Source organism: Pseudoalteromonas xiamenensis (assembly GCF_017638925.1).
GTDB lineage: Bacteria > Pseudomonadota > Gammaproteobacteria > Enterobacterales > Alteromonadaceae > Pseudoalteromonas > Pseudoalteromonas xiamenensis.
Genome location: NZ_CP072133.1, coordinates 230686 through 288356, shown reverse-complemented (window position 1 = coordinate 288356; position 57671 = coordinate 230686). Strand labels below are relative to the sequence as shown.

The 57671-nt window shown below is 40.9% G+C and carries 55 protein-coding genes and 3 pseudogenes (2 of these 58 only partly in view); 28 read left to right on the top strand and 30 right to left on the bottom strand.

Going from position 1 to position 57671, the window contains the following annotated elements:
• Positions 1 to 491 carry the beginning of an asparagine--tRNA ligase gene (gene asnS, locus J5O05_RS01530; RefSeq protein WP_208843306.1) on the bottom strand. 907 nt of this gene lie to the left of the window's left edge, so the window shows 491 of its 1398 coding nt (coding positions 1-491); its start codon is at positions 489 to 491; the stop codon falls past the left edge of the window.
• Between the two features lie 281 nt (positions 492 to 772).
• Between asnS and J5O05_RS01525 the strand changes: the two genes are divergently transcribed.
• A complete protein-coding gene (locus tag J5O05_RS01525) occupies positions 773 to 1207 on the top strand; it encodes an AAA family ATPase (RefSeq protein WP_208843305.1) in 435 nt (144 codons plus the stop codon).
• Positions 1208 to 1235: 28 nt separating this feature from the next.
• Here the strand turns inward: J5O05_RS01525 and bioA are convergent, their stop codons facing one another.
• Positions 1236 to 2525 carry an adenosylmethionine--8-amino-7-oxononanoate transaminase gene (bioA, locus tag J5O05_RS01520; protein ID WP_208843304.1) on the bottom strand — a complete coding sequence of 430 codons (1290 nt, stop codon included), beginning with the start codon at positions 2523 to 2525 and terminating at the stop codon, positions 1236 to 1238.
• Positions 2526 to 2634: 109 nt separating this feature from the next.
• Between bioA and bioB the strand changes: the two genes are divergently transcribed.
• Genes bioB through bioD form a run of 4 tightly spaced genes read left to right on the top strand, consistent with a single transcriptional unit; the run spans position 2635 to position 6259 of the window.
• Positions 2635 to 3675 (top strand): biotin synthase BioB, encoded by a 1041-nt coding sequence (gene bioB / locus J5O05_RS01515; protein WP_208843303.1) that lies wholly within the window; start codon positions 2635 to 2637, stop codon positions 3673 to 3675.
• 1 nt (position 3676) lies between these two features.
• The gene (locus tag J5O05_RS01510; protein ID WP_208843302.1) at positions 3677 to 4819 is read left to right on the top strand and encodes an aminotransferase class I/II-fold pyridoxal phosphate-dependent enzyme; all 1143 of its coding nucleotides are present in this window, start codon (positions 3677 to 3679) and stop codon (positions 4817 to 4819) included.
• A gap of 17 nt (positions 4820 to 4836) precedes the next feature.
• The gene (locus tag J5O05_RS01505) at positions 4837 to 5574 is read left to right on the top strand and encodes a methyltransferase domain-containing protein (RefSeq protein ID WP_208843301.1); all 738 of its coding nucleotides are present in this window, start codon (positions 4837 to 4839) and stop codon (positions 5572 to 5574) included.
• A 7-nt stretch (positions 5575 to 5581) separates the two neighbouring features.
• The gene (bioD, locus tag J5O05_RS01500) at positions 5582 to 6259 is read left to right on the top strand and encodes a dethiobiotin synthase (RefSeq protein ID WP_208843300.1); all 678 of its coding nucleotides are present in this window, start codon (positions 5582 to 5584) and stop codon (positions 6257 to 6259) included.
• Here the strand turns inward: bioD and J5O05_RS01495 are convergent.
• Positions 6249 to 6458, bottom strand: a complete 210-nt coding sequence (locus J5O05_RS01495) for a hypothetical protein (protein ID WP_208844441.1) — start codon at positions 6456 to 6458, stop codon at positions 6249 to 6251. The two genes, bioD and J5O05_RS01495, sit on opposite strands and share 11 nt — an antisense overlap.
• Before the next feature lie 54 nt (positions 6459 to 6512).
• Between J5O05_RS01495 and J5O05_RS01490 the strand changes: the two genes are divergently transcribed.
• Positions 6513 to 7001, top strand: a complete 489-nt coding sequence (locus J5O05_RS01490; RefSeq protein ID WP_208843299.1) for a GNAT family N-acetyltransferase — start codon at positions 6513 to 6515, stop codon at positions 6999 to 7001.
• Between the two features lie 10 nt (positions 7002 to 7011).
• On the opposite strand, the gene J5O05_RS01485 is transcribed toward J5O05_RS01490, so the two are convergent.
• The gene (locus J5O05_RS01485; protein ID WP_208843298.1) at positions 7012 to 7533 is read right to left on the bottom strand and encodes a TetR/AcrR family transcriptional regulator; all 522 of its coding nucleotides are present in this window, start codon (positions 7531 to 7533) and stop codon (positions 7012 to 7014) included.
• A gap of 253 nt (positions 7534 to 7786) precedes the next feature.
• Here J5O05_RS01485 and purE point away from each other — a divergent pair, with 253 nt between their 5' ends.
• From purE to J5O05_RS01470, 3 genes and pseudogenes are all read left to right on the top strand, one after another.
• Positions 7787 to 8269, top strand: coding sequence for a 5-(carboxyamino)imidazole ribonucleotide mutase (gene purE, locus J5O05_RS01480; protein ID WP_208843297.1), 483 nt, complete (start codon positions 7787 to 7789; stop codon positions 8267 to 8269).
• 1 nt (position 8270) lies between these two features.
• Positions 8271 to 9420 (top strand): annotated as a pseudogene (locus J5O05_RS01475) (5-(carboxyamino)imidazole ribonucleotide synthase).
• A gap of 266 nt (positions 9421 to 9686) precedes the next feature.
• Complete coding sequence (locus tag J5O05_RS01470) at positions 9687 to 12170, top strand: S9 family peptidase (protein ID WP_208843296.1); 2484 nt, start codon at positions 9687 to 9689, stop codon at positions 12168 to 12170.
• A gap of 40 nt (positions 12171 to 12210) precedes the next feature.
• Here J5O05_RS01470 and rrtA read toward each other — a convergent pair whose 3' ends face one another.
• Positions 12211 to 12792 (bottom strand): rhombosortase, encoded by a 582-nt coding sequence (gene rrtA / locus J5O05_RS01465; protein WP_341874698.1) that lies wholly within the window; start codon positions 12790 to 12792, stop codon positions 12211 to 12213.
• 80 nt (positions 12793 to 12872) lie between these two features.
• On the opposite strand from rrtA, the gene ggt reads away from it, so the two are divergent.
• From ggt to J5O05_RS01425, 8 genes are all read left to right on the top strand, one after another.
• Positions 12873 to 14624 carry a gamma-glutamyltransferase gene (gene ggt / locus J5O05_RS01460; RefSeq protein WP_208843295.1) on the top strand — a complete coding sequence of 584 codons (1752 nt, stop codon included), beginning with the start codon at positions 12873 to 12875 and terminating at the stop codon, positions 14622 to 14624.
• Positions 14625 to 14768: 144 nt separating this feature from the next.
• Positions 14769 to 16463, top strand: coding sequence for an NAD-dependent malic enzyme (locus J5O05_RS01455; protein ID WP_208843294.1), 1695 nt, complete (start codon positions 14769 to 14771; stop codon positions 16461 to 16463).
• A gap of 99 nt (positions 16464 to 16562) precedes the next feature.
• Positions 16563 to 17264, top strand: a complete 702-nt coding sequence (locus J5O05_RS01450; RefSeq protein ID WP_208843293.1) for an SIMPL domain-containing protein — start codon at positions 16563 to 16565, stop codon at positions 17262 to 17264.
• Positions 17265 to 17327: 63 nt separating this feature from the next.
• Positions 17328 to 17990, top strand: a complete 663-nt coding sequence (locus tag J5O05_RS01445; RefSeq protein WP_208843292.1) for a sulfotransferase — start codon at positions 17328 to 17330, stop codon at positions 17988 to 17990.
• Positions 17983 to 18555, top strand: a complete 573-nt coding sequence (locus tag J5O05_RS01440; RefSeq protein ID WP_208843291.1) for a MiaE family protein — start codon at positions 17983 to 17985, stop codon at positions 18553 to 18555. The genes J5O05_RS01445 and J5O05_RS01440 overlap by 8 nt, the downstream gene beginning before the upstream one ends.
• Before the next feature lie 647 nt (positions 18556 to 19202).
• Positions 19203 to 19724 carry a YfbU family protein gene (locus J5O05_RS01435; protein ID WP_208843290.1) on the top strand — a complete coding sequence of 174 codons (522 nt, stop codon included), beginning with the start codon at positions 19203 to 19205 and terminating at the stop codon, positions 19722 to 19724.
• Positions 19724 to 20200, top strand: coding sequence for a hypothetical protein (locus J5O05_RS01430; RefSeq protein WP_208843289.1), 477 nt, complete (start codon positions 19724 to 19726; stop codon positions 20198 to 20200). Before J5O05_RS01435 ends, J5O05_RS01430 begins: the two co-directional genes overlap by 1 nt.
• A 132-nt stretch (positions 20201 to 20332) precedes the next feature.
• Positions 20333 to 20902: a hypothetical protein gene (locus J5O05_RS01425; protein ID WP_208843288.1), complete on the top strand. Its 570-nt coding sequence runs from the start codon at positions 20333 to 20335 to the stop codon at positions 20900 to 20902.
• Positions 20903 to 21720: 818 nt separating this feature from the next.
• Here J5O05_RS01425 and J5O05_RS01420 read toward each other — a convergent pair.
• Positions 21721 to 22200: a hypothetical protein gene (locus tag J5O05_RS01420; protein WP_208843287.1), complete on the bottom strand. Its 480-nt coding sequence runs from the start codon at positions 22198 to 22200 to the stop codon at positions 21721 to 21723.
• A 388-nt stretch (positions 22201 to 22588) separates the two neighbouring features.
• Between J5O05_RS01420 and J5O05_RS01415 the strand changes: the two genes are divergently transcribed.
• From J5O05_RS01415 to J5O05_RS01380, 8 genes are all read left to right on the top strand, one after another.
• Entirely contained in the window at positions 22589 to 22969 is a 381-nt protein-coding gene (locus tag J5O05_RS01415; protein WP_208843286.1) for a response regulator, read from the top strand.
• The gene (locus tag J5O05_RS01410; RefSeq protein ID WP_208843285.1) at positions 22969 to 23862 is read left to right on the top strand and encodes an AAA family ATPase; all 894 of its coding nucleotides are present in this window, start codon (positions 22969 to 22971) and stop codon (positions 23860 to 23862) included. Before J5O05_RS01415 ends, J5O05_RS01410 begins: the two co-directional genes overlap by 1 nt.
• Positions 23863 to 24245: 383 nt before the next feature.
• A complete protein-coding gene (locus J5O05_RS01405) occupies positions 24246 to 24782 on the top strand; it encodes a DUF58 domain-containing protein (RefSeq protein WP_208843284.1) in 537 nt (178 codons plus the stop codon).
• Entirely contained in the window at positions 24772 to 25659 is an 888-nt protein-coding gene (locus tag J5O05_RS01400) for a TgpA N-terminal domain-containing protein (protein WP_208843283.1), read from the top strand. The genes J5O05_RS01405 and J5O05_RS01400 overlap by 11 nt, the downstream gene beginning before the upstream one ends.
• 34 nt (positions 25660 to 25693) lie before the next feature.
• Entirely contained in the window at positions 25694 to 26179 is a 486-nt protein-coding gene (locus tag J5O05_RS01395; RefSeq protein WP_208843282.1) for a transglutaminase-like domain-containing protein, read from the top strand.
• A gap of 520 nt (positions 26180 to 26699) precedes the next feature.
• Entirely contained in the window at positions 26700 to 28019 is a 1320-nt protein-coding gene (locus tag J5O05_RS01390) for a Na+/H+ antiporter family protein (protein ID WP_208843281.1), read from the top strand.
• A 93-nt stretch (positions 28020 to 28112) separates the two neighbouring features.
• Positions 28113 to 30029: a GGDEF/EAL domain-containing response regulator gene (locus tag J5O05_RS01385; RefSeq protein ID WP_208843280.1), complete on the top strand. Its 1917-nt coding sequence runs from the start codon at positions 28113 to 28115 to the stop codon at positions 30027 to 30029.
• A gap of 99 nt (positions 30030 to 30128) precedes the next feature.
• Entirely contained in the window at positions 30129 to 31169 is a 1041-nt protein-coding gene (locus tag J5O05_RS01380; RefSeq protein ID WP_208843279.1) for a response regulator, read from the top strand.
• Between the two features lie 57 nt (positions 31170 to 31226).
• On the opposite strand, the gene J5O05_RS01375 is transcribed toward J5O05_RS01380, so the two are convergent.
• The 3 genes from J5O05_RS01375 to J5O05_RS01365 are packed head-to-tail and all read right to left on the bottom strand — an operon-like array spanning position 31227 to position 33322.
• Positions 31227 to 31652, bottom strand: a complete 426-nt coding sequence (locus J5O05_RS01375; protein WP_208843278.1) for an acyl-CoA thioesterase — start codon at positions 31650 to 31652, stop codon at positions 31227 to 31229.
• Entirely contained in the window at positions 31636 to 32487 is an 852-nt protein-coding gene (locus J5O05_RS01370) for a M23 family metallopeptidase (RefSeq protein ID WP_425281509.1), read from the bottom strand. The genes J5O05_RS01375 and J5O05_RS01370 overlap by 17 nt, the downstream gene beginning before the upstream one ends.
• Positions 32468 to 33322, bottom strand: a complete 855-nt coding sequence (locus tag J5O05_RS01365; RefSeq protein ID WP_208843276.1) for a 6-carboxytetrahydropterin synthase — start codon at positions 33320 to 33322, stop codon at positions 32468 to 32470. The genes J5O05_RS01370 and J5O05_RS01365 overlap by 20 nt, the downstream gene beginning before the upstream one ends.
• A 182-nt stretch (positions 33323 to 33504) precedes the next feature.
• Between J5O05_RS01365 and fabA the strand changes: the two genes are divergently transcribed.
• Positions 33505 to 34020, top strand: a complete 516-nt coding sequence (gene fabA / locus J5O05_RS01360; RefSeq protein ID WP_208843275.1) for a 3-hydroxyacyl-[acyl-carrier-protein] dehydratase FabA — start codon at positions 33505 to 33507, stop codon at positions 34018 to 34020.
• A gap of 192 nt (positions 34021 to 34212) precedes the next feature.
• Here fabA and rmf read toward each other — a convergent pair whose 3' ends face one another.
• From rmf to lrp, 8 genes and pseudogenes are all read right to left on the bottom strand, one after another.
• A complete protein-coding gene (rmf, locus tag J5O05_RS01355) occupies positions 34213 to 34383 on the bottom strand; it encodes a ribosome modulation factor (protein ID WP_208843274.1) in 171 nt (56 codons plus the stop codon).
• A gap of 506 nt (positions 34384 to 34889) precedes the next feature.
• Positions 34890 to 36182, bottom strand: a complete 1293-nt coding sequence (gene serS, locus J5O05_RS01350; RefSeq protein WP_208843273.1) for a serine--tRNA ligase — start codon at positions 36180 to 36182, stop codon at positions 34890 to 34892.
• An 11-nt stretch (positions 36183 to 36193) separates the two neighbouring features.
• Entirely contained in the window at positions 36194 to 36574 is a 381-nt protein-coding gene (crcB, locus tag J5O05_RS01345; protein WP_208843272.1) for a fluoride efflux transporter CrcB, read from the bottom strand.
• A 2-nt stretch (positions 36575 to 36576) separates the two neighbouring features.
• A complete protein-coding gene (locus J5O05_RS01340; protein ID WP_208844439.1) occupies positions 36577 to 37857 on the bottom strand; it encodes a replication-associated recombination protein A in 1281 nt (426 codons plus the stop codon).
• A 49-nt stretch (positions 37858 to 37906) separates the two neighbouring features.
• Positions 37907 to 38245 (bottom strand): annotated as a pseudogene (locus J5O05_RS01335) (outer-membrane lipoprotein carrier protein LolA); the annotation flags it as partial.
• A gap of 55 nt (positions 38246 to 38300) precedes the next feature.
• Complete coding sequence (locus J5O05_RS22295; protein ID WP_208843271.1) at positions 38301 to 38537, bottom strand: LolA family protein; 237 nt, start codon at positions 38535 to 38537, stop codon at positions 38301 to 38303.
• Complete coding sequence (locus J5O05_RS01325; RefSeq protein WP_208843270.1) at positions 38537 to 41104, bottom strand: DNA translocase FtsK; 2568 nt, start codon at positions 41102 to 41104, stop codon at positions 38537 to 38539. Before J5O05_RS01325 ends, J5O05_RS22295 begins: the two co-directional genes overlap by 1 nt.
• A 63-nt stretch (positions 41105 to 41167) precedes the next feature.
• The gene (gene lrp, locus J5O05_RS01320; protein ID WP_208843269.1) at positions 41168 to 41647 is read right to left on the bottom strand and encodes a leucine-responsive transcriptional regulator Lrp; all 480 of its coding nucleotides are present in this window, start codon (positions 41645 to 41647) and stop codon (positions 41168 to 41170) included.
• A 141-nt stretch (positions 41648 to 41788) separates the two neighbouring features.
• On the opposite strand from lrp, the gene ald reads away from it, so the two are divergent.
• Positions 41789 to 42910 (top strand): alanine dehydrogenase, encoded by a 1122-nt coding sequence (gene ald, locus J5O05_RS01315; protein ID WP_208843268.1) that lies wholly within the window; start codon positions 41789 to 41791, stop codon positions 42908 to 42910.
• A gap of 100 nt (positions 42911 to 43010) precedes the next feature.
• Here ald and J5O05_RS01310 read toward each other — a convergent pair whose 3' ends face one another.
• From J5O05_RS01310 to rimO, 5 genes are all read right to left on the bottom strand, one after another.
• Positions 43011 to 44855, bottom strand: a complete 1845-nt coding sequence (locus J5O05_RS01310) for a protein kinase domain-containing protein (RefSeq protein WP_208843267.1) — start codon at positions 44853 to 44855, stop codon at positions 43011 to 43013.
• A gap of 80 nt (positions 44856 to 44935) precedes the next feature.
• A complete protein-coding gene (locus J5O05_RS01305) occupies positions 44936 to 45931 on the bottom strand; it encodes a phytanoyl-CoA dioxygenase family protein (protein ID WP_208843266.1) in 996 nt (331 codons plus the stop codon).
• 183 nt (positions 45932 to 46114) lie between these two features.
• A complete protein-coding gene (locus tag J5O05_RS01300) occupies positions 46115 to 47728 on the bottom strand; it encodes an ABC-F family ATPase (RefSeq protein ID WP_208843265.1) in 1614 nt (537 codons plus the stop codon).
• 119 nt (positions 47729 to 47847) lie between these two features.
• A complete protein-coding gene (locus J5O05_RS01295) occupies positions 47848 to 48261 on the bottom strand; it encodes a GNAT family N-acetyltransferase (protein WP_208843264.1) in 414 nt (137 codons plus the stop codon).
• A gap of 84 nt (positions 48262 to 48345) precedes the next feature.
• Positions 48346 to 49752 carry a 30S ribosomal protein S12 methylthiotransferase RimO gene (gene rimO / locus J5O05_RS01290; protein WP_208843263.1) on the bottom strand — a complete coding sequence of 469 codons (1407 nt, stop codon included), beginning with the start codon at positions 49750 to 49752 and terminating at the stop codon, positions 48346 to 48348.
• 347 nt (positions 49753 to 50099) lie between these two features.
• Between rimO and htpX the strand changes: the two genes are divergently transcribed.
• Positions 50100 to 50969, top strand: coding sequence for a protease HtpX (gene htpX / locus J5O05_RS01285; protein ID WP_208843262.1), 870 nt, complete (start codon positions 50100 to 50102; stop codon positions 50967 to 50969).
• Positions 50970 to 50988: 19 nt separating this feature from the next.
• On the opposite strand, the gene J5O05_RS01280 is transcribed toward htpX, so the two are convergent.
• From J5O05_RS01280 to J5O05_RS01245, 8 genes and pseudogenes are all read right to left on the bottom strand, one after another.
• Positions 50989 to 52317, bottom strand: a complete 1329-nt coding sequence (locus J5O05_RS01280) for a serine hydrolase (protein WP_208843261.1) — start codon at positions 52315 to 52317, stop codon at positions 50989 to 50991.
• A gap of 161 nt (positions 52318 to 52478) precedes the next feature.
• On the bottom strand, positions 52479 to 52943 hold the full coding sequence (locus J5O05_RS01275; protein WP_208843260.1) for an HIT family protein: 465 nt from the start codon (positions 52941 to 52943) through the stop codon (positions 52479 to 52481).
• A gap of 21 nt (positions 52944 to 52964) precedes the next feature.
• Positions 52965 to 54173: an organoarsenical effux MFS transporter ArsJ gene (gene arsJ, locus J5O05_RS01270; RefSeq protein ID WP_208843259.1), complete on the bottom strand. Its 1209-nt coding sequence runs from the start codon at positions 54171 to 54173 to the stop codon at positions 52965 to 52967.
• Positions 54173 to 55180: an ArsJ-associated glyceraldehyde-3-phosphate dehydrogenase gene (locus J5O05_RS01265; protein WP_208843258.1), complete on the bottom strand. Its 1008-nt coding sequence runs from the start codon at positions 55178 to 55180 to the stop codon at positions 54173 to 54175. Before J5O05_RS01265 ends, arsJ begins: the two co-directional genes overlap by 1 nt.
• A gap of 9 nt (positions 55181 to 55189) precedes the next feature.
• On the bottom strand, positions 55190 to 55534 hold the full coding sequence (locus J5O05_RS01260) for a metalloregulator ArsR/SmtB family transcription factor (protein WP_208843257.1): 345 nt from the start codon (positions 55532 to 55534) through the stop codon (positions 55190 to 55192).
• Between the two features lie 82 nt (positions 55535 to 55616).
• Entirely contained in the window at positions 55617 to 56012 is a 396-nt protein-coding gene (locus tag J5O05_RS01255; protein ID WP_208843256.1) for a hypothetical protein, read from the bottom strand.
• Positions 56013 to 56015: 3 nt separating this feature from the next.
• A pseudogene (gene lhpI / locus J5O05_RS01250) lies at positions 56016 to 56952 on the bottom strand (bifunctional Delta(1)-pyrroline-2-carboxylate/Delta(1)-piperideine-2-carboxylate reductase).
• 3 nt (positions 56953 to 56955) lie between these two features.
• Positions 56956 to 57671, bottom strand: the 3' portion of a protein-coding gene (locus J5O05_RS01245; protein ID WP_208843255.1) for a M24 family metallopeptidase. The gene runs 364 nt beyond the window's last position; 716 of the gene's 1080 nt are visible here — the last part of the coding sequence; its start codon lies off the right edge, out of view — the gene reads right to left on this strand; the stop codon is at positions 56956 to 56958.

The window sequence follows — 57671 nt, the reverse complement described above, 5'->3', positions numbered from 1 at the left end:
ACGATAGGCGTGCTGATCCAAACGTAACCACGCTCGTGGTAAAAACGGTGGATAGCTTGCGCAAGACAGTTACGTACGCGAGTAACGGCACCAATGACGTTTGTACGAGGGCGTAGGTGAGCGTGTTCACGTAAATATTCAATCGAGTGTCGCTTAGCCGCCATAGGGTATGTATCTGGATTTTCAACCCAACCTAACACCTCAACCGATTCTGCTTGTATTTCGAAAGATTGACCTGCACCTTCAGACGCGACAAGTTTACCTGTTACGGACACTGAGCAGCTTGCTGTTAAACGAGTAATTTCGTCATAATTATTGAGTGAATTTGGCACTACAGCTTGAATAGGATCAAAACAAGAACCGTCATGAACGGCTAAAAAAGAAATACCTGCTTTTGAATCGCGTCGTGTACGGATCCAGCCCTTAACTGTGACTTGGCTGTCAACCGCAACGGTGCCCTTTAATAGCTCCGTTATCGCTATGTGACTCATTTTCACTCCAATGATTTTAGTTACCAATTAATATTTTAAACGTGCATCATTAATGTTGATGCGAGTCTCGTATCTTACAATCGAAATACAAATAAAAAAACCAGCTTTTTCGTTTCAATGTAAAATTGTTGGAAACGAACGCACAATCCAGAGACTGATTAGGAATTACATTGCATTTTAGGTGGTTTATTGAACAATTTGGCGCAGTGTGAATAGGTTATCTCGTATTTTTATGGCAAACTATAGGCTGTGGTTTAAATTCAAAACGATATATAAAAAGAATGAAGCAAGCTTTTATACTCCGAGGACTGCCAGGATCAGGTAAGTCACATTATGCCTTCTCGCTCGCCGAAGAATTAGTTGGTGGGGATGAAACACGTTATGTGATTTGTTCTACGGACGATTATTTTTTGCAGACAGATGGCTCTTATCAATTTGATAAAACAAAACTATCTGAATTTCATAATTTAAACTTAGCGCGATTCATAAATTCGCTTGCAGAAGGGATTGAGCTGGTCATCGTTGACAACACCAACATTCGACGTTGGGAGTATGTAGCCTACAGTGCAGCTGCGCACGCAATGGGTTATCAAGTTAAAGAGGTTGTTGTAGGTGAAGTAAAAGATAAGTCTTTACAGCATCTTTACCAAAAGCGAAATATCCACCATGTCGCACTAAGAACTATTAGTAACATGGCACGCCAGTTTGAGTGGTAGCCCACTCAAACTGCTAATAAGTAAAGCACTAAAATTCGTCTTGATAGATAGCATCATAAACTGCGTTACAGAGTTTAGAAATATCTTCTGATGACGATGAGTACGGTGGCATTAAATAGATTAATTTGCCAAACGGACGGATCCAAACACCTTTCTCAATAAAAAAGCGCTGTATTTTGGCAACATCTACAGTTCTTGCAAGTTCTACTACGCCAATTGCGCCCAATATTCTAACGTCAACAACGGCTGATAACATTTCACATGATTTTAGTGCGTTAAGTGACGTTTCAACACGAGTTACATTGTCTGCCCAATTCGACTCAAACAGCAAATCTATACTGGCGCTCGCAACTTTACAGGCCAACGGGTTGCCCATAAAAGTAGGTCCATGCATAAGCACACCAGCTTCACCAGAACTTATGCCATTTGCAATTTTGTCTGTCGTCAAAGTCGCTGATAGCGTCATCATGCCACCAGTGAGTGCTTTGCCGATACACAGAATGTCCGGCTCAATATTTGCGTGTTCGTAGGCAAATAGTTTCCCAGTACGACCGAAGCCCGTCGCAATTTCATCCAAAATGAGAAGGACATTGTACTTATCACACAACTCTCTCAATGCTTTTAGGTAACGAGGGTGGTAGAAATTCATTCCTCCCGCGTTTTGTACAATGGGTTCAATGATAAACGCGCACACTTCATGATGGTGTGTCTTAAACGCGTCTTCAAGTTGCTCAAGTTCGAGATCATCAAAATCAGAATAAAATGAAGACTTTGGTGCCTCGACGAATATATGTTCAGGCAAGAAACCTTTGTACATGTTGTGCATTGAATTAATTGGATCACAGACACTCATCGCAGCAAACGTATCACCATGATAGCCCTTTTTGGCAGTCATTAGTTTTGATTTAGTTGTTATACCCTGGCTCAGCCAATACTGCATCGCCATTTTGATAGATACTTCGACGCTCACTGAACCACTGTCCGCAAGAAACACTTTGGTTAAGCTCAACGCAGTTATTTTAATTAGTCTTTTGCAGAGTTCGACAGCGGGCGCATGAGTGATGCCTCCAAACATTATGTGACTCATAGTTTGAGCTTGCTCGGTGAGCGCATTTACTAGCACGGGGTGACCGTATCCATGAATAGCGCTCCACCAAGAGGCCATTCCATCAATGAGCGTTTTGCCATTCTCTAGGACAATTTTATTCTCGTAAGTCCGTGTGACTGGATACACAGGGAGTGGATTAATCATCGAAGTATAAGGATGCCAGATATGATTTTTATCAAAATCCAAATCAATTGTATTTAAATTATTCAATGGTAAACCTTTGGTGGCTGGTCAGCGTTGACAACAAACATTCGTGCAGTAGACTAAGCAAAAACCACAGTCCCGGCAAGGGATAGAAGATAATAAAGAAGAGATAGTTATGAGTTTGGGAACTGTACGTCACGATTGGACTTATGAAGAAGTCAAAGCGCTATTTGAAATGCCATTTAACGACCTGCTATTTAAAGCTGCGTCAATTCACCGTGAAACATTTAACCCAAATGAAGTTCAAATCTCAACGCTCTTATCTATTAAAACAGGTGCTTGTCCTGAGGATTGCAAGTACTGTCCGCAGTCAGGACATTACAAAACAGATTTAGAGCGTGAACGATTAATGGAAGTTGACAAGGTAGTAGAACAAGCTCGACTAGCGAAAACGAAAGGAGCGACTCGGTTTTGTATGGGGGCAGCTTGGTCAGATCCTAAAGACCGTGATATGCCGTACATTGAAAAAATGGTTCGAGAAGTTAAGGCGCTAGGTTTAGAAACATGTATGACGCTTGGCATGCTATCTGAAGACAAGGCGAATACCTTAGCAACGGCGGGTTTGGATTATTACAACCACAATCTCGATACGTCACCTGAATACTATCAACAAATCATAACGACCCGTACTTATCAAGACCGATTAGACACGCTTGAGCATGTTAGAGGTGCTGGTATGAAAGTGTGTTCAGGCGGAATCGTCGGTATGGGCGAACAAGCTGCAGACCGCTTTGGTTTGTTAATGAATTTAGCAAACTTACCAAAACAACCAGAAAGTGTGCCAATTAATATGCTTGTTAAAGTGAAAGGTACACCTCTTGAAAATGTAGAAGACTTAGACCATTTCGAATTTGTACGAACGATTGCCGTAGCAAGAATTATGATGCCAAAAAGTTACGTCCGTTTATCTGCTGGTCGTACTCAAATGAACGAACAGATGCAATCGATGTGCTTTTTTGCGGGGGCAAACAGCATTTTCTACGGTGATAAATTGCTTACAACGGAAAATCCAGAAGCGGATGCAGACATGTTACTACTTAAAAAGTTAGGAATGCGTCCAGAAACACGAGAAGACTATTCTGATGAAGCCTATGAAGCTTCGTTAAGTTCAGCTATCGCAGATAAGCAGACTTCTGAGTTGTTTTACGAAGCGTAATATGAGCCATTTTGCTTTTGTAGAACAAGCACTCGTTGCGCGCGAACTTGAAAATTTGAGAAGAGCGCGCACCTGCATTGATTCGTCTGACGGTCGCCAAATCACCATAGGCGGAAAACGCTATTTAAATTTCGCGAGCAATGACTATCTCGGTATTGGTTCCAAAACGGAGATTGCGAATTTAAATCAAAACCGAATAGGTGCGAGTGCTTCGGCATTAGTGACTGGGTATACTCAAGAACACTGCGCGCTAGAGTCACTTTTATGTAAAACGCTAGGTTACGAAGCCGCGTTGTTGTGTAATTCCGGTTTTAGTGCGAACGTTGGCGTAATAAAAGCTTTATTTAGTGATGCTAAGGTCAGTACTAACAGCACGGTGTTTCAAGACAAATTGAACCACGCGAGTTTGCTTGATGGTAGCTTAGATTCAAAAGCAAAACTGGAACGCTTTAACCATAATGACGTAAACCACCTCAGAAATCGGCTTGAAAAATCAAAATCAGAAAACAAACTCATTGTCACCGAAGGCATTTTCTCAATGGATGGGGACAGCGCTAAGCTTGAAGAAATTGCACAACTAGCGGCAAAACACAACGCTTGGTTAATGGTTGATGACGCACATGCCTTTGGCGTTTTAGGTAAGCACGGATTAGGATCTGTCGAAACGGTAAGGCCTAATATTCTTATCATAACATTTGGCAAAGCTGTAGGTGGCCAAGGCGCTTGTATTTTAGGATCAAAATCCTTTATTGATTATCTACTTCAATTTAATCGGGAATATATCTATTCGACGGCGATGTCGCCAATTTTGGCCTCGTTGAATCTAAAGCAAGTAGAACGAGTGCTGAACGCATCGGAACAACGCGAAAAGCTTAAATCGAACATAGAATACTTTACTCGCGGTGCACGCGAATTGGCGTTACCTCTTCTTGATTCAAAATCGCCAATTCAACCAATTGTTTTGGGCGATGCTGAAGCTACTCTTGTCGCACAGAAAGAACTACGAGATCAAGGAATTTGGCTTACGGCAATCCGACCTCCCACGGTCCCTTTTAATACAGCGAGACTGAGAATAACAATCACATCAGAACATACGCGCAAAGATATTGATACGTTACTCATGGAGCTTAAAAAGATCGTATGAATGCAATCAACAAATCCATGACAGCAAAAAAATTTTCGAAAGCCGCAGCGTGTTATGAAGAACACGCCAAAGTACAAGCCAAGAGTGCGCAAATTTTGTTTGATTGGATTGGCTCTCGAAAGCGATTTTGTACTTTAGATCTAGGATGCGGGCCTGGATTACATTATTCAACGTTAAACACTGTTTCAAACCTAGTAGTACAATTAGACTTAAGTGAATCAATGTTATCGACGAGCGAGGAGGGGCACAAAGTCTGCGCTGATATGGATGCGCTGCCTTTTCAAGAAAACGTATTCGACTTAGTGTTTAGTAATTTTGCTATACAGTGGAGCCAAGATTTAAACTCGTTATTATTAAATTTAGCATCTGTTCTTAAACCGCAGGGCGAAGCCTATTTGAGTATCGTTCTTGAAGGGTCGCTAAATGAAGTAAAAAAAGCGTATGTTGACTCAAATTTAACGAGTAACGTTAATAACTTCACTCACCTTGATACACTAAAGCGCGATATAGAAACTTCAAGCCTTAAATTACAAACGTTAGAACAAGTTACGTTGAAGGATGTTTTTGTGACTCCAAAAGAAGCGTTGCAATCGATTAAAAGGATTGGCGCTAATCACACATTAATGCCCACGCAAGCTTGTGTCGGTCTTGGTGGGAAATCAAAAATCCAGTCTATTTTGTCTAATTACCCTTGTAATAACGGGATTTATGAAGTGACTTACGAAGTGGCATTATTAAAGTTAACTAAGGAGTAACAAGGAAATGCAATCATTCTTTATTACTGGAACAGACACCGAAGTAGGCAAAACACACGTAACCTCGCTGCTTCTAAAATACCTTGCTCATAAGCAAAAATTTGCCTTCGGATTTAAGCCAATCGCTGCTGGAGCAGAAATTGCGTTCGGTCAGTCGGTGAATACTGATGCCCTATTATTGATGGAGTCATCAACTACGCATGCAAAGTATGAACAAGTTAACCCATTTTGTTTTATGAGTCCTGTTGCGCCACACATTGCAGCTGCTAGAGAAGGCAAATCGCTTTCAGTATTAGATTTGACTAAGAAGTATGAAGAAATTACCTCACTTGGGCAGGAATACACATTAGTTGAAGGCGCTGGCGGTTGGATGATCCCGTTGAACGATACTGAATATTTTTCTGATTGGGTTAGCCTGCAACAGCTTCCTGTCATTTTAGTGGTCGGAATGAAACTGGGTTGTTTGAATCATGCCATGTTGACGTTGAGAGTTATTGAGCAAGCTGGATGTAAATGCGTTGGATGGGTCGCCAATCAAGTCGACCCTGAAATGCTGGAATATGAGCAAAATTTAGAAACGCTAAAAAGTCACTTGCATGTTCCGCTCTTAGCCGAATCTCCGTACACCGAAGAGAAGCCAAAATTGAAAGTACAGCCTGCGCTTCATTCTGTGTTTAATCTGTAAATTCGCCTCGCTGCCACTTTTCAAAATTTGGCAGCAATTCTTGCAAGATTTCTACTGCTGGAATGGTGTATCGAATACCGTTGAACATGACCGACGTATTTTCTTTTTCAGATGTAATACCGGTCAATGTCCAGCCTTCACCTCGTTCTTTGCAATACACTTTTGTTGTGGGCGGGATCACGTTAAACTCTGAGGACATCATATTTTTCCAATCCGAAAACTATATTCACGGATTATAACAAACAACAATAAAATGGAAATTATTACAGAACGTTTGACGCTACGTCCTATCAAGTACAAAGATGTTGCAAATCTACATAAGATACTATCGCAACAATCGACACGACGATTCAACGATTATGAGCAGGGCATTACGAACACAGAACTTAGAGCGTGGATACAGTGGGATATCGAACAGTACATACAGCAAAAAGGCATTCGTTTAGCGATTATTAACGATGACAAACAATTTATTGGCACTATCGGTATTCAATTCACATCAAGGTTTGATGCATTCATGGTTTCGTTTGAGCTAGATGAGAACTATCGTGGTTATCGATATATGCAAGAAGCTTTAAGTGCGTTGCAAATCTATAGCAAGGAGATAGAGTGGTTACGTTGTAAAAACTGGAAAGCTAAAATTCACATCGAAAATATTGCTGCAATAAACACTGTTATAAAGTGCGGATTCCGAACCTATTTTCATCGCTCAAATAAATGTTACTTAGTCTATAAGTTTTGAACACATCATACTAACCGATCTGTTGTAGTTTCGTACTCAGCAATCTAAGGGTATTACCTACATCATCATGTTTATCAACTTCACTGAACACGAACGTCATAACATATAGGTCAATGAGAAGTGGCACTTTTGATTTTAGAAAAGGTTGTCCTTGATGAATTTCATGTTCGAGTAGTGATAGATGGCAAGATTCTGATCGGCCTGAGAGGATGAGTTCACTAAAGTACGTTTTTGTCAGTGTTCTGTGCGCGATATAAAAAGGATACAAAAACGACGCAAAATGCCGTAAAGACAAGCGAGGGGAATGCTGCTTGTTTGATTGCTTTGCTTCAACTATCAGTGCACACGCTTGTTTATCAAACGCCTCCTTCAAAAGAGCACCTTTATTTGGATAATGTGTAAATACCGTGCCATTCGCTACGTTTGACTGCGTCGCTATCTGTCTTGTGGTGGTATCACAAAATCCTTGATCATGAAATAGCTGCCAAGCAGCATCTAGGATACGTTCTTTTGTCTTTAATCGCTTATCCATTTGGTTATCTCTTTGTTATGTCATCGTTTATTAACAAAAGTGAGCGTGCTCATAAAATGAATTGAGCACGCTCAGTTAATAAAACATGGTCTATAAACAAAAATATTTCCAATTTTGATGCCCAAAATCGTCGAACTAAGACGTGTTGCAACTTCGCAACAAGGGAAGAGTTGGGTATAATGCGACAACCCCAATGCGTGCAAGAAACGCATCAATTTATCGTATCGTTACAAGTAAAAGTGAGGAATTTCCTATGACCGTTGGCATTATCATGGGTTCGAAGTCAGATTGGCCTACAATGCAACACGCCGCAGAAATGCTAGATAATTTTGGTATTGCGTACGAAACGAAGGTTGTATCAGCACACCGTACACCTCACTTATTAACAGAATATGCATCAAATGCGGCTGAACGCGGAATTAAAGTTATCATTGCAGGCGCTGGTGGCGCTGCGCATTTACCGGGAATGGCTGCGGCATTTACAAGCCTGCCAGTGTTAGGTGTGCCGGTAAAATCTAAAACGCTTAACGGTGTCGATTCTCTATTATCTATCTGCCAGATGCCAAAAGGTGTTGCAGTTGGCACTTTGGCTATTGGAGATGCAGGTGCTGCGAACGCAGGTCTACTCGCTGCACAAATTTTAGGATGTCAAAATCCAGAAATTTTCGAAAAAATTGAAGCATTTAGAAAAGCACAAACTGAATCCGTTCTAGCTAACCCTAATCCAGCTGAATAATATGAATATTTTAGTTCTTGGAGCGGGTCAATTAGCTCGCATGATGAGTCTGGCAGGGACTCCACTTAACCTAGTTACGTTGGCCTATGATTCCTCATCAGCTAACGTTATCGATCCCGTCAGTTTTAAGCAATATGACATGTCACTGCAAGAAGCAATAATTTGGGCTGATAGCATTACAGCGGAATTTGAACACATTCCATTAGACGTCCTCGCACTATGTCAGTCGTCGAATAAGTTCTATCCAGGCGCAGAAGCGATTGCGACAGGCGGGGATCGTGCGAAAGAAAAAGCACTCTTGGATAATGCTAATGTACCAAGTGCACCTCACCGTTTAATCACTGAACGTCTACATTTTGATGAAGCACTCAAAAGCTTGGGCTATCCACTCGTTTTAAAAACATGTCAAGCGGGCTACGATGGTAAAGGTCAGTGGCGCGTGAAAGAAGACTCAAACGTAGACCAAATTTGGTCAGAAATGAGCGAATTTTTATCTCGAGGCAGTGCTCAACAACCGCATGCGATATTAGCGGAGCAGATGATCAATTTTGACAGAGAAGTCAGTATTATCGGCGCTCGAGGTAAAAACGGCGAAGTTAAGATTTATCCCTTAACAGAAAATCAGCATACCAATGGTGTGTTGACGTTATCTGTCGCAGGTAAAGAAAAGTCCGATATTCAGTCACAGGCGGAAGAGGCATTTACCAAAATAGCCAATGCGCTTAACTATGTTGGTGTACTCGCAGTAGAGTTCTTCGATGTGGAAGGTGATTTGCTCGTTAATGAAATCGCACCTCGCGTTCATAATTCTGGGCACTGGAGTCAACAAGGTGCGCATGTGAGTCAATTTGAAAATCACATGCGAGCTATTGCTGGCTTACCACTAGGCTCGACTGCACTTCTTCGTCCAACCGCAATGATTAATGTGCTTGGCGAAAAAGAAATTCCAATGCAAGTACTTGCTGTGAGCGATGTAACCAGTCACTGGTACGGTAAATCTCCAAAGCCGGGTAGAAAGATGGGGCACATAAATGTCTCTGGAAATACACTGCATGAGCCTCGGCGAGAAGTTAGCTGAACTTGCTGAAATATTGCCGGAAGAAAATTACCCCGGCGTGATAGACACCGCAAAGTCTCTCATTTTAAATTAAAAAATAGAGTCCTGAGAGGGGGCTCTATTTTTTTTAATCTTTTTTATCTTTATTTTGAACTTTCCATGAAATCACTAGTCTTAACTTATGAGACTTGGATGAGTCTCAATCATATTCGTTGTCCGTCAACGACTATGTGAGCGCAGAGAGTATTTGGCCAGTGTATTACTGGCCTTTTTTTTGCGTTTATTCGTCCCATTGTTGCTTCAGGTTTTTAATAACTTTCGCTAAAGTTACAGCAATTATAAAAAACCAAAGAAAAAACTATGTTGAAGCAATCTATTCTCGCCGTCGCAATATCAACGTTGATGCTGACTGGTTGTCAATCTACCTCACAATCCACAAATTCAAAGAACTTCGAAAGCACAACGCCTACAAGCATTGTGCAAACGCCATTAGATTTTGGGGGTGAAAATATTACGCTTGAGCAAGCTATGGCAGATCCAGATTGGCTTGGACGTCAGCCGGAATCTGCGCTTTGGGGAGCGGATTCAAATTCAATCGTGTTCAAACAAAAACGTGAAGGTTCTGTCGTTCGTGATCTGTACACGGTAACACTTAGCGACAACATGGTTTCTTCAATTCCGTTGTCGAAACTTCATACTGTTGTCAATAGTGACGCAATTTCATCGCCAGATGGGCAATTTCAGGTATATACCTTTGAAGGTAATATATTTACAAAAAACGGTATTACCGCCGAAGTTAGACAACTAACGTTTGGCAGTGAAAATGTTAGAGTCGACCAGTTTCTCACCAACGGCTTACTTGCGTATTCGAAAGGCACTTCATTTTTTACCTTGGATGTAAACACAGGCATTTCGAAAGAGTTGGTAAATTTACACTTGGTCGATGCACCAAAAGGCGTTCAAGAGCCTCAAACACTGCTTTCGAAAAATCAATTACGTCTGATTAAGTACATCCAAGTACAACATAAAAACGCCAAAGACAGGGAAGCTTATAAGAATGAAGTTGCAGCGCAAAATGACTTCCACTTCAAAAATGATTTTTATCTAGGCAAAGGCAAAGAGCTTGTAGCCGTAAGTTTGAGTCCATCAGGTAAGGCGCTCGTCGTTGCGTTTAAAGATAAAAAAGCAGAGCGTAGCGAGCACGATATTATGCCGCATTACGTGAACAGTGATGGAAATATTCACCCTAAAGCAGTTCGTCAGCGCGTTGCCGAAAGTACGCCTCAGAATACAGATTTTATGTTTATTGACCTTGAGGCAGGCGAGCAAAAGTCAATTGATTTGTCTTCAATGCCAGGATTTGACGAAGACGTTTTAGCTGCGGTTAAAGCAGAAAATGCCAAAGCAAAAGGGGAAAAATACGAATCAAAAAAAGCACCTAGGTCTATTAACCTAATTGAGGATTGGGCATGGCGTGAGGGTGTAATTCAATGGAGTTCTGACGGTTCTAAAGTCGCGATGATGCTAGAAGCCTGGGACAATAAAGATCGATGGTTAGTAACTTTAAATGCAGATGGTAAGTCTGTTACTACACAACACCGTTTGCATGATGATGCCTGGGTAAACTACAACTTTAATCAATTTGGCTGGTTACACAATTCCAGTACGCTGTATTACCTTTCAGAGGAAACAGGATACAGTCAGCTTTACCTAAAACCAGTTAACAGCAAGGCAAAGCGTCTAACCGATGGTAAATTTGAAGTATCTGATCTTACGGTCACAAAAGATGACCAATATATTTATTTTAAGTCGAACCAAAAACACCCAGGTATTTACGAAGTGTATCGTGTAAATACCGTTACGGGCGATGTAAATCAGCTCACCGACCTAAATGGTATGACTGATTATAAATTAAGTCCGGATGAGCAGAATTTGCTGCTGACACACTCAACCATAATGCTACCTACCGAGCTTTATGTAACGTCCGCAAAAGGTGGCGATAAAGTAACGAGACTTACGTACACGGTATCAGATGATTTTCTTAACAAGAAACTCATAGCGCCTAAAATTGTTGCGGTAAAATCTAGCCATACAGATGCGCCGATCTACGCGAAAGTTTACTACCCAGCAGATTATAAAGAAGGTGAATCAGGAAAGACGCGTAAAGCAGTAATTTTTAACCACGGTGCAGGTTATTTGCAAAACAGCCATTTTGGTTGGTCCGGCTATTTTAGAGAATTTATGTTCCATAGCTTGCTTGCCCAAGAAGGTTACGTTGTTATGGATATGGATTATCGAGCGTCGAAAGGGTACGGACGAGATTGGCGAACCGCAATTTACCGTCAAATGGGGACTCCTGAAATCCAAGATTTAGCAGATGGCGTCACATGGATGGCTGAAAACGCCAACGTAAATGTGAACTCAGTGGGCACTTACGGTGGTAGCTACGGTGGTTTTATGACGTTTATGGCGTTATTTACACAACCTGATCTTTTCCAAGCTGGGGCAGCATTACGACCTGTTGCGGATTGGAATTATTATAACCATGGCTACACGTCAAACATTTTGAATCTACCTGATGTTGATCCAATTGCTTACGAACGTAGCTCACCGATTTTCCACGCTGAAGGATTGAAAAAGCCGCTCCTAATCAACGCGCCTATGGTTGATGACAACGTGTTCTTCCAAGGTGTAGTGCGTTTGGTACAGCGATTAATTGAATTAGAAAAAACGGACTTTGAAACAGCTATTTTCCCTGTTGAACCGCATGGATTTGTACAACCTTCAAGTTGGTTAGACGAATACCGCCGAATTCATAAATTGTTTGAAGAAAACCTAAAGTAAACGCCGTTTAAACTGATGCGTCTTATTAAGAAGCCGACTGTTACGTCGGCTTCTTTCTTAAATCAAACATCAAAAAGAGTACGCATCCAGCTACTGCACCGAATAAATGGGCATCGGTTGCAACACTTGATTCAATAAGTGATGCTATCGAGTCACTTGCGCCATGAATTTGCTCCCACGAAAGTTTGCCGATGACACCAATTAATAATAACCAACCATCTTTTCGTCCTAACTTAATATCTTTTAAAGTTCCCCAAATAATCACACCGTGTAAGACACCACTTAAACCAGTGTAATAGTGTATGGAAGGGGACAGCAGGTAGATAGCAGTACCGGTAACAATAGATAGCAGCATAATGTTGAATAAGTAACGTTGAGCGTTCGTATATTCGCCATGTAATGACCAAATAAACACGACGCCAAGTGCATTTAATAATAAATGTGCCAAATTGGAATGCGTGAATTGGCTTGTAAATAGTTGCCAATATTGGCCTGACTCAATCGCTGCTCGATCAAATTCAAATATGCCGTTTAGCGGTGTAAAAAAGATAACGGCTAAAACCGCGAGCAAGATACCGGGGCCTAATAGGTATTGGCGTTCAATAGGGAGATTGTAAATCATAATTTTAGCGCAATTTTTTTGCGTATTTTGCACGTTTCCCAGTAAGATGCCAAATATGTAGACGACAATTCGAACTTAATATGAAGTTATTACCTCTATCGCTCATCTTATCTAGCCTTAGTTTGTCTGTATTCGCGGACGTCACAACGCACAGAGAAACTCGAGAGCCGGAAGCCGCAACAGGCTTTGCCTTTCAAACTGAGGCTAAAAGCAACGATTATATGGTTGTTGCGGCCAATCCTCATGCAAGTCGAGCAGGTCAATGGGTACTGAGTCAAGGCGGTAGTGCTGTGGATGCTGCGATTGCAACACAACTTGTTCTAACTTTAGTCGAACCTCAATCATCGGGTATCGGCGGCGGTGCATTTATTCTTTACTACGATAAATCATCTAAAAAGATGATGTCTATCGATGGGCGTGAAACCGCACCAAGTGAGGCGGAGCTCGATTTATTTCTTGACGAAACAGGCAAGCCTGCGCGATGGATTGATGCAGTTGTTGGCGGTCGTTCCGTCGGTGTACCTGGCGTATTAAAAGCATTTGCAGAAGCACATAAAAAATATGGCAAATTACCGTGGGCAACACTCTTTAAACCGGCCATCCATTTAGCCGAAACTGGATTTTTAGTCTCACCTCGACTCCATAGTTTATTAGAAAAACGCCTCAATCCAGGTGCATACGAGCTTGAACCATCTAAAAGCTATTTCTACCCGCATGGTGAAGCGTTAGCCACCGGAACGTTACGGACAAATCCAGACTTGGCCAATTTGTATAAAAAAATTGCCCAAGAAGGCGTATCAGCATTCTATGAAGGAGAAAATGCCGAAAAACTCGTTAAAGCAGTGCGAGAGTCTGCGGTTTCTCCAGGCAAACTATCTCTTCAAGATTTAAAAGATTACACGCCGAAGTGGCGTGAACCAATTTGTGTCGAATATAAACTTTATAACGTGTGTTCCATGGCACCACCGAGCAGTGGTGGCATTGCAGTATTGCAAATGCTTAAGTTACTTGAGAACAAACACATGGAAAATTACGCGCCAAACGACGTAATGGCACTTCACTATTTTACTCAAGCATCCAGACTGGCGTTTGCGGACCGGGATTTCTATGTAGCTGACCCTGATTTTGTGGAAGTACCGACCACTGCTTTGTTGCAAACGCCTTATTTGAAAGAGCGCGCATCGTTAATTCAAGACAAAGACGTAAAAGACTACCCAGTTGGTGTACCTGTCCAAGGTTTAGCAAGAGCTAAAGACGATGCTTATGAACTGCCTTCAACGTCTCACATGTCAATCATCGATAAAGAAGGTAACGCGCTGTCGATGACAACGTCTATTGAAATGGCCTTTGGTTCTACGGTTATGGTGAACGGTTATCTTTTAAACAACCAACTTACCGATTTTGCACTGAGTCCCGAAATTAATGGAAAACCTGTGGCTAACCGAGTGGAAGCTGGTAAACGGCCACGAAGTTCTATGTCGCCAGTCATGGTTTTTAATAAGGATGGTTCATTAAAGTTATTAGTCGGTTCGCCAGGCGGAAGTCGAATCATCAATTACGTAGCACAAACAGTGATAGCTGTACTTGATTGGAAAATGACGCCGCAACAAGCGATTAATCTACCGAGAATTACAAATCGTAACAAGTACACAACGCTTGAGCGCGGTACACCGCTGGAAAATTACGTTGAACAATTCGAGAAATTAGGTCACGAAGTCAAGGTCTTAGACTTAAATTCGGGTCTACACGCCATCGAAGTCACTAAAGATGGCTATTTAGGCGGCGCAGACCCTCGCCGTGAAGGCGTTGCACTTGGAGAAAGCAGCCTATAATCATAGGTTTCAATCAAGCTTTGATGTACAATAGTCAGACCATTTTAACTCGTAAATGGTCTGACTAGCCGAGTTTACATTGCTTTTTATTTCACTTCGGCAATAATCACCTTTTAGCATTAAAAAATCGTCAAAGCTTATAATATGTCAAAGAAAACTGAGCAAAATTTCTTATATATCCCTTATTCAGGACCAAATTTATTGGAAACGCCGCTTCTTAACAAAGGCAGTGCGTTTACTCAAAGAGAACGTGAAACGTTCAACTTAGCGGGACTCTTACCTCCACGCTACGAAACCATTGAAGAACAAGTAGAACGTTGTTACCAACAGTACCGTAGTTTCGAAGATAACTTGAACAAACATATTTATCTTCGTGCCATTCAAGATAACAACGAAACCTTGTACTACCGCCTTGTACGTGATCATCTAGAAGAAATGATGCCTATCATTTACACGCCTACCGTTGGTGATGCATGTGAAAGCTTCTCGGATATTTATCGCAGTTCACGCGGTCTATTTATTTCCTATGAAGACCGTCATCACATCGATGATATTTTAAGAAACGCGACTAAGAATAAGGTTAAGGTCATCGTTGTAACCGATGGTGAGCGTATTCTGGGTCTTGGTGACCAAGGTATCGGTGGTATGGGGATCCCAATCGGTAAACTCTCACTCTATACCGCATGTGGTGGCATAAGCCCAGCATACACCCTACCTGTTATGTTAGATGTTGGTACAAACAACGAAAAATTGCTAAACGACCCTATGTATATGGGTGCGCGCCATAAACGTATTAGCCAAGAAGAATACGATGAGTTTTTAGATATTTTCATTAAGGCTGTTAAACGTCGTTGGCCTAGCGTACTTCTTCAGTTTGAAGATTTCGCGCAACCAAATGCGATGCCATTGCTAAAACGCTACCGCGATGAGATTTGTTGTTTTAATGATGATATTCAAGGAACGGCTGCAGTTACTGTCGGTTCATTGTTGGCAGCCTGTCGCGTGAAAGGTGCAAAATTATCTGAGCAGAAAGTCGTATTTGTAGGGGCAGGTTCTGCTGGTTGTGGTATTGCGGAACAAATTATTGCACAAATGGTTTCTGAAGGCGTTTCTGATGAACAAGCACGTAGCCAAATTTACATGGTCGATCGTTTTGGTCTTTTAACAGAAGGTATGGAAGACCTACGTGACTTCCAAGCAGCGTTAGTGCAAAAGAAAAACGTGATTGGTGATTGGAGCTATAGCGGCGAATTTGCATCCTTACTTGACGTAATGCACTGCGCGAAGCCGGATATTTTGATCGGTGTTTCTGGTCAACCAGGCTTGTTCACTGAACAAGTTATCCGCGCAATGGCGAATGGTTGTGAACAACCAATTATCTTCCCGTTAAGCAACCCATCTCGTCAGGTTGAAGCACATCCAAAAGACGTTGTTGAATGGACTGATGGTAAAGCAATTGTTGCGACGGGTAGCCCGTTTGGCGCTGTTGAGTGGAATGGCAAAACGCACACGATCCCGCAATGTAATAACAGTTACATTTTCCCTGGGATCGGATTAGGTGTTATTGCTTCAAAAGCTTCTAAAGTAACAGAAAGTATGTTGATGGTCGCAAGTGAAACACTTGCCGCTTCGTCTCCGTTGGCCAATAAAGGCTCAGGGAGTTTGCTTCCACCTTTAACTGAGGTTGAGTCGCTTAGCCGAGAAATCGCATTTGCAGTAGCTAAAAAAGCGATGGAAGAGGGTGTTGCTCTAGAAATGGAAGACGATGCAATTCATCATGCAATAAAGAAAAACTACTGGTTACCAGAATATCGAAATTACAAACGTCGTAGTCTGTAACTAAAATATGAGAGCCAGCTTAAAGCTGGCTTTTTTATTCAGAAGCAATTCAGGACAAATGAGTAACATGTATGAATAATACCAATATAAGGATTTATCATGAAAAAATTAATGTTGGCATTTGCTGCCTTAGTAACGCTTAACGCGAATGCAAATTCACTTCCTGATGCCCCTCATCTTTATGTTCAAGGCAATGCCAAAATTCAGGTTAAGCCTGATAGAGCGAACATTGTTATTGGTATTGATGATACGCAGACAAACACAGTCGATGCGAAGAAAAACGTTGATGCGATTGCCGCAAAGGTCATTGAAATTGCAAAGCGTTATCAAATTGCGGAAAAAGACATTCAAGCAGAGCAACTAAACGTATATCGACAAACTGAATATGACCGCGAGCAAAACAAACAACGTTTCGTCGGTTTTCGTGTGTTTCGCAACATTCGAATGACATTGACGCTTGTTGATAAATACCCTGATCTTCTCCAAGATTTGGTCGATGCTGGTGTAACTGAATTTAGAGATACGCAATTCTCAGTCGCGGATCACAACACCATTTTAAAGACAGTTCAAAAAGCAGCGATTAAAGATGCGAAAATGGCAGCGAAAGAACTCGCCAAAGATTTCGACGTTAGGATCGGCAAATTGTATTCTGTGTCATTTTCACCGATAGACGCACCAACAATGCCTTATATGCGTGCCGAAAAAATGATGGTACAAGCGGATTCTGGTGCAGGAGCTGGTTATAACACTGGTTTTATCACAGTCGATGCACAAGTCTACGCTGTATATTTAATTGACTAAAACTGATATTATTTTCACGTTACTTGCTAATTGCAAAGCGCCTTAAAAGGCGCTTTTTTATTGATGAATTCGAAGAAAACACTTATCGTCGGGCTGCCACGAACCGGTACAACAAGCCTTTGCGCATTGACTTTACAGTTAGGTTATAAAACGGCGCATACGGCCTACACTCAAAAAACCTTTCTTGAGGCTGAGGTAATTGCCGACACGCCTATTTTTTGTGATTACGGGAAACTTGCGACTTACTTTGAAAATACACAACTGATTTTATTGCAACGAGAACAGACAGAGTGGGCGATATCAGTTTCAACGTTGCTAAAGCGCATGGCTAAAAATCTATTGTCACAACAGGGTGGTTTCAATGACACCATAAAACGTGCATATTTTGAGATATTTCCAGAACTAACATTCGAGCTTATAAGCGATTTAAACTATCTCGTTGAATGTTATGAGAAACATCAACGTGAGGTTTTTAAGTTTGCGAATCTTAATAATCTGCCGTTACTTACTCTAAATGTACAAACCGACGGCATAAATAGATTAACCGAATTTTTACCAAACAAAACTAGCCAACATATCAATGCATTTCCTCATTTGAATCAAAATGGAAAAGTTACAGCTTGGAAGGATGTAAATCATCCGTTGAAAATAGAGTCAACTAATTTAGGTAAAGCTGAAAAAGACAGCTTACTGTATCAATTTTTTAGTGAAGTTAAAGATGTTTGAATTAAAGTATAAAACCCCGAAAGAATGGGCGAAAAACGTAGTTGAAGATTTCGACACTTTCTTACAGGACCATGCTGCTGCAGAAAAAAAAGCATCGGGTATGGCAATGGGCATGATTGGACATTACCCAGATAAAACAAAATTGGTCAGAGCAATGACCGATTTAGCCATCGAAGAAATGATTCATTTCAAACAAGTTTTAAAATTACTTGGTGAACGTGGGATCACGCTCGGAAAAGATAAAAAAGATGATTATGTTAAATTGATTAGAACTATCATTCGTCAAGGGCGAGATGACTATTTATTGGATAGATTACTGGTAGCCGGCGTGATAGAAGCCCGAGGTCATGAACGATTTTCGTTAGTCGCTGATGCACTTGAACAAAGTAAAGAAAAAGAATTTTATGTAGCGATTGCAAAATCCGAAGAGAAACACAAAAACTTGTTTATTGAGCTTGCCTGTGAATATTACGAAGAAGAACGTGTTTATTCTCGCCTTGAAGAAATTCTCGTGTTTGAAGGCGAAATTTGCGAAAACCTACCTTGGACTGCCGCATTACACTAATCAATTATCGCATGTGTAATTCTCATCTATTCAGTGTCAACAATAATAGTCCGTGGCGACATCCACGGGCCTTTATATGAGTGTAAATCTCTACTCAAGTTGTTTTGGATACCTGACACAAGCGAAGTGGAAATCAAACAGATGATTGAATTTCTAATCGAGCACAAAGACCACATTCCATACATGGCACGATGTGTCAAAACAGGGCGCTTAGCCAAAGTAGTGTAGGGGGATTATTAAGGGGGTCGCCCCTTGATGGTCAACACAAGCGACACACAAACATTGAGCTAGACCCAATATCGCTTCGCGCGTAGGAAACATCCATCGACGCGATGAAGGCGACCTCTCTCTGACAAACCAAAAGGTTTTTACTAAAGCAAGTCTACTATGAGCGAGAAACAGACTTTCGACCATTTTCATGATCGGCTGTTCATTTACAAGTTTCTCGTATAGTCAGGAAAAAGAGCGATTTGGTTGTTTTCGTCCTCAAGCAAACTAAACTTTGATTGCAAAAAGCTTTTGTGGCAATAGGTTAACCACTATGATAAAAACTACTTCTAGTAGAAACCTCATACAGTTGGCGCCAAAAAAACGACCTAACATCTCAATATTAAATTGTTAAATTGTTAAATTGCAAGGAGGCATAAATGCCAAATTCAAATATCAAAATAACTGATATAGAAAGATTAAACTTAATCAATCAATTCTTAATTTTGGAGAAGTTATATCCAGAAGAAGCTGATTACTATGAAAAAAACAGGATAGCGTTGGAGCAAGGCTATAAAGCTCATTATAGAACTATTTTCGAACATCTTTGGGAAGAAATGCCTGAAGAAAAGACAAGAGAAGTCTTAGATATTTTAGAGATGCATAGAGCAATTACTTGGTCTCTCACCGATTTAAGCAAAGATAATAAGAAAAAATCTAACTATGTTTTTAGAGGCTTTGACGGCAATGAAGAATCAGAACAGTTATCTTACTGCCATTATTTTATAGTTAATTTAGAACGATATCAGGAGTTAGTTGAAAATAAAGAATATCCTGATTTCAATAGTCACTGCGAAATGCTGCCCAAATATCGTCGAATGCTAAAAGTTTGGAAAGAACTAAAAGAAGAATATGATTTCAGACTTACAGTAGACCAAATAGATAGAATTTGGAGTGCTTAGTGGATATTTTATCTATTGTTGGCTCCGTAGCTTCTTTATGGGGTGCTTGGTATGCATGGAATCAAGCCAAAAAATCTGAGTTAGCTGCAAGCCTTTCTGAAAAAATAAAGTCTCAGTTGGTTCACCATAGAGATATTGAAAATATTTCAAAACTTGAGCCTCTATCAAAAACATCGATTACAAAAATGCGTAAATACGCAGTTCAATCAATAAAAGAGCTTTCAGGCTTAAGCCCTCAAGTTGACGCTGATTATGTTCAAGAATATATAAACGAAGTTTACGCTTTGTCAGATTTTTTTCCAGATAATAAATCTGAAAATTTGTATAGGAAAGTTAATTCTTTAATCCAAAACTTTGTCAATACAAATCAAGATCAAGAGCGCAAGAGACTTGGTAATGAAATACACAATGAGTTAGTGGCATTTTCATTAGTATTCAATAAAATCAGGAAAACATATCAAAATAAAACAGAGTAGTTACAATTTATCAATGTTTCAACAAAGGACGCAAAAGACTTTGACTTCTGTCCTTCGTCGCTAATTACAGCTAAGCTTTTATACGCCTTTTAAGTGGGCTTTATAACGCTCGGCTGACTATAGGAGAATGCGTTGGCTTTTCATGACTCTAGCCCTGAAAGAAGAAATTTATCGGTACTTTCGTTATCAATAATCATCTTTTATCTTGCAGAAGGTAGGCTTACAGACTCAATAGTCAGACTTCAGGTGGTTAATGTTAAGTTTGAGCGCCCAGAGGTTTTATGTTTCTTCTTGTGGGGAGTGTTGGTCTGGTTTTTATTTCGGTATTGGGTGATACATCAAGGGTCTTGGAAGAAAGAGTTCTATGAAGAACTTAATTTTGCTCCTAAGTTTGTGTACTATCGATACTTAACCAAAAAATTCGGTTTGGGTGATGACTTCACTAGGGCTTACTATTCAGATAGACACTACGTGAGAATCATTTCCATTTCTGGTTCAAAACCGCGCTTTACCCATATTAACAAGAGTGAAAATAACAACCAACTGCAAGAAAGCAAAGAGATTGATAGCTTTGCAGATAAATGCATCCTATTTGTTGTCGCTATTTGCCTGTTTTTTAAGAAACCTAGCTTGTCTGGCTATTTCGTTCCCTATTTATTGTTTTTGTGGGCGATAATACTGGGTGGATGGAGTGCGATATAACAAACGCCTTGCGAAAACCTCTGCTTCTCCGGCGTCAATAGCATCATGTATTAAGTAGTGGCTAGCAAAGGTATGTCTAAGAACGTAGCTGCACTGGACTTGTAAAGCGAAAAAGCCGCATAAAGTAGCGGCCTAAATGAAAAAAACTATTACTTTGTAACCTTTGGCCTTTTGATATAATAGTAAGCAATACAACAATTTAATATTATGCCAGACAATATCTCTAGGTTTGACAGTTCAATACTTCTTACAAAATCAGTAAGATAACTTAGTAAATGCATAAGCATTCCTCATTTTACATATAATCATATATGATTATAACTAAACGTTATTTGTAGAAGGCTTCACACATTGTTACTATTGCGCTGTCTAAACGTAGTGACATTCACCACTTACAAAGTGAATTCACTTTGTAACAATGTGAAATGCACTTCTACAAAATAAGCGTCGTACAGGCGCTTTTTTTGCGCTCAAAAATACAACACATCTATTTTAATCTCTTTTAAAATAACGTGTCAAATCGCCAAAAACCCTATTTTTAAGTTATCCACAGAATTACTAAAATAGTCCCGCATGTTTGTGAACACTAACTCCTTTAGCTTTAAATTTGGCCGATTGTAATAACAATTTGTAATAGGTTAGGGGTGTATTATGTAAGGTTTGAGTTCTAAAGAATTAATTCAGGAGTTACACCAAATTAAAATTTAGATGTTTGATGCAAATTGATAAAACAGAATATTGAGGATATTTTGACTTGGGCTTGCAGTGTATGACAAAAGCGATGTAGGAGCTAAACTAATCAACTCCCACTTTGAACTTTACGTTAATTTTTCCGGTTTATGATTGCTAAAATTTGCAATGGCTTCTTCAAATTTAAATCTATCGCTTATAGCTATCAAATATTGTCCCATTTCTTTTAGTTGTGTCCTGACGCTAACTAGGTTACGTAGATGTGTAATTTCATTTTGAAGAGAAAGGCTTTGTGCTTCGTGATAGCGATTCGACCTTTGCAAGACATCAATCTTATTAATATATTCAGCTTCATATCGTTTTCCACTAGGTGTCCACAAATAGCCGTCTCGGCATATTTTGAAATTAGACCAATTAGGGTGATTTGAAACTTTACCATCAATTCTAATTTCAAGCATTTTAACAGCTCTAGGACATGGAACATTTTTACTTAACCAGCGTTCAAGCGTTCTTTCTGATACAAGCAAAAATTCACAAATTGCTTTACGCTCTAGCTTGCCAAAATTCATAAATCCAGCTCTGAACAGTAGAGTTTTAAAATCTGTCATTTTCATTTCCTTACTTCCTTTGACTAACAGAGTTATTGAGGAAGTGAATTTTGATGAAATATTTAGATTGAAATCCATGTGTTAATCTAAAATTCAAATAATCATTTAAAATTAGATAACTTATGAAAACAGGGCTTAGGGTACTCATTTTGGTTGAACAAAAATTTGGCCGTATTTTTGCGAAACTTAACCGCCACATTGACGGGACTCATACCTTTTAACATAATATAAATTATAGGTTGTTATATTTATAGCCAAGCAATCCACCTCTTTAATGTCCAATACTAGACGGTATCGGATATTGGGCGTTGTTTCTCGTAGTTTTTTGTTGAGGTGTTTTTGATGTTAGCTTAGTATGTCTTGAGTTCAGTTTAGAAGTATCTTTCTTATGGAATTTTTAAAACCTCTCGAGCCAATTCTCATCATTGATGATGCTCCAGAAATCAGAGAGTTTCTTGGCGATATTTTATCAAATCTTGGTTATGAGCAAATCTACGAATCTGAAGATTTCAACTCAGCAAAACCACTTATCGCAGACAAACAACCAAACGTGATTTTCTTAGACATTGAATTGCCAGATACTGATGGCACCTCAATACTTGAATACATCAACGATAATTTTCCAAACATCCATGTGGTAATGTGCTCCGGTCATAATAGCTTGGAAAATGTTCAAAACACTTGGGAGCTTGGCGCTAAAGGATTTATTGCAAAACCATTCAACGCTAAAAAAGTTGATACCGTTATGAAGCGCCTTGAACTAATTTAATGAATCATAAAATTGAGTCGATCCTTAATGTTTTAAGTGACGTTATTTTAGATAAACCTTTCGAGCTTAAAATCGCGTTGTGCTGTCTTCTTAGCAAAGGCCATTTACTAATTGAAGACTTGCCCGGTATGGGAAAAACGACCTTAGCGCACGCATTAGCGAAAACGTTTAATTTGCAATATCAACGAATTCAATTCACAAACGACTTGCTACCGATGGACATTACTGGTGGCTCGGTTTTTAATTCAACAAACCATACGTTTGATTTTCATCCTGGTCCTATTTTCACGCAGCTATTACTTGCTGACGAATTAAATCGAGCTAGTCCAAAAACTCAAAGTGCATTGCTTGAAGCCATGGAAGAAAATCAGGTCACTGTTGATAAAAAGAGTTATCCATTGGATACCCCTTTTTTTGTTATCGCGACTCAAAACCCGCGAGAGCAATTTGGTACACATGATTTACCAGAGTCTCAATTAGATCGGTTTTTCATGCGTTTGAGTCTAGGGTTTCCTTCACTCGATGCCGAAAAACAACTTATATTAAATCCAAGTCAAAGAAGACAGGTACCAGAAGCCATCTCAAGCGCTGAAGAATTAGTCGAAATTCAAAAGGTAATAGAAAAAGTCAAAATATCCCCCGTCGTTGTCGACTATATTTTAAAACTCGTTTCAAAAACAAGGAACCACCCTACTTTACGTTCAGGACTCTCGCCGAGAGCCAGCATTTCGCTTGCTAATGCTGCGAAATCTTGGGCATTTATGGATAGCCGTGATTTTGTCACTCCTGACGATGTTCGACTTATAGCCCCATTTGTGTGTGCACACAGATTGGGAATGAGTAAATCCGAGTTCTCAACGGCCGTATTGGAACAAGTAGCGATTGGCGTGTAAATGTGGCGAAGAAAAATCGGTTAGAAAAGAGATTAATCAGTTGGCTGGGAAATAAGTACCGAAAAGAACGCGTTGATTTTCGCCATCACAATATATACATCTTGCCTTCAAACCTAGGTTGGTTGTTTTTATTCTTTTCAGCGCTAGTGTTTGTTCTAGGCGTGAATTACCAAAATAATTTACTGCTTTTTTCAAGTCACTTTTTCGCTTTGCTTCAATTACTTACGTTTTTCAAGACGTTTCAAAATATCAACTCATTGAGAGCAGAAATTCTAAATTGTGAACCCAGCTTTTCACCTAATTCGCCGCGTTTTCTAGTTCGTTTTACGATTAAAAACAAAACAATAAATCAATTAAAATTAAAATATGATAATCAAGAAGTCATGATTTCTTCGTTGTCTGAAGAAACGTCGCTCTGGCTTGAGACTCAATGGCATTTGCGTGGGCGCTATGAACTGCCGAGAATCACGCTAGAAACGAGTTTCCCCTTAGGACTCGTTCGCGCATGGTGTTACTGGCAACCTACTGGCTATTTATACATTTACCCAAATAATCACTACTGGATCGAGAATGAGATGATAGAACGTATGGTCTCTGATGATAGAGATTATCAAGGCCCTCAGCCAATGAAACCAGGTGAAAATCCTAGTCGTATTTCTTGGAAACATTTCGCAAAATCAGGTGAATTATTTATCAAACATTTTGCTCCTGTAAGCGATTCAATAAACGCTGAAGCGATATTGAGTTATCAAGATTTGTTTGGAACAAAAGAAGAAAAATTGGCGCAATTGAGTACCCTACTTTTTCCCTACTACGAATCTAAATTACCGATTAAAGTCAATTTACCAAATTTAGGACTGATGCATTGCACTGATAACAAAACTTATCACCAAGTGTGGGAGAAGATGAGTGAATTTTGAGAATAACAAAAGCAAACGGCTCGTTGTTTGTGTGTTATTTATTCAAGTTGCGCTCCTAATGAGTGAGTTGGGTAGCCTTAATGCCCTACTCATTATCCTATTGCTAAGTTGGGTAACCTTGTCTAATAGGCTGGTATCAAACGTTTTTATTAACGTGATTGCGTTGCTTAGCGTCGTTATTATTCTGCTCAGTTCGGGACTCGATAAAACACTCACTTTATTCGTGTTATTGTTGCTAACCGCGACTGGTCTTAAGCTTAAACAAGCAAATACACCCGTGCTACTTCAGCACACAATCGTGCTTGCATTCTTTTCTACAACATTAACGTTTCTTTTTAACCAAAGTCTTTGGTTTACGGTGGTCGTTGTCTTTCAATGGCTGTTGCTAATCGCAAGTCTAGCGCTCAGTAGTAATGTGAACATCAATGTTATATCGACGATAAAAACAAGTGCCCGCAGTTTACTTTTACTTTCGCCACTTGCGCTTCTTATGTTATTCCTATTTCCAAAATTGCCGTCATTTTGGAGCATGCCGAGTCAATCTGTAGCAAAAACAGGACTAAGCAGCGAGTTAGATCCTTTTAAAATTAGTGAACTGTCAAACAGCGATGAAGTCGTTTTTAGAGCTAAATGGGGTCAGGAAATTCCGAAAGATCCGCTTTACTGGCGAGCGATCATTCATGACAGATTCGATGGTAAAGTCTGGCTACAATCTAGGTGGCTTACTATTCCAACTAGACCTTTAGATAATTCGTCTAGTTCAATAACCTATTCGATAATTGCTGAAACAAGTTCTTCTCAATGGTTATATGGATTGAGTTGGAGTACGAGTCTCGCATTCATCCGTTCAATCAAACGGGTTCGGCACACTTTTTAAAGACAATTATGTCACAAAAAAATTCGAATATGATGTGATTTCAAAACGTGCCCCAACGTATAACCTTAGCGAAAGCCAAATTGCCTTTTATACTCGCTTGCCAATAAATAAAAATCCGAAAGCTATTGAACTCAGTCAACAACTTTCTAAGTTCGCTACGTCGACCAGCGACTACATCGATGCCTTAAAGCAGTTTTTTCAATCTCAGCAATTCAAATATACGCTTACACCACCATCTACCGAGGCCGACAATGCGATAGATAACTTTTTAGTAAATACAAAATTAGGATTTTGTGGTCACTATGCATCAAGTACCGCCTTTCTACTTCGAGCTTCGGGTATCCCTAGTCGCATTGTTTCAGGGTATTTAGGAGGGAAATTAAATCAAGAACAACGATACACAACAGTTAGACAGTTCGAAGCACACGCTTGGGTTGAGTATTACGATGGCAATCAATGGCAAACACTAGATCCTACAGGTTGGATTGCACCAGAGCGTTTAATGGAACTCATTACTTGAAGACAGCCAATTGCGCGCTCAATTAGTTTCTAGCCGCGGTTTCGATTTCCTTGGATTAAATCATCTTGACGCGCTCTATTGGCTTCGAGACCGATTCGACAGCCTCGACTACCAGTGGTCTCGCTGGGTTGTTACCTTTGATAGAGAGAATCAATCGTCTTTATTTAGCAGTATTCTTGGAAACAGCTGGTATATAAAAACAGGGGTTATAATGATGGGAACTATTTTTATAGCCTTTTTAGTGTACTTTACGATTGGTAGATTAAAGGCAAATAGAAACGAGTTCCAAACCCATACGACTTTGCCTGTCACTGCTTCGCGTTTCAAATCTTGAAGAACACAGCCCGATCAGTGCTTGTAATGTATTGAAACAAAGGTATCCTGAATACGCATCGGATTTAGACGAATTTTGTAAAGCATTTATGGAATACCGTTACAATGGAAAGCGCTTTCCTGTTCGGCGAATAGACGATGCCAAGCGTCTTATAAGTAATATAAAAATAAAAGAAAAGAGAAAAAAATGAACGCAGTAATAATTGGAGTCATTTTGATGCTCGGCCTATCGTTAGCCCGAGTAAACGTCATTGTCGCAATGACAGTCAGTGCATTAGTTGCAGGCCTTACGTCAGGTTTATCTTTATCAGACACACTCAACGCGTTTAATTCTGGGTTATCCGGTGGAGCAGAAATAGCCTTAAGCTATGCTATGTTAGGCGGCTTTGCGGTTGCTATTTCAAAGTCCGGTTTAACGAGAATACTCGCCAATAAACTGTTAGCAAAAGTGGATAAAGCAGATTCTGAATACACTCATCATCTCTCAATGGGCATCATGACGATTATCCTCGCGTGTTCCATTTCGTCTCAAAACCTTGTTCCTGTTCACATTGCGTTTATACCGATACTTATTCCACCACTGCTCTCAATTTTCACTCAACTGAAAATTGATAGACGTGCGATTGCGTGTATTTTGACGTTCGGCCTAGCTACATCCTATATGGTTTTGCCTTACGGATTTGGTGGTATCTATCTGTTTTCTATATTACATAAAAACATTGTCGATAACGGCCTAGAGATTGCTCAAAATGCAGTGCCATGGGCCATGGTTATTCCTGCACTTGGTATGGTAGTTGGGCTAATAATTGCGGTGTTTTTCACCTACAGAAAGCCTCGAATTTACGAACTCAAGGAAGCAAATCAAGCCAAAGCCGTTGTGGTTACAAACGAACGTAAGACGGTCATTATTGGTCTTCTAGCCATTATTGCTTCCCTTATTGCTCAGAATGTGAGTAATTCGATGATTTTAGGCGGACTAGTTGGTGTCATGGTTTTCAGCTTATTTGGTTTAGTAAAATGGGAAGAAAGCTCAGACGTCTTCACTAAAGGTGTCGCGATGATGGCAATGATCGGTTTCATTATGATTTCAGCTCAGGGATTCGCCTCCGTGATGAAAGAAACGGGTGAAGTAGCGAGTCTAGTCCAAACGTGTGCTGATATTGTGAGCTCAAATAAACCGTTGGCAGCTGCGTTAATTCTTCTGGTTGGATTGCTTATCACGATGGGTATTGGAAGTTCTTTTTCTACAGTGCCGATTATTGCTACATTATTTGTTCCTCTTTGTCTGCAAATTGGTTTCTCACCTATGGCCACTGTCGCACTTGTTGGCACGGCAGGTGCGCTAGGCGATGCAGGAAGCCCAGCTTCCGATTCGACACTCGGACCCACGTCAGGTTTGAACGCAGATGGTCAACACGATCATATTAACGATTCCGTTATTCCAACTTTTATTCATTTCAATATTCCGCTTGTAATTTTCGGATGGATTGCAGCGCTAGTGCTATAGTTAAAGTGACTAAAACGGTACGCCTCTAGAGAGTAGATTCATTTTCTTTCAGAGGTTTACCGTTTAAATAACTTCAACATAGATGAGATGCGCATGTCAAAGATATTGCTAGTAGACGACGATACCAATGTACTGAAGGCACTAACGCGAGCAATCTCCTCTTTTCATTATGAAATCATTTCTACCAAAGATCCTTTCGAAGCCGAAAGCCTATTATTGAAACACCATCCTGAAGTATTGATCACTGACTTTAGAATGCCTGGGCTAAATGGTTTTGAACTGATTGAACGGCTAAAGAAATATTCAAGCGATTTGGTTTGTATTGTGTTAAGTGGCCAAACGGACTTTGACGACCTAAAGAAACTCTTAAATTCTGACAATGTCGCGAGGTTTATTAGCAAACCTTGGAGTAATGCGGAGTTAATTAACGAAATAAATCTCGCTTTTCAAAACAGTAAAAAATTAAAAATTAAGAAAGAATTTATCCAAAACGGCGATACTCCGCTAGTTGAAGTGGATGAAGATGGTAATATTCTGGACTATAACTACTTCTTCAATCGACTCCTTGAAAAAAGCGCCAATAAACAAAACCTGCGTGATTATTTCGACCTTACTTTACAACCTGATACGGTTATAAGCGCTTCAACATTAACAAATTTGATAGTGAGTAAACTATCTAATAGCTCAATATATTGCATTGATGTGAAGCTGGCTACGGGCCGAACGTTTTTACTTAGTTTTACACCTGTCATTACGAAAGGCTCAATTACGCAAAATTTTTCATCGAGTAAAACTAAATTTATCAAAGACGTCAAACGCACCGATAAATCAATTATGATTTGCATAAAAATCAGGGATTTATTAGTTAAAAATGTCATCTGTAATAACCAGGTTTATTCTGAAACGTTAAAAAAAATTGTCGGCGTTCAACTGTCTAAAGAACTCAAAGAATTTCATATGCTTGAAATAAGTTATGACCAAGGCGTATTTTGGTTATCGAGCGTTGAAAATGAGATTGAAGTCCATTCCTATCTAGATGAAATCATAATAAAAATTAGAGAGTATTTTGATTCTACCAACGTACAAGTTGATTTTGCGGTTTCCTATGTGGCGGTATCACTTGAATCAAATCTCGCTGAATTACTGAATAATCTACTACTTTTCAATCAATACGTATCCGATTCTAAGACTAAGTTCTATATGAAATACTCTGATGAGTATTTAGTTGAAAAACTAACAGAACATCGTGTCTCTGATGCGTTGTATAGCGCAATTGAAAATGATGAGCTGTATTTAAGATTCCAGCCCAAGTTGAATTTGAGTGATCATACTATTTCGTCTTGTGAAGTTTTGCTCCGCTGGGAAAGTAAAAAAACCGGGCCGAATTCACCTGACTATTTTATTCCTTTAGCAGAAAAAGATGGTCAAATTAATAAGATTGGGTATTGGGTGCTTGAAAAAGCCTGTCAAACTCTCAGAAACTGGCTCACTGAGGGCATTGAAATTAAAAAAGTGGCTATAAATATTTCGCCTATCCAACTAACAGACATTTCTTTTATCGATAATTTAATCGACATCGTAAGACGGTATGATTTGGATAACCGTTTCATCGAGTTGGAAATTACCGAAAACTATTTAATCGCAAATTTGGATGAAGCGTATCAATTGCTTAAGCGTTTAAAAAGTCTTGGGTTTACTATTTCAATTGACGATTTTGGCAAAGGCTACTCTTCTCTCGGATACATTGCAAAATTACCAATTGATGTCATTAAACTCGATAAATCTTTAATAGATCAGATAGATACATCTAGCACAAGTTTAAATCTCGTTGCTAACATCATAAACCTTGTCCATGATCTAAATTTTAAGGTCGTTGCAGAAGGTGTTGAAAAGGCTGAGCAACTTGAATTACTCGAAAACATGGGTTGCGATGAAGTTCAAGGTTACTTGATTGGCCGACCCGTGCTTTGCGATGAATTAACACACTATATTTTTACTTTACCTAAGTAAACTACGCTAAATTACATGGAATTGTGTAGCAAAAAGTTTCAATTAACGGGGAGTAGTTACTATAGTTTTATAGTAAGCCCGAAATTTGAGGTGTGACGTATGACTCTTGAAACCAATGCAGCAATATACAGCCACTACTCTATTGTCCTTGTAGACGATGAAATACCAATATTGAAAACACTGGAAAGAGCCTTGCGACAATTTGGCTTTAACATCACCTGCTTTTCAATCCCATCTGAAGCACTGGACTATATCGGGAATCATGACGTTCATTTAGTCATATCTGATTTTCGAATGCCTCTTATGAACGGCAATAACCTCTTAAAAAACGTACGCGACATTTCACCAAATACGGTCGGGTTGATCCTCAGTGGCTATACCGATGCTGAAATGCTAGTAGAGATGATAAATCTTGGTGTTGCGTTTAAGTTTTTACACAAACCCTGGAAAAATGACGAGCTTTACGATGTTATTGACGTAGCATTAAATGAATATGAAAAGCGCCACAATGAATCCACTGTCACACAACTCTACATTTCTGAACATTCCGTTGTGATTGAGATAAACGACTCACTTGACGTTACCAAGTCGAATCTTCACTTATCCGATAGTAAACTCATTTTTGATGTTCTTTTATCTGTTGATAGAGGGAAAGAATTAATACATTCGTTGTTGGAACACCCTAATGAGCCATTAACGTTAATAGCCCCTATATTTGGCCTTGTAACGCTAAAACGGCAAGCACGCGTCAAAGATAAACATGTCATCGAAATTGAAGGTTTTTCTTCTGTTGTTATACAAGACAATCAATCATTTTTTAATGCGCTTTCAGAGTTAACAATCTTCTTAAGGAAATGGGAAGAGTTTTACGTCTTCACGACCGATTTACTTGATAGAGCGCAACTACAACGCTTGAAATCTGAACTGCGAAATCTATACAAAAATGTCGTCTGTATTCGAGACCCTCATAAAAAAGAAGTTTGTGTCTGGGTGCCGACAGATAAATTTCACGATCCAAATCGTATAAAAGTAGAAATCGAAATTATTCTCGAGAGCATTACGTATGCCGCGGTTGAAGGTACTTTTGAACCGCATGTGGATTTCGATTGCGTTAAAAAAGAAACTTTTGCAGTATTTTGACCCAGAGAGATAAGCCATCAGATGCTATTTCTGATGACTTGCTTTCAAGAAATGGATTTAAAAACCCTTGATCATTTTGTCACATACCACAGGTGTAGGACGGTGGTTATCGTCAACGGCAACAAAGGTAAATGAACCTGAAATCGCTAAATGCTTATCGTCTTTGTGCATTCTTTCCAGATAAATATTTACGTCTACTTTTAAACTCGTATTGCCTACGTAGACAACTTCCGCGACCAATTCAGCAAACGTACCCGCAGGGATTGCTTCTTTAAAATCAACTCTATCCGATGAAATCGTAACGAGTGGCTTTCGACAAAAGCGCGTTGCCGCAATGAATGCGACTTCGTCCATCCAAGCAAGTGCGTCTCCACCAAACAACGTATTGTGGTGGTTTGTACGGCTTGGAAAAACAGTTTTTGTTACGTAAGTAACGGAATCTTTGATTCTTTTTTCAATAATTTGCTCAGCGCTTAACGTCATTTTTTGCTTCTTTAACTGCTAAAGTTTCTTTCATTACAAGAGCGGGATCTAGTCGCTCGTTAAACCAGTTTAGTCGCCAATCTAAGTGTGGACCAGTTACTCGGCCTGTTGCTCCGATATCGGCAAAATGTTTACCCGTGGTGACGTCATCCCCTACGTGCACGTGCAATTTGCTCAAATGCAGGTAAGTTGAAGTAACACCAAAACCATGATCAATAATTACGGTACCGCCGCTGTAATACAGGTCCGGCTCAGCTAAAACAACAGTACCTGATGCTGGTGCATAAACGTGTGTGCCGGTTTTATTTGCGATATCTAGGCCGTAATGCGGATTCTTGGGCACCCCGTTAAACACTCGTTGGCTTCCATATACACCAGATATGCGACCTTCAGCGGGCTTATAAAACGGGTCTAAGAAAAAACGCTTCTCGCTAAATCCAGAACGAGCCTCTGTAACTCTCTTTGAGTCATTCCGGATCCGCTCCAAGACAGCTTCAGGTGGTGAAACGTATTTTTTTTCCACACCATTTACCCTGTCAATTTTGAATTCGCGTTGTGCAACTTTAATTACTTTGCTGAAAGAATGCCCTTTTCGGTCAGTCCATTTAAGTTCTGCGGTTGGTGCAGCGTCACGAGCAAACCCAAAGACGAAATAGCCGTCTTTGGTGTGTTTCAGTGGCTTTCCATTCAATGAAACGTTTGTCAGATCACCAACGTGGCCAATTACTAGCCCGCCTTGCGTAAGATTCCCTTTTAGTTCTATCTCTTGCGCTTGAATTGAAAAACCAGTCAGTGCACAAGCTAAATAAACTGCATTAAGCCAACGAAATCGCACCTTTACCAACTCCTTCATAGGCTTTCACTTTCACTTTTTTATCCGGGTACTCTTTCTTTACTTCTTTGGCGAGATAGTCTGCGATACATTCGACAGTTGAATCACAAGGTAAAATATCACAACGTTCTTTCGCAATCGCAAGTTCGAAATAGCCTTGAGTTGATTCATAGGCAAAGCAATAGTCTTCTGGTTTTGCTACAACGTACTTAAGTGACTCCGCCGAAACTTGGTCTTCTTCACTACCTAAGTAGATATCTTGCCATTTATCTGCGCGTTCTTTTTGTAAACGTGGCATTGATATGCCATCAAGTTCGATTTCAATTAGCGAACGGTGACCATGTACAATGCGCTGACAGTTTCCATCGTGCTTTTTTAAACCATGGCTGTAGTGATAATAGAAGCTACGGCTATGTTCAGGTCTTAACGTGAATTCGATGTCTTTCACATTACTAGGTAAAGCAGGAAGGATTATTGATTTTAAGAACGCGATGGTGCTCTGGATATCAACGCTGTCGCCTGTTACAAAACACGCTGATGATTTTGGCGCATTCATCGCAAAATGATGGCCGTTAAATTCATATTCTACTTCTACGCGGTCGTTTGACAGTTCATAGCGACCGTTTAATCCTGTCGGTATTGCCAATTTGTGATCAATCGAATCGTCTATGATGCGTTTAATTTGTTTTTTTACTAACCCAAAGTCTAACACCATTGATTCTTCATTCAGATTACCATGTAACACGACATCAACGATCCAGCTTTCGCCGACAGGGCCTCGTTGATTACAAAGATAAGAAAAATCAATGACAGTTAAATCGTTTACAAAAAGTATCATAAACAGCCTATAGAGTAGTAAGTTGAAGGTTAGATTATAAAGAAATTCATTAGAAAAATCGCGAATAATTCTTAATCTGATTATTTGTTGTTGAATTTATAGACTACTCTAACTGTTCAGAGTTGTTTAGCGTACAAGTGTAAGCTAAAGTAGCAGCAATTTCTAAGCGAAGAACAAGAGATATGGAACCTAAAAACAGCTATTCAAAAGAAGAACTTATCCAATGTGGTAACGGTGAAATGTTTGGTGAAGGCAACTGCCGCCTGCCAAGCGACAACATGCTTATGATGGATCGTATCGTTGAAATCAACGACAACGGTGGTGAATTTGGTAAAGGCCAAATTATTGCGGAATTAGATATTAATCCTGATCTTTGGTTTTTTGCATGCCATTTTAAAGGTGACCCTGTAATGCCTGGTTGTCTCGGTTTGGATGCGATGTGGCAGTTGGTTGGTTTCTTCTTAGGTTGGTCTGGTGGTCCAGGTCTCGGCCGTGCGTTAGGTGTAGGCGAAGTTAAGTTTACCGGCCAAATTCTACCGACATCAAAGAAAGTAACTTACCGTATCGATATGAAACGTGTTATCAAGCGTAAACTATTTATGGGCATGGCTGACGGTACGGTTGAAGTTGATGGACGTGTTATCTATGAAGCGAAAGATTTAAAAGTAGGTCTTTTCCAAGATACTAGCGCGTTTTAATCGATGATTGTCGCTAAGTGAAAACAAAAATCCGCCATTAGGTGGATTTTTGTTTTTCATCTTATGATTTTCTAGGCAGCAAATAGAGTTCCTCAAGTCATGCTACTTGAAAATGCTTAAAGAATGTAAATACAGTCTAGAAACAAAGATGTCCCGAAATTTCGGAGCTTTTTGTTTAATCCTTATCTAAACTCACGTTTTGAAAATGTTTCGACTATCAATTGCTTCACGCCAACCACCCAGCCACTCGGAGCGGGCCTCAATTTGTTGGTATGGGCAAAGTTCCTTAGACCGCCCTTGTAACCCAGCTTTAAAACCTTGTGAAAATGCTCTTTCTAAACGGTCTCTTTTCTGTCTCTTCATAGGTAAATTCCTCACCTTTGTTCTGTTCGAGGCCTTCAAACTGGAAGGCACTATTACAATTAAGATTTCTACCCTACTTCAAGCTAATACACGCTTCACTTGTTGTTTTTGAGCGTGGCTCAAGTAGTTGGATTGAATTGCAATGAAATTGGAAAGGGTTACATTCATTGCTTTTAATTGAACAAAAACGAGAGTTGTATTTAGTGCAAGTTGTAGCACTTATACATACAGATACTCACGTACCACAGTGCGGATTTGGCCAAACCTCACCTTCAATAAACCACAACCTAGCCGAGGTTGCAACGTTAAAAAACGATAAAATTTGGTGTGACATTCACAATTAAATTGAAAAAGCGGCAATATAGAAAAATTGAGGAATTTATGCAAAAGCTGTAACTTTTCGATCTGATTTTTGCATAATGATGTTTAAAAAAACATTCATATATCTGTAATGATAAAGCAATAAAAAAAGCCGCCTAGTGGCGGCTACTTACGAAATAAAAATATTATTTTGATAACACTTCAAGCCCGTTCATGTAAGGTCGAAGTACCGTAGGTACGATAACTGAACCGTCTGCCTGCTGGTAGTTTTCTAAAATAGCAACAAGTGTACGGCCCACAGCGAGTCCCGAACCATTCAATGTGTGAAGTAATTCTGGTTTCTTTTCGCTTTGACGACGGAAGCGTGCTTGCATACGTCGAGCTTGGAAATCCCACATGTTAGAACACGATGAAATTTCACGGTAGGTGTTTTGTGCTGGTAACCAAACTTCTAAATCGTATGTTTTAGTTGCGCCAAAACCCATGTCTCCAGTACACAAAACGACTTTACGGTATGGAAGCTCTAAGGCTTGAAGAATTTGCTCAGCGTGACCTGTAAGCTCTTCAAGTGCAGCCATTGAATCTTCAGGTTTAACCAACTGCACAAGTTCTACTTTGTCAAATTGATGTTGACGAATTAGGCCACGTGTATCTCGTCCATAACTACCCGCTTCGCTACGGAAACACGGTGTGTGAGCCGTTAATTTAAGTGGTAGCTCTTGCTCGTTAAAAATTACGTCTCGCGCTGTATTTGTTAATGGCACTTCCGCGGTTGGGATCAAGCTAAAACCGTCTTCATCTTCAGATAACGCTTTTGTGTGGAATAGGTCTTCTGCAAACTTTGGTAACTGACCTGTTCCAAATAAGCTGTCTTTATTCACAAGGTATGGAACATACATTTCCGTGTAACCATTTTCCTGTGTGTGTGTATCAAGCATAAATTGAACAAGCGCACGGTGCATACGTGCAACACCTGCACGCATAACTGAAAAACGAGCACCACTTAGTTTCACGCCTGTCTCGAAATCAAGTCCTTTATTTAGGCCTTCACCGATATCAACGTGATCTTTCACTTCAAAGTCAAACTGGCGTGGTTCGCCCCATTTTAACACTTCGACGTTTTCACTTTCGTCTTTACCTACTGGTACATCATCAGCAGGCAAGTTTGGTAACGTCGCAGAAATATCTTCAAGTTGCTTAAGAATTTTATCTTGCTCAGTCTTAGCCGCATCAAGTTCATCACCTAAGTGTGCTACTGCGTCCAATAATGGTTGAACATCTTCACCTTTTGCTTTGGCTTGACCTATCGCTTTGGAGCGGGAGTTTCTCTCACTTTGCAATTCTTGCGTGCGTGTTTGTAGTGCTTTGCGCTTTTCTTCTAGTTCGTTAATTGCAACTACATCAAGTTCAAAACCGCGTTTAGCCAATTTTTCTTGTGCTTCAGCAATGTCTTGTCTTAAAAATCTTGAATCTAACATGTGTTATTTCTTTAACCTTTTTGCACTATGAGAGTCAGCCCTAACCACGCAACAGTGATGCAAACACTGACATTTAATACGATGTTTAGCGCCATTTTAAAAAACTGTCCCTGCTGAAGCAGCAACAGTGAGTCCATTGAGAACGTCGAAAAAGTCGTCAACGCTCCTAAAAATCCGATTCCTATTAGCGTTTTCGTTGGGCTTACGGAAACGACTTGTTTCTCGAGCAATCCAACGAGTATTCCCATTAGAAACGAACCAAGAATATTAACCAGCAACGTGCCAAAAGGGAATCCCTTACCAAGCAGTTTAATCGTAATTTCACTAATAAAATAACGAAGGCAGGCTCCAGATGCCCCACCAACCGCTATCGTTAAATACGTTTGAAGCATTTTTAATATCTCTTTTTATCGCTTTTCGTGTTTAATTCATCCAAATAGCGCAACTTTTCAGCGATTTGTTTTTCCAGACCTCGATCACTGGGCTGGTAATACTTTCTATCTTGCAAATTTTCTGGAAAGTAACATTCACCTGCTGCAAACGCTCCGGCTTCATCATGTGCATACCGATATTCCGCACCATGTCCTAACTCAGCTAAGAGTTTTGTCGGCGCATTACGCAGGTGTATAGGGACTTCAACCATCTTATCGTTAAGTGCGTCTTGCTTCGCTTGATTAAATGCCATGTAGACCGCGTTGCTCTTAGGCGCAGAGGCAAGATATAACGTCGCTTGCGCTATTGCTCGCTCACCTTCAGATGGACCTACTCGATGATAGATATCCCACGCATTTAGCGCTACTTGCATTGCTCTTGGGTCTGCATTACCTATATCTTCTGTCGCAATAGCAAGTAACCGTCTCGCGACATAAAGAGGATCGCCCCCGCCTGCCAAAATACGACAATACCAATACAAAGCGGCGTCGGGACTGCTTCCTCGAACCGATTTGTGAAAAGCAGAAATTAAATCATAATAAATATCGCCAGACTTATCGTATTTAGCGCCATGGTGGCCAAGCAGTTCTTTGATATGTTCAAAGGTGATATGCATAGCGCCATTTATTTCAGGTGTTACATCTACTGCTTGTTCAAGCAAATTAAGTGCTTTACGAGCATCTCCTTCTGAACAATCAACGATAGTCTCCAAAACCGCTTGTCCGAGCGAAATCTGTTTTTGAGACAGGATCGCATCATAAAGAATTGCGTTGGTAACAACTTGCTTTAATTCATCGTGGTTGAGTGCTTTAAGCGTGTATACGCGAGCACGTGAAAGGATAGCATTGTTAAGTGCAAATGATGGGTTCTCTGTAGTCGCACCGATAAACAAAAACGTACCGTCTTCAATGTGTGGTAAAAAAGCGTCTTGTTGCGCTTTATTGAATCGATGAACTTCATCGACAAATAACAACGTTCTGGAACCTGATACAGCTAAATTATTCTTAGCTTCAATTACGGCATCTCGGATTTCCTTAACGCCAGCCGTTACCGCAGACAATTTTACGATTTTTGCTTTGACCGTACTGGCAATAAGTTCTGCAAGCGACGTTTTACCAATACCCGGTGGTCCCCAAAGAATGAGTGAATGACATTGCCCTTTGAGCAAACTTTGATAAAGCGGCGTCCCCCTGCCAATGATATGCGATTGACCGATATAGGTATCTAAAGACATTGGCCGCATGCGTGCTGCAAGCGGCCTGACATCGGGGGCAAAATCAAATCCGAAATTGTTATTCACTACGAGTTTGGTCGTCTACGAAGACGCCTTCCGGGATCGTAAAATTAAAATTTGATTGAGGTATCGTCAGGTTCGTTTTGATTTCAGAGAAAGCATAAGTAGAGCGTTGTCCAGAAACATCTGTTAAAACGACCGACTTTAGGATCCCTGTGTCATCGAATGCGACAACGAGTCTTTCAACTTGGCTATCGCCTTGCATTATAGGTGTGATCACATAAGTGCTTGTCTCTTTTGTCACATCATAGCGCAACCAACTCTCACTTTGCGTGGATGTCAGTAAAACAAATGGCGTTTGTTCAACTAATTTAGCTGAATCCATAACCGTTACTTGTTCTGCAAAACTATCAAAATAAAATCCCTGTTTACCGTTGGAGACAAATAATGTCTCATCGAGATTCTTGTTGTTCCCAACGCATCTTTAACGGAGATTCGAGGAGCAATTTTCCTTTACCTTCCATGACACGCGTACCCTGCTCATCTTCAACCGTTTGCACAAACTGTGCTGAGTAGGTTTTCATTTCACTCAGTTTTGCTTTCAAACTAGCCACATCTTCCGGCTTAGCTTGTACTTGAACCGCTCCGAAGAGAGAAACAATTGATAACGCTAAAACTAACTTTTTCATTAATTTGCTCCACCTCGAGGTACTAATACATCGCGTGAACCGTTATGACCTGGTGCACTGACAATACCCGACGTTTCCATTTGTTCAACTAGGCGAGCGGCTCGGTTATATCCAACTCGTAATTTCCGCTGAACACTCGATACGCTTACTTTGCCTGTTTCAATGACAAAAGATACTGCTTCATCGTAAAGAGGATCTGATTCTCCATCACCTTCTTCAGAAGACGCTTCACCTGGCAATAACATATCTTCTGTCGTGTCGCCGTTTAGAATTTCATCAATATAATTTGGCTTTCCACGGGCTTTCCAATCGCTCACAACCGCGTGAACTTCATGATCATCGACAAACGCCCCATGCACACGAATTGGCACACTAGTACCTGGTGGTAAATAGAGCATGTCACCCATACCTAGGAGGTTTTCTGCACCTTGCTGATCCAAAATGGTCCGTGAATCGATTTTACTTGATACTTGGAATGCCATCCGAGTCGGTATGTTGGCTTTAATTAAACCCGTTATTACATCAACGGAAGGTCTTTGCGTTGCTAAGACTAAGTGAATACCCGCGGCACGTGCTTTTTGAGCAATACGTGCAATGAGTTCTTCGACCTTCTTACCGACAATCATCATCATGTCGGCGAATTCATCTATAACAACGACAATACTCGGCATTTTATCAAGTTCAGATGGGCCATCTGCCATTCCATCGGTGTCTTTAAACAGCGGGTCCATAATCGGGTAACCCGCTTCTTTTGCGTCTAAAATCTTCTGGTTATAGCCTTTTAAATTACGTACGCCCAATGCGGACATGAGCTTGTAGCGACGTTCCATTTCGCCTACACACCAGCGAAGTGCGTTTGCCGCTTCTTTCATGTCGGTAACTACTTCACACAATAAGTGCGGAATACCCTCATAAACAGAAAGTTCCAGCATTTTCGGATCAATCATGATCATGCGGACATCTTCAGGTGGTGATTTGTAGAGTAAGCTTAAGATCATGACATTAACGCCAACTGACTTACCCGAACCGGTTGTACCAGCAACAAGTAAGTGGGGCATTTTTGCGAGATCTGCGACGACCGGTTCACCCGCGATGTCTTTTCCAAGCACCATGGTAAGGGGTGATGGATTTTGCTCAAATTTCGGCGCATTAATGACTTCAGATAGACGTACAATCTCACGATGCTTATTTGGAAGTTCTAGACCAACATATGTTTTGCCAGGAATAACCTCTACTACACGCACACTCACCGCAGATAAAGAGCGAGCTAGGTCTTTAGACAAACTCGTGATCTTCGCCACTTTAATGCCGGGTGCCAAGTCAAGTTCAAATCGTGTTACTACAGGGCCTGGAAAAACATCAACGACTTTCGCTTGAATGTTGAAATCAAGTAACTTTTCTTCCACCAGGCGAGACACAGCCTCTAGTTCTTCAGGACTAATTGGGTTTTTCTGCTTGTCCGGTCTATCCAACAAATCTAATGATGGCAGAGGACCAGCTGGAGGCTCTGCATTCATGAGCGCTTCAAATTGCTCTTTAGCTGTTGGTGGCGGTTGATAGCCAGTTGACTTAGGTGCAGGTGTTTGTACGGGTTCTGTTGCTGGTTTAAGTGGCCTAGCTGGCGACACAACAACGGTTTCCGCGACTTTAGGGTGCATATGTGCGGTTTCGTCTAACTGGTTTAATGCAGCGACAGTGTCAATGTCATCATCTTCTATGGCGCTGAACGAAAGTTCTTGTTCAAGTGCAGCATCTAAATCATCAAATACGGATGGAGCGATGGAAGTTGATTGATTTACGATAGGCTCAACTTTAGGTTCAATTTTTGGTGCTGCCGCCTTTTTCGCAAACAGCCTGTCTTTTAGTTTTACCGGTTCAGTAGTCTCAGCCGATTGCATTTCAAGATTTTCTTCAATCGCGCTTTCTTCCTGCTCCGTTGAAATGGCAACAGGTGCAGAAATCGTTGACGTAGCAATCTCATCACGCTGTTCAAATTTTTTCGAAGCCCAATTAAAGCTGCGCACTACTTGTTCACCTAAATAATCAACGAATTGTACCCAGGAAACACCTGTCATCAAAGTTAGGCCAGCAAAAAAGAAACACAGCAGCAAAATAGACGTACCAGTAAAATTAAACGCTGGCATCATCGCTTGTGCGATCACATCTCCTACTACCCCACCTGATGAAAAATTGAATATATCGTCAAAATTGATACTACTAATAGCGCTTGATGATGTAACGAAAAGTGACATTCCAATTACGCGTAATCCAAGCGTTACGTAATCAAGTTGCAGAATTTTATGCGGCTTTTTAAAAAGCAAATAACCAAACATCTGGATGGCTGCTGGAATTAAAAACGCAAGCCAGCCAAATGAGACCAACAAAATGTCAGCAATCCACGCACCGGCGGCACCAGTTACATTATTTACTTTTACAAATTCGCCTGTTTGTGACCAAGCAGGATCTGCTGGGTCAAAACTGATCAAAGCAGCAAGGATGAAAAGCGCTGCAGCAGTGCTGAAAATAAGACCAGTTTCTAAGAGGCGTTGTACACCATTTAAACGCATACCTGCGTATTCCTCTATTTATTGTTATATCAATGGACATCCTGCTTACAATAGCAAAATTTGTTAAGGTGTATAAGGTTTAATTACCTCTCCCTCTTCACCTTTTACTTCTTCCATTACGACATAAGTACGACTTTCACTCACATTCGGAAGCTTTAAGAGGATTTCACCAAGAACACCTCGATATTCAGACATATCAGCTACTCGTGTTTTTAGTAAAAAGTCGAAATTGCCAGAGACCAAATGACACTCTGATATTTCATCATGCTTTTTAACAGCCTGACTAAACCTATCAAAAACATCAGGTGAATTTTTATTTACGGTGATTTCAACATAGACCAGAAGCCCTTGCCCCAATTTAGCAGGATCCACTACTGCTTTATAACCACGAATATAGCCTTCGCGCTCTAATTTTTTAACTCTTTCTAAACAGGGAGTTGCACTTAAACCTATGCGTTTCGCGAGTTCCACATTCGAAATACGCCCATCTTTTTGTAATTCGACTAAAATCTTTCTATCTATTCTGTCTAATTGCTGTGCCATGGTAATAGTCAAATATTCTAAAACTGAATTTATATCAGTTTATATGACTACCATGAAAACCACAAACAGTAGGACACACTAGTTACTGATAGATATAATAGTGAAATATTTCATCCCGTTCTGATTTAGAGGCGATTTATTATGATTATCGGTGTACCAAAAGAGATTAAAAACCATGAGTACCGTGTAGGTATGGTTCCAGCGAGTGTTCGTGAGTTAATCAACCATGGCCACCAAGTTTTCGTTGAGCACAATGCGGGTATCGGCATTGGTTTTACAGACGAAGACTATGTTGCAGCTGGTGCAGAGGTACTAACTACAGCGCAAGAAATTTTTGCTAAAGCTGAAATGATTGTAAAAGTAAAAGAGCCACAAGCGGTTGAGCGTGCAATGCTACGCGAAGATCAAATTCTGTTTACTTACCTTCACCTTGCTCCAGATCTTCCACAAACTGAAGACCTAATCAAAAGCAAAGCTATCTGTATTGCATATGAAACAGTGACTGATACTCGTGGCGGTTTACCACTTTTGGCGCCAATGTCTGAAGTTGCAGGTCGTATGTCTATCCAAGCTGGCGCACAAGCTCTGGAAAAATCACGCGAAGGCCGTGGTATGTTACTAGGTGGTGTACCAGGTGTAGAACCAGCTAAAGTTGTTATCATCGGTGGTGGTATGGTTGGTCGTAACGCGGCTCAAATGGCGGTTGGCTTAGGTGCTGACGTTGTTATTCTTGACCGTAGCATCGACGTACTTCGCTCGCTTAACGCACAGTTCGGCAGCCAAGCAAAAGTAATTTACTCAACTGCAGACGCGCTTGAGAAACACGTTCTTGAAGCTGATCTTGTTATTGGTGGCGTATTAGTGCCGGGTGCAGCAGCGCCTAAACTTGTAACAGCAGAACACATCAAGAAAATGAAGCCAGGTGCTGCTATTGTAGACGTTGCTATCGACCAAGGTGGCTGTATCGCAACTTCAAAAGCAACAACACACGCTGAGCCAACGTACATTGTTGATGACGTTGTTCACTACTGTGTTGCAAACATGCCTGGTGCAGTACCACGTACTTCTACGTTTGCGCTAAACAATGCAACACTTCCTTACATCGTTAAACTTGCGAACAAGGGTTATAAACAAGCACTTCTTGATGACCAAAACTTCATGAACGGCTTAAACGTAATCAAAGGCCAAGTAACGTGTAAAGAAGTTGCTGAAGGCTTCGGTATGGAATTCGTAGACCCGCGTACAGCGCTTCAAAACGCGTAATTCCACCTCTTACATAATTGAAACCCAAGCATATGCTTGGGTTTTTTATTTCTGGAGATTGCGAACGTTCTACACTCGGGCAAGCCAATCATTCTGTAACTCAGACCGAACTCTTTGTTGCCTCGGAATTTAGAATATCTTTCGGATTTCTAGGGTAATAGGATTCTTTTTGTTTTTCACATAGGCTAAATTCACGCGTATTTTTGTACGGTAACTTCATAAACCCAGCCACTCCAACATCCTCAATGCTCATCGCATATTGCATGATCCTATCTAGCAACGTTTTAAACTGGAGTTCTTTTGATGCGTCCAACAAACGGTAGTAATGGTGTATTTTTAGACGATTTTCTAACGATTCAAAAATGATGCAACCTGTATGGTGTATTTGGTTTAGCTCAAATACACATTGGATAATTTGTTTGGGCAATTGCAACTGCTCGTCTGGATCTTTGCCATCTTCAAAATAGGAATGCGGGCGCGTGACTTCGGAAGCCTTTAAATCAACCACATCAAAAGCAAGAGAAGGGAGTTTATCAAAAATAAACGCGCCTGTTGCGTCTCGTTCAAGTTGGATTGTCTGCCTTGCATCAAATAAACAACACTTAAACAAACCTTTTTGAGAGATGCCTTGCGCTAACATAACGGTTGCGTTTACAGCATCGGTAAAAGCTCGGCTTAAACGGTCATCGTGGAGAATTAAACTAGATTCCACGAACAACTGTTCTTCTTTCCAATGAAAACTAAGCCCGCCAACAACGGGATATTTAGCAAGTCGGCTTATCGACGCCAAGAACGCTTTTTCAGTATCACCTGTATCAAACAAAAACTCTTTGTAATAACGATCTAATTGAGCATCGTTGACGTCGCGAAGCTGTTGATTTTGATCTGCGCGTCTTAAAAACTGTTTACGCGAACTATAGACTACTGTGTCTGGTTTTTCGTTTTTGTCAGATAACCAAAATGGAATATTCGCTTTTCGTTTTAACTCTGGCAGCTCGGGCAAAAATGCCTTTGCTATCGTTGGCATATTACGGATAAAGTAATCGCCCGCTTTATCTCGCGTTAACTTATCTTTAGAAAGCATGCCATCAATGACCGCTGCAAACTCTTTGGGTAATCCTAAACTCGATGCAGGGATAACTTGCGCACCAAAACGGCAAGATTGGGCGCTTGCAAGCGCATATAATGTCGATGCGACGCCTTGTTCATCAAATCTAGGGGACGATTTTGCCCCAGACATTTGTTCATCCCCAATAAAATAAACGTCGCCCATTCGCGCATTAGTTTGACTTATGTCGCTGGACATTAAATCCATAATATTGCTTGCAACTGGCTGTCCGTACGCGTCTTGCTGTGCGTAGACCGAACTCCCCCAATCCACCAGTGAAAATGATTCTGACAGGCTATCCCAAACGATATTTGAAGGTTTTATATCCCCATGCACGATTGGTTGCGGTGACATGCCATTTTTATGTTCTCTTAAATCAACGAGCACGTTTCTTAGCTTTAACCCAAGAGCAACCACTTCGTGTGCTTTAAAACGCCCTCGTTTAAGCGAAATTTTCTCAAGATCTTCGCCTTTAGCCCTTGCCATCATCAAAATACCTTGCTTTTTGATGCGTTCAAAACCATAGAATTTTGGAACCATGGGATTGTGTATTTGAGAAAGCATAAATGCTTCATCTTCGAGGCGATCGCGAACGCTTTGCGCAAGTGTGATTCGAGAGAATTTAAATACCCAGTGGTTACCATCCGCAGCCACGCCCGCGAATACAAAGCCAAATGCACCCGACCCAACTAGTTCAACGTCTTTGTAACCCAACATACCGAGTTGTTTCTTACAAATATTGAGCCATTGTCGGTGTTTTTTAGCATCATGATGTGAGAGCAAGTAAATTGATTGCTCTTCATTGATGTAAAAATTACGAATTGATTTGGTTGTCACTGTTATCACTTATAACGAAACATCCATTAATTCTAACAGGAACATACCGCCTACGCACATTAGAAAAATTTCAAAATCCGTTACACAGGTATTGGTAAGTAATTAATAAACTGCGTGATCCTTGGCGATTTTTCATAATTTGGGCTACTACTATGCGGTAAGTGATGGTGCCAAATAATGAAGTCTCCAGCGTTGGCCGCGATAGATTTCGTCGCGTACTTGCTAAAATCTTGTCGCAAATGGTCCGGCGTTTCTTTCAACCATTGAGAATATTGATTGTGAAAACCCGGTACGATGGTGAGTGCGCCTTGAGTTTCAGACGTATCCGTGAGGTAAAGAATACCTTGTGTTGAGAACTCTATTGGTTTCATGAAGTTGACATCTAAATGAATTGGTTGACCTTTATACGGTGCATTGGCATTTACGGGCGGGTTGAAACCACACTGATCGACAGACGGATAAATATCAGCAGATTGCCAAAGTTGGGAAAAAGCCTTTTTGATACGCACATTTTGGCGATTTTTAGACAGCAATTTATGGTATTTTAAGCTAACCCAAAGTCCTTGCGTGTTTCGACTTTTATGCCACGAGTCAGGATTTTGATAAGAAACCCCGATGTAATCGCAAATTAGCTCCCGGGTTGCCAAACAATCCTCAGGAGAAATCGCATTTCTTACAATCACATAACCATATTTATCCCAACAATCCAGGTCTTGTTCAGACAGCACATTCGGCATCGCTTCGATTTCACTAAACCATGATATTAACTCGGTTGAGTGTATCGTTTTCGAAATGTGGCTGTTAATACGCTCAACGATGTTGGTGTTAGGTTTACCCGCGATTTCAAGACACCAAAGCTCAAACTCTTGGAAACTGGGCTGCGCAGAGAGTAAATAATCCAGTGCATCACGAAAATTAATACCGAGCATGTCAAATACACTACGTTCCAATTCAAATTCAGCGCTAATTCCACTTGCGCTTTGATAGGGAGCATATTTCGACCACGTCCGCTTTAACTGCATTACGCCAAGCTGTCCGACTTCAGTTTCGCTCACCAAACTTGATGTAGAGGTCATACTTAGAAATTTCCTTATTAAAGTTTCAGTTCTACGTTACGTTAACTAAGTATAGCGAAAGACTATGCGTTTTTTTGAGCACGTAAAATGATGATAATCAACCCCAAGGCAAATTCAATTACAGCAGATAACAAAAAGACCGAACATGTCGGCCTTTTGTGTACGTCGTGTTGAGTTTCTAAACTAGCGAACGCCGAGTTGCTTTTCCTTTTCCGCCACGCTTGCCAAATATTCATCGAAAGTTCCGTGGAAACTTTCCACTTTCTTGTCTTTAATGTCGATGATACGTGTTGCCAATGAAGAAACAAACTCACGGTCATGGCTTACAAAAATAAGCGTGCCATCGAACAACTTCAGCGCGTTGTTTAACGCTTCAATTGCTTCCATGTCCATGTGGTTTGTCGGCTCATCCATCACAAGGACGTTGATGTCTTGCATCATTAACTTACCATACAATAAACGGTTTTTTTCTCCACCGGAGCAGTTACGTACTTTTTTATTTGCGTCGTCGGCGGTGAAAAGTAAACGACCTAACATGCCTCGCACCATTAAATCGTTATGTTTTGCCGTTCTCCACTGAGACATCCAATCAAATAAGGTAAGATCGTTATCGAAGTCTTCAGAACTGTCTTGAGGACAATATCCCAAAGCTGCATTTTCGGACCATTTGATAGTCCCTTCCATTGCTTCTAGTTCGCCAACTAAACACTTTAAAAACGTTGTTTTACCGACACCATTTTCACCAATGATAGCGAGCTTAGAGCCTGCCTCAAGAATTAAATCGCCTTTGCTAAATAATAGTTCGCCATCAAAGCCATGGCCGAAGTTTTCAAGTGTTAGTGCTTGGCGATGCATCTTCTTACTCTCGTTGAATCGGATGTAAGGCGCAACGCGACTACTCGCTTTTACTTCATCAAGCGTAATTTTTTCCATGCGTTTAGCACGTGAACTCGCTTGCTTTGCTTTTGACGCATTAGCACCGAAACGGTTAACGAAATCTTGAAGCTCTTCAATTTCAGATTGCTTTTTGGCATTTGACGAAAGCAATTGTTCACGCATCAACGTGGAGGCTTCAACGAATTTTTCATAGTTACCTGGATAAATTCGAAGTTCACCATAGTCAATATCTGCCATATGCGTACAGACTGCATTTAAGAAATGACGGTCATGCGAAATAATGATCATTGTGCATTTTCGTTGGTTCAATTCGTTTTCAAGCCAACCGATGGTATGAATGTCTAAGTTGTTGGTTGGTTCGTCGAGCAACAAAATATCAGGATTTGCAAACAGCGCTTGAGCAAGTAACACGCGAAGCTTCCAACCCGGTGCCACTTGCGACATTAAGCCAAAGTGGAACTCTTCTTCAATACCAGCTTTAAGTAGAATGTCTCCTGCTCTCGCTTCAGCACTGTAACCATCCATCTCACCGTATAGGCTTTCAAGTTCACCGACTTTCATGCCATCTTCTTCTGACATTTCAGGCAATGAATAAATTCTATCGCGCTCGTTTTTCACTTCCCAAAGCGCTTTATCGCCCATAATAACAGCGTCGATCACTGAGTATTGCTCGAAAGCAAACTGATCTTGGCTCAACACACCTAGCTTTAGACCAGGTTCAATCGAGACATTACCGGAAGTCGGTGACAACACGCCACTTAAGATCTTCATGAAAGTTGACTTTCCGCACCCATTCGCGCCGATTAGGCCATAGCGATTGCCGTTACCAAACTTCGCTGAAATGTTCTCAAAAAGTGGTTCTGCACCAAACTGCATGGTGATATTTGCGGTAGAAATCAAGTTGAAATACCTTAAGTGACTATCAAGTTAAAAGCGGATTGTTGTTCATTAGTTTGAACAAATTAGGGCGCGGATTATACAGAAAATATAGCGTTCCAGTCGAGCAATGAATCAGTTGTTTAACGTTTTAAACGCATGAAATAGTCTTCTTCACCTTCCCGTTCGATGGCAAAGCCTAGTCTTTCATATAGAATACGCGCAGGATTTTGCTTCAGTACTGAAAGCTGCACCTCAAGGATCTTTGGATCCTCTAGCAACTTTTCAATGACGCTTCGTCCAATCCCCTGATTTTGGTAGTGAGGTGATATCTGCAACTGGATAATTTCGAGCGTATTTCCATCAACAAACGATTTCACCATGCCTACAACGTCGCTATTTTCATTCAAAATAAGTTCTGCGTGCTCAAAGCAGTACCAAATGTGCATCTTGTGGTCATCATCAGACGGGGATTTTCCCATTGCTTCTAAATGTTCGGTCATCGTTGCTTTTCGAAGCGCAAGTAAAAAAGGTTCATCTTCTGATTTTACTGGCATGAATGTTAAATTCATCATTTACCTTATAAAATTGAATGAAACGCATAAAAAAAAAGCCGAAGATACACTTCGGCTTTTCTAATCTTAATTGGCTATTTCAGCCCACAAATCATATTCATCAGAGTGCGTAATTAAGCCTGTTACGACATCCCCTGGTTTAAGACCTGTTTCGCCGTTTAGGTAGACAAGTCCGTCAATCTCTGGCGCGTCCGCATATGTACGACCAATCGCGCCTTCTTCGTCAACTTCGTCTACTAAAATTTGCATTTTCGTACCAACGCGTTTTGCTAATCGAGCTTGGCTGATCGCTTGTTGTTTTAACATGAAACGTTCAAAACGATCTTGTTTAACCTCTTCTGGTACTTGATCTGCTAGTTCATTGGCTTTTGCACCTTCAACTGGCGAGTACTTAAAGCAACCTACTCTATCAAGCTGCGCTTCTTCTAACCAATCAAGCAGGATGTCAAAATCCTCTTCTGTTTCACCAGGAAAACCTACAATAAAGGTCGAACGGATCACCAGTTCTGGACAGAGTTCACGCCACTTTTTGATGCGCTCTAACGTGCGTTCTGCTTGGCCTGGACGTTTCATCATTTTCAATACACGTGGACTTGCGTGTTGGAAAGGAATATCCAGATACGGGAGCAATTTACCCTCAGCCATTAATGGGATGACATCGTCTACATGCGGATAAGGATAGACATAGTGAAGACGAGTCCAAATTCCTAGTTGGTTTAATGCCATGCACAGATTAAGCATATCGGTTTTGACCGGTTGACCATTCCAAAAGCCTGTACGGTGCTTAACGTCAACACCATACGCACTCGTATCTTGGCTTATTACCAACAACTCTTTTACACCCGCTTGTTTTAATCGCTCTGCTTCAGTAAGCACTTCACCAACAGGACGAGAAACTAAGTCACCGCGCATTGACGGGATGATACAGAATGTACAACGGTGGTTACAGCCTTCCGAAATTTTTAAGTACGCATAATGTTTAGGTGTCAATTTAATACCTTGATCTGGCACTAAACTTAAAAATGGAGAGCGTTCTGGGCGCGTCGTATACTTGTAAACGTGTTCCATGACATTTTCATACGCATGTGGACCTGTAATGCCGAGCACGTTTGGGTGAACCTGACGGATCTCGTCTTCTCGAGCACCTAAACAACCCGTAACAATTACCTTGCCATTTTCTTTTAGCGCCTCACCGATAGTGTCTAAAGACTCTTGCACTGCAGAATCAATAAAACCACAGGTGTTAACGATTACCACATCTGAATCGTTGTAGCTGCTCACGACTTCATAACCTTCGGTACGAAGTTGCGTTAAGATACGCTCAGAATCAACTAAGTTTTTTGGGCAACCCAAAGAAACGAAACCAACTTTAGAACCCATAGGCACATCACTTTCACCAATGCCTTGGTCAAGTTGCTTTTTTGCCGTTTCTAAGGTGGTGGTTTGTTTAGGATCAAACTGCTCAACAGACATTTACTTGCTCATATTTACGACGACGAAAGTGAAATTATACCTAATGCCTGACACCATCGCTACTAGCGACGAGAATGAAATAGGCTGTTTGGTACAAATTTAAATCATTCGTCGTGAATTTAAGTGGATAAGTCTTGTTTTTTTTAATCCTTGCCCCTATAAATACCAACGGGAAATGCTTGGGATAACCTGAATTATTTGGATTAAGTAACTGCTTTGGCGTACTTAGTGCCTTGTCACGCCTGTTATAAGTGACAATTCTAGTGTGTGAACAATGGACTAGAGGCCAGTACGGAATCAAAGTACGGAGCACTTAGTTAATACATTTATTTACTTGAGGTTATTTTATGAAACGAGTCGTGTTATTTCTCATTACCAACTTAGCCGTCATGCTCGTGCTCGGTATTGTTTTATCCGTACTGATGAGCGTTTTCGGTATCGACAACCGTAGCCTTGGCGGCATCTTAACTATCGCCGCTGTGTTTGGTTTCGGTGGTTCTTTTATTTCACTTTACATGTCCAAATGGATGGCAAAAAAGTCTACGGGTGCGATGGTCATTGAACAGCCGCGCAACGAGACAGAGCATTGGCTTATGTCTACCGTTGCTCGTCAGGCACAACAAGCTGGTATCAAAATGCCAGAAGTTGCCATATATGACAGCCCTGAGATGAACGCTTTCGCAACAGGTCCTAGTAAAAATAACAGCTTAGTTGCCGTTAGTACTGGCCTGTTACACACCATGACCAAAGATGAAGCGGAAGCCGTACTTGCGCACGAAGTGTCGCACGTTGCAAATGGCGACATGGTGACGCTAACACTTATTCAAGGCGTGGTGAACACGTTCGTTATTTTCATTTCGAAAGTGTTGGCGGGTATCGTTGATAACTTCTTAAACAGCAACGATGAAGAAGGTGAAAGCAGTGGCCATAGTTGGACTTACTTCCTGTTCGATATGGTGTTCCAACTGGTCTTTGGTATTTTAGCATCGATTGTTGTTGCGTATTTCAGCCGAAAACGTGAGTTTGCAGCAGATAGAGGTGCAGCAAACCTAGTTGGTGCACATAAAATGCGTGCTGCACTTGAACGCTTGCGTAGTAACCATGAATCTCAATTAGAAGGTTCGATGATGGCGTTTGGTATCGCTTCTGGAAAAAGTTTATCAGAAATGTTTGCGTCTCATCCGCCTCTAGAGGCGCGTATTAACGCACTTCGTTAAGTTGTAGAAAAAACGGCGCCTAGTGCGCCGTTCTTCTTTTTGCTGAAAAGATTTCCCCGCCCTGATGCAAATATAACGTCATTCCCGCTTTTCCTTCTTCAAACTTAATCGCCGCATCAAATGCTCGATAGAAAAATGAATCCGGCGATTCTGGGTAGATGTTGAGCAGAAATTGGTCACCAAACTTCGCTTTAAGCTGAGTACCTTCAAGTTTGATTTCCATTGGCACGCCAAATTCCAAGTCGTATACGCCAACAAAGCGTTTTTGTTGGGCCGCATCTAATTTAACTTGAACATGTTTTGGTGTTGATCGTATCTTCGCATTATCCTCTAGAAACGCCATTCCTAAATCGTCGTTTCCATCTCCACCCGAGTTTGCAAGTACCACCACCGCCTTTCTCGCTTGTTCGTCAAATCCGACAAATGAATAAAAACCGCCTGTCGAACCATTATGCCAATAGATTTTTTGCGCCTGCTCAACCGTCTTAATGTGCCAACCAAGCCCGATTTGAGTCCCGTCCCAGGCAACTTGCCTTGGTTTTTTAGTCTCATTGAACAGCGACGCTAAAATTGGGTCCTTACCATTGAAATGCGCGGCTAGAAATTGCATCAAGTCACTTGCTGTAGATAATAAAGCGCCAGCTCCATCAAGTAACCCATTTGGAAAATAGGCTGTGCGAACTTGTCCATGATGACCTTGCGCGAGATTGTTCGAATCGACGTTTTGTATACCGATAGCCGTACCATGCATGTTTAATGGCTCGGTAATAACCTGCTTAAGTAACGCGTTTAAACTTTTTCCCGTATTGAGTTCTAAAATATAGGCCAGCAACCCAAAGCCTAAATTTGAGTACGCGTATTCTGAATTTGGAGCAGACAAATCTTCTGGATTTCGAAGATACTCACATAATCCCTCGACACTGTAGCCTTCGGGATTAAAATTGTAGTACGGAGTCCCGTAATTTGTGGGCATTCTCGGCAGTCCAGCATGATGCGTTGCGAGCATCTCAAGCGTGATTCCTTTAAGTTTTTCAGACCGACAATCGGCGGGCAACAGAGAAAATACATCCGAGCTATAGCTCAATTGATTTAGTTTTACTTGATTTGCTAAAAGCGTGGCAACCATCACTTTTGTTATTGAGCCTATTTCGAATACGGTGTTTTCGTTCGGTAATTTTCCATCTTGGATGTCCGTTTTACCATAGGCCAAATAGTCGATGTTGCCGTTATCGTATAGCCCAACAACGATTGATGTAGACAACCCGTAATTTACACGCTCGACCATCGCCTTTTTTATTTCGGTGTGAATATCACTTGCGAAAGTGGAGAAAACCATCGTATTGAACATTGCTGCCACTACGGTTAATTTTGAGGAAAATCGATTCATATGCGGTGTAATTGTTATTGTTTTAGTTTGCCCCCGTTTATAACGCAATTTGTACTTTTCAGTTAATGAAATTGCATATGGGGGCTTAAAGATTTGTAACGGTTTATTTTCGATATGTCCGATTAGGGATTGTCGAATGAACGAATATGCAGTGCTAATGCACTGAGGTCGTCATCATTCGCTCTTTTGAAGTCATGAGACGATAAATAGCCTTCATAGCACTCGAAATATTTATCAATATTAGCTTCAATCAATTGAAAGGCTGAGTCTGAACCTGTGCCATGCATTGGCGATAGTTTGCTATGCAAATGGTCAACGCCATAGCCCTCAAAAAACATACCGCACCTTGCTACACCGTTAAGCGCTCTATCAAGTAAACACGCTACTTTCTTTGTCGCTATCATTAACGCAGACAAGACGTCATCCTCTTGCTCAAATGCGTAACTTGAGTAATGTTGCTTTGGTATCACAACAGTAAACCCTAGTGTATTAGGAAAAATAGACAAAAACGCTAAATGCTTTTCGTATTCCCAAACTTTGTGACAAGGTGCTTTACCAGCAACAATCTCGCAAAATATACAACTCATCGGCCACTCCTTTTTTTGAGTTTAAGTTACCACTTTGGACTCACGTAACAATAAGGTGATGATTAATGCACCTACCAGCATGACTGAAGAGATCAGTAAACAAACTTCTAAACCGAACTCAAGATAGGCCCACCCTGACAAAATAGTGCCAAGTAGCCGCCCTGCAGCATTGGACATATAGTAAAATCCGACATCAAGTGAAACGCCATCTTTGTCAGCCAATTTGACTATCAAATAACTGTGAAGTGAAGAGTTAATCGCAAAAACGGCGCCAAATATTAGCAGTCCAACCAAAAGCAATACACTTTCATTGAAATAATCAAGTTCAAGTGCCCAAGCTAACATGAAAGGCAGAATCGCCAGTAGCCCTACCCAAATTTGCGCATCTTTAAAGCTTTTTGCTATTGAGGCCGCACGTGTAAACCGAGGTGCAACGGTCTGTACAAAACCGTATCCGATCACCCACGCGGCCATAAATGAACCGACTTCGGTATACGACCAATGAAGTTGCTCGGCAAAATACACCGGTATCGCAACGACAAACCATACGTCTCGTGCGCCAAACAAAAGCAAACGAGCCGCAGATAACCGATTTACATTGTGGCTTTTAGAAAAAAGTTCTTTAAATTTTGGTTTATTCTTTTTCTTCCCAAGTTCGGCCTTTAAAAGCAGCAGACTGACGATCCAAGCCAAGATAATTAGGCTAAGCAGAATCAGAATTGACGGTGTAAAGCCAACCGTTGTGAGTAAAAGACCACCAAAGAAGAACCCCACACCTTTTAACGCGTTTTTAGACCCAGTGAGTCTCGCAACCCATCGATACAAACTTTGGTCTTGGTTTTCAGGAATAAATAGTTTTATAGCGCTCTTCGCACTCATTTTATTTAAGTCTTTCGCTATTCCTGACAATGCCTGCGCAGCCATAACGACAGGCACCGTTAACCAGGCATTCGGTACAAGTAATATACTAAGCGCCATGATTTGTAACACAAGTCCCAAATTCATGGTCTTGTTTAAACCCACACGCGCGCCAAGCCAACCACCAAATAGGTTGGTTATTACACCGAATAACTCATAAAACAAAAACAACGAAGCAACTTCTAACGCGTTATATCCAAGCTGATGGAAATAAAGTACCACAAGCATTCTGAGCGCTCCGTCCGTTAACGTAAACGCCCAGTAATTTCCAGTGATAACCGCATATTGCTTCAAGGCATCACGATTGACCATTAGACACCTTTAGCAATGACGAAACGCGTCAAATCAGCAACTCGGTTAGCGTAACCCCATTCGTTATCGTACCAAGCGTAGAGCTTCACTTGAGTGCCATTAATCACCATAGTAGAAAGCGCATCAACAATGGAGGAACGAGGGTCCGTTTTATAGTCAATCGACACTAACGGACGTGTTTCAAAACCAAGAATATCTTTTAATTCTCCCTCAGCCGCGTCATGAAGCCAGCCGTTAATTTCTTCGGCCGACGTTGCACGAGACACCTCAAACACACAATCCGTTATTGATGCGTTTGCCAATGGAACTCGAACTGCGTGGCCGTTCAACTTACCTTTCAATTCAGGGAAAATATGTGTAATTGCGGTCGCAGACCCCGTGGTGGTTGGAATTAAACTCATTCCACAAGCTCGTGCACGGCGTAGATCTTTGTGTGGCGCATCTAAAATAGTTTGTGTGTTTGTGATGTCGTGAATAGTTGTCATTGAACCATGGACTATCCCGATTTTCTCTTGTAGCACTTTGACAATTGGCGCCAAACAATTGGTCGTACATGACGCCGCGGTCACAATGTTGTGTTGCATAGGATCATAGAGGTGATGGTTAACGCCAAAAACGCAGTCTAAAACCCCCTCTTGCTTTACAGGCGCTGTTACGACGACACGTTTAACACCCTGCAAAAAGTAATCATTGAGTACTTTTTTGTCTTTATTTTTACCAGAGGCATCAATGACAACGTCACAGTGAGACCAATCAACATCAGCAATCGCTTTTTTGCTTGAAACAGAAATGTGGTGAGTACCTATAATCATCGCTTGCTGAGATGAATCAGTCTCATGGTGCCAACGCCCATGCACTGAATCAAACATTAAAAGATGCGCGAGCGTTTTTGCATCACCAGCAGGATCGTTAATGTGTACAATTTCAAGTTCTGGCGAGTCAAACAAAGCACGCATAGACAAACGACCCATACGGCCAAAACCGTTAATACCGATTTTTACTTTCATGTGATTACCTTACTTACAACAAGTTTGTTGACGGACTGGGCGCTCGCCCATTTGATTTAATTTGCGAATCGCGCTGTCAATGTTGCGTTGATTTTCTTTTACAACACGCGCAATAACGGCCTTTGCCCAAGGGGCGAGTTCTGGATGAATACGATAAAACACCCATTGTTTGTCTTTTATATCTTGAAGAATGTGGTGTTTACGGAGTAAAGATAGGTGACGCGATATCTTCGCTTGATGAATGTCTAGTGCTTCGACGAGTTCACAAACGCAAAGCTCTTCTTCTTGAAAAATCAACGTAATCAGTGCAAGACGAGTTTCATCGGATAAGCATTTAAAAAAATCTACCAGCATAAATGTATATATGGATAAGCGTATTTATGTTTATCATATACACTTTTCCATATATAGCAACTTCTCGCTAGTCAATCATGTTCTAAATCATGAGAATGACTTGACATACCAACAGGAGAAAAGAAAACCCAAGCCACCATTTAGCATAGCGATAGGCTTGTTCTGCATTGTGAAAACACTGTTCAGGCCTTGTCGGGTCAACCAAAATATGCGCTTTGCCAGAAAGATGAAAGTCGTTCCAAAGTCTTTCTCGAAATGCCATTTGGCATGTGAACTCTTTGTCCTTATATTGGTAGACAGCGAGTAAACTTGGTTCACCAAGCAATTCAAGCGGCCCTGTTTTATGTTGTTTTATCTTAGTTAACGAAATAACTTCAACTTGGCGCCATACCCGTTTTTTAAGCTTAACCCGACGTTGATACCATAAAGGGATCAACCCCAACACCATCATTGTCCCTATGATTATGAAGATAGACATAATTTAGCAAGCCTTATAGACATGGTGCGCGGTAATCAAATCAGCCAAAGCCGTGCCGACCGATTTAAAAATGGTGATGTCATTTTCATCGCGTTGAAATGGTTTTTTGCAAAGTTCGCTGAGTCTCAGCAAGAACACCGTCTTCGCTAAATGTGCCTTCTTGGATAGGGATTAATAACTCCCCTGCTTCATTCAGGACGTTAGCTCGACTATCAACAAATACTTTTCCACGCGTAATCGTAGCTGAATCACATTCGCGCGCGTCTCGATGATGATTGCCGAGCAAGTCGACATGCGTCCCTAATTTTAACCATTCTCCATTAAATAAAGGCTGGTGAGAACCTGTTGCAGTACAAATTACATCAGCTTGTGCAATAAGCGTTTTACTCGCTTTGTCACAGCATTCAATGCTAACGTTCGGAAATTCGCGCTTCACGAAATCACAAAGCGAAAGCGCCTTATCTAGATTGCGCGCAACAATGGTGATTTTTTCAAATGCTCGTACGGATAAGTGTGCTCTTATTAAATAGGGTGCTAGATTTCCTGACCCAAAAAGCACCAGTGTTTTAGCTTGAACTTTGGACAGGAGCTTCGATGCGAGTGCGGAAATTGCTGCTGTCCGCCAATAGGTCACGCTAGTACCATCGACTAATGCGAGCGGTACGCCATTTTCTCTCGAAAAAAGCATAATTTTAGAATAGAGAGAATCAAACCCTTGTTCACTGTTTTGTGGGAAGTAAGTAAAACTTTTAACGCCAATTACCGCTTCATTCCACGCTGGAAGCACCGCGAAAGCGTCGTGATTATTTGGACTAGCATCAAGCGGAAATACTAGCCTTTTTGGCATAGTCGCTGGCTTGCTAAAACCTTCTTTTAGCGTTTCAACTAAGTCTTCAAAATTCAAACACTGCTGAACTTGCTCATGAGATATTACTTTCATCCTTTACCACCGTATTGATTTTGGCGCATGAGTAATGAACTCAAATCCGTGTTCTGTAATAACCACATCATCTTCAAGCCTTACGCCACCAAAGTCGGGTAAATAAACCCCAGGTTCAATTGTTATCACGTTGCCAACTTCTAATTGATGATCGGTTGTACGATTAATAAACGGGAATTCATGAAGAAAAAGCCCAACACCGTGACCTAGCCCTTTCCCCATGTAACTTTCATAGCCAAACTTTTTTAATACGTTTTCAGACGTTGCATTTAATGTTTTGCAATCCAAACCTGAACGCAAAATATCAAAACAGCCCTGTTGCGCTTCTTCTACCGCACTAAAGATATGCTTTTGCTTTTCTGAAGGTTCGCCAAATACATAAGAACGCGTCATGTCAGAGCGATACCCATTAATCACCGCACCAAAATCAATTAGGACAAAGTCACCTTCGTTCAATGTTGTGTTACCCGGCTTGCCATGCGGAAGTGCGCTTCTCGCACCAAACAGCATGATAGTGTCAAACGAAACACCATCGGATCCGAGCCTTTTCATACGATAGTCAAGTTCGGTTGCTATTTCATGTTCGGTACAACCAGTGTCCATATGCTTAAGTGTTTCAGCGAGCGCTTCATCTGCGATGGCAGCTGCTTTTCGCATTGACGCCAGTTCCCAAGATGATTTCACCGCACGAAGAGATTCGATTAGCCCATTTTTGGCAG

Coding starts and splice junctions, on each gene's coding strand:
- J5O05_RS01525 (WP_208843305.1), top strand. CDS start 773: ATGAAGCAAGCTTTTATACTCCGAGGACTGCCAGGATCAGGTAAGTCA.
- bioB (WP_208843303.1), top strand. CDS start 2,635: ATGAGTTTGGGAACTGTACGTCACGATTGGACTTATGAAGAAGTCAAA.
- J5O05_RS01510 (WP_208843302.1), top strand. CDS start 3,677: ATGAGCCATTTTGCTTTTGTAGAACAAGCACTCGTTGCGCGCGAACTT.
- J5O05_RS01505 (WP_208843301.1), top strand. CDS start 4,837: ATGACAGCAAAAAAATTTTCGAAAGCCGCAGCGTGTTATGAAGAACAC.
- bioD (WP_208843300.1), top strand. CDS start 5,582: ATGCAATCATTCTTTATTACTGGAACAGACACCGAAGTAGGCAAAACA.
- J5O05_RS01495 (WP_208844441.1), bottom strand. CDS start 6,458: ATGTCCTCAGAGTTTAACGTGATCCCGCCCACAACAAAAGTGTATTGC.
- J5O05_RS01490 (WP_208843299.1), top strand. CDS start 6,513: ATGGAAATTATTACAGAACGTTTGACGCTACGTCCTATCAAGTACAAA.
- J5O05_RS01485 (WP_208843298.1), bottom strand. CDS start 7,533: ATGGATAAGCGATTAAAGACAAAAGAACGTATCCTAGATGCTGCTTGG.
- purE (WP_208843297.1), top strand. CDS start 7,787: ATGACCGTTGGCATTATCATGGGTTCGAAGTCAGATTGGCCTACAATG.
- J5O05_RS01470 (WP_208843296.1), top strand. CDS start 9,687: ATGTTGAAGCAATCTATTCTCGCCGTCGCAATATCAACGTTGATGCTG.
- rrtA (WP_341874698.1), bottom strand. CDS start 12,792: ATGATTTACAATCTCCCTATTGAACGCCAATACCTATTAGGCCCCGGT.
- ggt (WP_208843295.1), top strand. CDS start 12,873: ATGAAGTTATTACCTCTATCGCTCATCTTATCTAGCCTTAGTTTGTCT.
- J5O05_RS01455 (WP_208843294.1), top strand. CDS start 14,769: ATGTCAAAGAAAACTGAGCAAAATTTCTTATATATCCCTTATTCAGGA.
- J5O05_RS01450 (WP_208843293.1), top strand. CDS start 16,563: ATGAAAAAATTAATGTTGGCATTTGCTGCCTTAGTAACGCTTAACGCG.
- J5O05_RS01445 (WP_208843292.1), top strand. CDS start 17,328: ATGAATTCGAAGAAAACACTTATCGTCGGGCTGCCACGAACCGGTACA.
- J5O05_RS01440 (WP_208843291.1), top strand. CDS start 17,983: ATGTTTGAATTAAAGTATAAAACCCCGAAAGAATGGGCGAAAAACGTA.
- J5O05_RS01435 (WP_208843290.1), top strand. CDS start 19,203: ATGCCAAATTCAAATATCAAAATAACTGATATAGAAAGATTAAACTTA.
- J5O05_RS01420 (WP_208843287.1), bottom strand. CDS start 22,200: ATGACAGATTTTAAAACTCTACTGTTCAGAGCTGGATTTATGAATTTT.
- J5O05_RS01415 (WP_208843286.1), top strand. CDS start 22,589: ATGGAATTTTTAAAACCTCTCGAGCCAATTCTCATCATTGATGATGCT.
- J5O05_RS01410 (WP_208843285.1), top strand. CDS start 22,969: ATGAATCATAAAATTGAGTCGATCCTTAATGTTTTAAGTGACGTTATT.
- J5O05_RS01405 (WP_208843284.1), top strand. CDS start 24,246: ATGATTTCTTCGTTGTCTGAAGAAACGTCGCTCTGGCTTGAGACTCAA.
- J5O05_RS01390 (WP_208843281.1), top strand. CDS start 26,700: ATGAACGCAGTAATAATTGGAGTCATTTTGATGCTCGGCCTATCGTTA.
- J5O05_RS01385 (WP_208843280.1), top strand. CDS start 28,113: ATGTCAAAGATATTGCTAGTAGACGACGATACCAATGTACTGAAGGCA.
- J5O05_RS01380 (WP_208843279.1), top strand. CDS start 30,129: ATGACTCTTGAAACCAATGCAGCAATATACAGCCACTACTCTATTGTC.
- J5O05_RS01375 (WP_208843278.1), bottom strand. CDS start 31,652: ATGACGTTAAGCGCTGAGCAAATTATTGAAAAAAGAATCAAAGATTCC.
- J5O05_RS01365 (WP_208843276.1), bottom strand. CDS start 33,322: ATGATACTTTTTGTAAACGATTTAACTGTCATTGATTTTTCTTATCTT.
- fabA (WP_208843275.1), top strand. CDS start 33,505: ATGGAACCTAAAAACAGCTATTCAAAAGAAGAACTTATCCAATGTGGT.
- rmf (WP_208843274.1), bottom strand. CDS start 34,383: ATGAAGAGACAGAAAAGAGACCGTTTAGAAAGAGCATTTTCACAAGGT.
- serS (WP_208843273.1), bottom strand. CDS start 36,182: ATGTTAGATTCAAGATTTTTAAGACAAGACATTGCTGAAGCACAAGAA.
- crcB (WP_208843272.1), bottom strand. CDS start 36,574: ATGCTTCAAACGTATTTAACGATAGCGGTTGGTGGGGCATCTGGAGCC.
- J5O05_RS01340 (WP_208844439.1), bottom strand. CDS start 37,857: ATGCGGCCAATGTCTTTAGATACCTATATCGGTCAATCGCATATCATT.
- J5O05_RS22295 (WP_208843271.1), bottom strand. CDS start 38,537: ATGAAAAAGTTAGTTTTAGCGTTATCAATTGTTTCTCTCTTCGGAGCG.
- J5O05_RS01325 (WP_208843270.1), bottom strand. CDS start 41,104: ATGCGTTTAAATGGTGTACAACGCCTCTTAGAAACTGGTCTTATTTTC.
- lrp (WP_208843269.1), bottom strand. CDS start 41,647: ATGGCACAGCAATTAGACAGAATAGATAGAAAGATTTTAGTCGAATTA.
- ald (WP_208843268.1), top strand. CDS start 41,789: ATGATTATCGGTGTACCAAAAGAGATTAAAAACCATGAGTACCGTGTA.
- J5O05_RS01305 (WP_208843266.1), bottom strand. CDS start 45,931: ATGACCTCTACATCAAGTTTGGTGAGCGAAACTGAAGTCGGACAGCTT.
- J5O05_RS01295 (WP_208843264.1), bottom strand. CDS start 48,261: ATGCCAGTAAAATCAGAAGATGAACCTTTTTTACTTGCGCTTCGAAAA.
- rimO (WP_208843263.1), bottom strand. CDS start 49,752: ATGTCTGTTGAGCAGTTTGATCCTAAACAAACCACCACCTTAGAAACG.
- htpX (WP_208843262.1), top strand. CDS start 50,100: ATGAAACGAGTCGTGTTATTTCTCATTACCAACTTAGCCGTCATGCTC.
- J5O05_RS01280 (WP_208843261.1), bottom strand. CDS start 52,317: ATGTTCAATACGATGGTTTTCTCCACTTTCGCAAGTGATATTCACACC.
- J5O05_RS01275 (WP_208843260.1), bottom strand. CDS start 52,943: ATGAGTTGTATATTTTGCGAGATTGTTGCTGGTAAAGCACCTTGTCAC.
- arsJ (WP_208843259.1), bottom strand. CDS start 54,173: ATGGTCAATCGTGATGCCTTGAAGCAATATGCGGTTATCACTGGAAAT.
- J5O05_RS01265 (WP_208843258.1), bottom strand. CDS start 55,180: ATGAAAGTAAAAATCGGTATTAACGGTTTTGGCCGTATGGGTCGTTTG.
- J5O05_RS01260 (WP_208843257.1), bottom strand. CDS start 55,534: ATGCTGGTAGATTTTTTTAAATGCTTATCCGATGAAACTCGTCTTGCA.
- J5O05_RS01255 (WP_208843256.1), bottom strand. CDS start 56,012: ATGTCTATCTTCATAATCATAGGGACAATGATGGTGTTGGGGTTGATC.